Origin of the sequence: Citrobacter sp. NCU1 (assembly GCF_010231475.1) — a bacterium.
In the GTDB taxonomy this organism is placed as follows: domain Bacteria; phylum Pseudomonadota; class Gammaproteobacteria; order Enterobacterales; family Enterobacteriaceae; genus Citrobacter_D.
On sequence record NZ_NRDO01000008.1, the window covers coordinates 1 to 57,449 of the forward strand.

A 57,449-nucleotide genomic window follows, 5' to 3' on the forward strand; every position below is an offset into this window, starting at 1 on the left:
TGATGATGTTCATCAGGCGTTTTACAGACAAAAAACTGTCAACCTATATCAGGACTAGTCAATGTTGCGCATGCCAGCAGGATCGCCCCGCGATTATTGCCTGGTAGCGACATAAAAAAACCGGGCGCAGAGGCCCGGTTCATCAGACGATATGAGATTAATGCGCGGCTTCTGGCTTGTGCTTTTGCGCACTCTGGAAACCATACGTCAGCTCATTTTTCTCTTTATCCAGGGCAACAGTCACCTGACCACCATCCACCAACGAGCCAAACAGCAATTCGTTAGCCAGCGGTTTTTTCAGGTTGTCCTGTACCACACGCGTCATTGGACGCGCGCCCATTGCCCGGTCGTAGCCTTTCTCAGCCAGCCAGTTACGCGCTTCCTGGCTAACTTCCAGGGAGACGCCTTTCTGATCCAGTTGAACCTGCAACTCGACAATAAACTTATCAACAACCTGGTGAATCACCTCGGTAGACAAGTGATCGAACCAGATAATATTGTCGAGACGGTTACGGAATTCCGGCGTAAAGACTTTCTTGATCTCCCCCATCGCATCCGTACTGTTATCCTGATGAATGAGGCCAATGGATTTACGCTCGGTTTCACGCACGCCAGCGTTGGTGGTCATCACCAGCACCACGTTGCGGAAATCCGCTTTACGCCCGTTATTATCGGTCAGCGTACCGTTATCCATCACCTGCAACAGCAGGTTAAAGACATCCGGGTGCGCCTTCTCGATCTCATCCAGCAGCAACACGGCGTGCGGATGTTTGATGACCGCATCCGTCAGCAAACCGCCCTGATCGAAACCAACATATCCCGGAGGCGCACCGATCAAACGGCTGACAGTGTGACGCTCCATATACTCGGACATATCAAAGCGCAGCAGTTCAATTCCCAGCGCTTTGGAGAGCTGTACCGTGACCTCGGTTTTACCCACGCCAGTCGGCCCGGCAAACAGGAATGAACCGACAGGTTTATGCTCGTGCCCCAGTCCCGCGCGACTCATCTTGATGGCTTCAGTCAGCGCCTCAATGGCTTTATCCTGGCCAAAGACCAACATTTTCAGACGGTCGCCGAGATTTCTCAACGTATCGCGATCGCTCTGCGAGACGCTCTTCTCAGGAATACGCGCAATACGCGCCACCACGGATTCAATATCCGCCACGTTGACGGTTTTCTTGCGCTTGCTGATCGGCATCAGACGCGCACGCGCACCCGCTTCGTCGATCACGTCAATCGCTTTATCCGGCAGATGACGGTCATTGATATATTTCACCGCCAGTTCTACCGCCGCCCGTACCGCTTTCGCGGTATAGCGAACATCATGGTGCGCTTCGTACTTCGGTTTCAGACCGTTAATAATTTGCACAGTCTCTTCCACCGACGGCTCAGTAATATCGATTTTCTGGAAGCGACGCGCCAGAGCACGGTCTTTCTCGAAAATGTTGCTGAACTCCTGATAGGTTGTCGAACCGATCACGCGGATCTTGCCGCTGGAGAGTAGCGGTTTGATCAGGTTTGCCGCATCCACCTGGCCGCCCGATGCCGCGCCCGCACCAATAATGGTGTGGATCTCATCAATGAACAGGATGCTGTTGGTGTCCTGTTCCAGCTGTTTCAGCAGCGCTTTAAAACGTTTTTCAAAGTCACCACGATATTTGGTCCCCGCCAGCAGCGAGCCAATATCCAGTGAGTAGAGGGTGCAATCCGCCATCACTTCCGGCACATCGCCCTGGACAATACGCCAGGCCAGCCCTTCCGCAATAGCTGTTTTACCGACCCCTGATTCCCCCACCAGCAGCGGGTTATTCTTACGGCGACGGCACAGAACCTGAATGGCACGCTCCAGCTCTTTGTCACGGCCAATCAGCGGGTCGATCCCCCCCACGCGCGCGAGCTGGTTAAGGTTAGTCGTAAAGTTCTCCATACGTTCCTCCCCGCCAGCTTGCTCTTCGTTATTGGGTTGATTGCCAGAATCAGAAGACTGACTCGGCTCATCTTTACGCGTCCCGTGAGAAATAAAGTTCACCACATCAAGACGGCTGACTTCATGCTTACGCAGCAGATAGGCCGCTTGTGATTCCTGTTCGCTGAAAATAGCGACCAGCACGTTAGCGCCGGTAACCTCACTGCGACCGGAGGACTGAACATGGAAGACAGCGCGTTGCAGCACACGCTGAAAACTCAACGTCGGCTGCGTGTCGCGTTCTTCTTCGCTGGCAGGCAGAACGGGTGTGGTTTGTTCAATGAAGGCTTCGAGTTCCTGGCGGAGCGCAACCAGATCCACGGAACACGCTTCCAGCGCTTCGCGGGCTGACGGGTTACTGAGCAATGCCAGTAACAAGTGCTCGACGGTCATAAACTCATGACGGTGCTCGCGCGCTCTGGCGAAAGCCATGTTTAAACTGAGTTCCAGTTCTTGATTGAGCATAGGCACCTCCCCCAATTTTTATGCCTGCATTCAGGCTTTTTCCAGCGTACACAGCAATGGATGCTCGTTCTCCCTGGCATACCTGTTCACCATCGCCACTTTGGTTTCTGCAACCTCGGCGGTAAAGACTCCGCAGATGGCCTTACCCTGGTAGTGAACGGCGAGCATCAATTGAGTTGCACGTTCTACATCATAAGAAAAGAATTTTTGTAACACGTCAATAACAAACTCCATCGGAGTGTAATCATCATTGACTAATATCACTTTATACATAGATGGCGGTTTTAGCGCGTCGCGCACTTCATCTTCCGCAAGCTGGTCAAAATCCAGCCAGTCTTTCGTCTTACCCATTGTCAGTCGTCATCTTCGGTTACGGTTGCCGGCAGTTATTCTGCCGCTGACAAGAGCTTATGCGCACAACCAATCTACCTCAATTAATAGATAACTATCATCTATCACTGTCATCCGCGACATCTGTCACATTCCCCGGTAATAGCGTTAACTGCTTCAAAATTTTGATTCATTTTTACCCTACCCCCCCCGCCAAATGCTTGACGGCTCGCCTGATTTCTCTAAATTGTAGTCTCGAGAGTTGGCGAGGTTTTGAACAGCCTCCACTCTACCACCGGTTCATTCCATCTTACTTATATAAGATTTACGAAGGATGTCGAAGCATGGAAACGGGTACTGTTAAGTGGTTCAACAATGCCAAAGGGTTTGGTTTCATTTGCCCTGAAGGCGGCGGCGAAGATATTTTCGCCCATTACTCTACCATCCAGATGGATGGTTACAGAACGCTAAAAGCCGGGCAATCAGTCCAGTTTGATGTTCACCAGGGGCCAAAAGGCAATCACGCCAGTGTCATCGTGCCTATCATTGAAGCAGAAGCTGTTGCATAGCTCTTCTGTCTCATTGTGTACATCCTGCAGTCAAAATGCCAGCCCCCAGGGCTGGCATTTTTCTTTTTGAAGGAATACAACACATTATTCCCTGGCCAGCGCATCGACGGGATCCAGTCGGGCGGCGTTTCGCGCCGGCAACCAACCGAATAAAACCCCGGTAAATGTGGAACACAAAAAAGCGGTAATCAGGGCTATCGGCGAGAAGCCGATTTCCCAACCGGGTAAAAACAGTTGCAGCATAAATGCGATCAACATCGACAGGGCAATGCCTAAGGCGCCCCCCACCAGGCACACCAAAACGGCTTCAATTAAAAACTGCTGCAACACGTCGCTGGCACGCGCGCCCACCGCCATACGGATCCCTATTTCCCGCGTACGTTCCGTCACTGAAACCAGCATAATGTTCATGACGCCTATCCCGCCAACAACCAGCGAGATCACCGCCACCAGGGTCAGAAACAGTTGCAGAGTACGGGTAGTCTTTTCGGCCGTTTTCAGAACACCGTCCATGTTCCAGGTGAAGAAATCCTTTTTACCATGACGTAACGTCAACAAACGGGTGAGCTGTTGTTCCGCCTGCGCACTCTCGAAGCCTTCTTTCACGCGAACCGTGATCGAGTTCAGCCACGATTGCCCCATCACCCGTCCCGACATCGTGCTGTAGGGCAACCAGACTCTGAGGATCTTGCTGCTGCCAAACATCGATTGTTTCTCTTCCGCCACACCAATCACCGTGGCAGGCATATTGCCGACCAGGATGACTTCTCCCACCACGGTCGTTTTGTTCGGAAAGAGCTGACGCCGGGTGTTGTTGTCCAGTACCACCACCTGCGCCCGCCCGTTTAACTGTTCACGATTAAACGTATTTCCTTCGCTGAAACTCATCCCGTAAACGTTAAAATAGTCCCCGCTGACGCCATTGGCGCTGGCCGCCACATCGATATTTGCGTAACGTACGCGCAGATTCTGCGAAACGGCGGGCGTTGCGGAACTGACCCAGGGTTGTTTTTGAATCGCCGTCAAATCGTCGTATTTCAGCGCCTGCTGATACTGCGGATCGTCATCACCAAAATCTTTTCCGGGATAGATATCGATAGTATTGGTACCGATGGAACGGATATCCGCCAGCACCAGTTGCTTTGCCGCATCGCCCACCACCACAATCGACACCACCGAGGCGATACCAATAATGATCCCCAGCATCGTGAGCAACGTGCGCATTTTGTTTGCTGCCATTGCCAGCCACGCCATAGTCAGCGCCTCGCGAAAACCACTGACAAACTGACTCCAGCCGGAGGCGGTTTTAACGGTAGATTCGGCGATACTGTTGTCGCTGACTGTTTTTTGCGACGGCGGATTACGCACAATCTCGCCATCGCGAATTTCAATCACCCTTTCAGCCTGTGCCGCGACTTGTGGATCGTGAGTGACAATAATGACCGTATGACCGCGATCGCGCAGTTGATGCAGAATCGCCATCACCTCTTCACCAGAATGGCTGTCCAGCGCCCCCGTGGGCTCATCTGCAAGAATAACCTGCCCGCCGTTCATCAACGCACGGGCGATACTGACACGCTGCTGTTGCCCGCCAGAAAGCTGAGAGGGATGGTAGTCGATACGATCCCCCAGCCCCAGTCGTTGCAGGAGGTCCTGAGCACGCGCCAGCCGCTGTTTACGTTCGGTTCCGGCATAAACCGCTGGTACCTCGACGTTTTGCGTCGCCGTCAAATGTGAGAGCAAATGATAGCGCTGGAAAATAAAGCCGAAGCGTTCACGCCGCAGTTGCGCCAGCGCGTCGCTGTCGAGGGTAGACACATCCCGCCCCGCCACCCGATAGGTGCCGCTGGTCGGTTTATCCAGGCACCCCAGAATATTCATCAACGTGGATTTACCCGAGCCTGAAGCACCGACAATTGCCACCATTTCACCCGCCTGGATGTGCAGCGAGATGCCTTTCAGCACCTCGACCTGCTCCCCTCCTGACGGGTAGCTACGGCGAATGTCGTTCAGTTCAAGCAACGCCGTCATTGCGCGGCTCCCGGTTTGCCCTCGCCGGTAACCACTTCATCCCCCTCTTCCAGACCTTTGACGATCTCCACATCGGTATCATTACGCGAGCCGATCGACACTTCCCGTTCACGGGTTTCTCCGTTGCGCAGCAGCGTGACTTTGTAGCGATTGTTTCCAATCGGATCGCCCAACGCGGAAAGTGGGATGGTCAGAACATTTTTAATGTCGGTGAGTTGGATATGAACCTGAGCCGTCATGTCGAGACGTAAAATGCCATTCGGATTGGGCACTTCAAAACGGGCGTAATAAAAAATGGCATCGTTGACTTTTTCAGGCGTCGGCAGAACGTCTTTCAGTGCGCCTTCGTAACGCGTCTGAGGATCGCCAAGCACGGTAAACCAGGCCTTTTGCCCCGGTTTCAAATGAATCACATCCGCTTCCGACACCTGCGCTTTCACCAGCATCGTGCTCATATCCGCCAGCGTCAGAATGTTCGGCGCCTGTTGGGCGGCGATCACAGTCTGCCCTTGCAGGGTGGTGATTTGCGTCACTTCACCTGCCATCGGCGCCACAATACGGGTGTAATCCAGGTTGGTTTTCGCGGTATCCAGAGATGCCTGATTGCGCTTAATTTGCGCATCAATGGTGCCGATTTGCGCCTGCTTAACGGCCATCTCCGTAGCGGCAGTGTCCAGATCCTGCTGTGAGACGGCCTGTGTTTTTGCCAGTTGCTGTTGGCGAGAGAACGTCACGCGCGCCAGTTTCCATTCGGCTTGCGCCTGAAGTCGCTGAGCGCGCAGTTCCATTAGCGTGGCTTCAACTTCTTTAATCTGGTTTTGCGCCTGTTCAGGATCGATAACGCCGAGCAACTGGTCTTTTTTAACTTTATCGCCAATGGCCACCGACAGCGTCTTCAACTGCCCGCTCACCTGCGCCCCGACATCCACTTTCCGCAACGCATCCAGTTTCCCGGTGGCGAGAACGCTTTGCTGAAGGTCTCCGGGACGAACGATCAGCGTCTGATAATTAGGTAGCGGCGCATTCAGTGTTCTCCAGGCAATTATCAGCCCCGCGATGATGACCACTATCGCCAGCAGATACCGCTTTTTAAGTTTTCCCTTGATGTTCATAAAAATCCTGAATTCCCCGTCTATTGCGCCAGAGTGATTGAACCAATATCAACCAATAATAAACAAGTATTGAAAGGCAATGAGAGTAACAGAGTTATTGATATTTGGTTAAGTTTGCTGATGGTGAAATCCAGGCGACACCTTTTTATTGGATGGTTGACTATGTCGCAGCTCACCGAAAATGCCTTCTCCCCTTCTCGCCCCATGACGAGTCTGGGGTTATTTTTCAGTCTGACCCGCGGCCTGTGGCGCCCGGGGAAATTCTGGCATCAACGTAGTTTCCGGCGGAAATTTATGTTGCGCTCCCTGCTGATGCCCCGTTTGAGTCGTGAATGGATGGCTGAGCTTTCACAATGGCCGGATCTGAACGTTTTGCTGACGCGACAACCGCGGCTCCCGGTTCGTCTTCATCGCCCCTACCTTGCGGCAAATCTTGGCCGCAAACAATTACTGGAAGCATTGCGTTATCATTACGCCCTGCTGCATACCTTTATGACGCCAGATGAATTAAGAACATATATGAATACATCCGGGCTGCAGCTGGCGCAACTGGAAGGTAAAAATGGGGAAATCTTCACTCTTGAGCTGACCATGATGATCTCCCTTGATAAAGAGGGGGACAGCACCCTGCTCATACGTAACGGTGACCGGGAAACGCTGGCGGAAATAACCTTCACGCTGTGTGAATATCAGGGGAAACGGACGCTGTTTATTGGCGGGTTACAGGGCGGCAAGCGCGAGCTCCCCCATGAAGCCATTCAAAGCGCGACCAAATCGTGTCATGGATTATTTCCCAAACGTCTGGTGATGGAGGCCGTGTGTCAGTTCGCCGAACGTTTACAGGTCGAACAAATTCTTGCAGTCAGCAACGAGACGCACATTTACCGCAGCCTGCGCTATCGGGATAAAGAGGACAACATCCACGCAGACTACAATGCCTTTTGGACGGCCTGCGGGGGTGAATGCGACGAGAAAGGGTATTACCATCTTCCCTGCATGCTCACGCGCAAGGAGATGTCGGAAATCGCCAGCAAGAAACGCGCAGAATACCGTCGTCGCTATCAGATGCTGGACGCTATTCAGGTGCAAATGGCAGATTTGTTCCGCCGTTAATCGGCCCGACCACGCGCCAGCCAGAGCACACGCGAAAACATTTTTCTGAACAGGGTCGGTACGGCATCAACGCCGCGCCGCCCTGCTTCCATGGTGACTTCGATGGCGAGATCCGGTTTTGATGAGCGATGGATCGCTTTCGAAATAATCTTGCGCATGTTCATCGGAATATTTTCCGGGATCTGCGCGACCCGGTGGAAGACGTCTGAAAAGCCCTGCCGGTACATAAAATGTTCCATATCCAACGCAGGTAATACGGTGAGATGCTCACGCTCCGCTTCCCTGTCGTTATCGAGCAAGCCGCGCACCGTAGCGGCATATTTTTTCCCTGCCTCATCGCCGTCGACCAGCACATGCCACTCAATCCCCATACGCCGGGCGAATTTCACCAGCGGTTTTAACCCCGACTGGGCAAACTCGATCACTTTGATCCCTTCAGCGTCAAAGTGATGCCCACATTGACGCGCCAGTTCGTTGATAACCCAGGTTTCCGTTTCCCCCTCGACCAACAACCAACAGCGCGCAAATAAAGAAGAGGCGCGATTGAAACGAATATGAAACGCAATACGCCGTCCATCTTCCGCGCTCAACCCGCCGGGTCCTAAACGCCACGCCGCCACGCGTGATGATTCACGCACCAGGCGAACAACATGTTCCACCGGCGTAAGCGACAGCAGCTCACCAGAATTGGTGGTAGCAACACGTTGCAGCGGCAGCAGATTCAACAATTGCCAGGCGACCGACAGCATAATGGGATGTAATCGCGTTTCCGGGTCTTCCACCAGCAACAGCGGCCGCGCATCTTTGTCTAACCTCAGGGTGCCTTTTGCCTGTAATAACGTTGAAAACAGTCCCAGCAGAATCACCCGATGGGTACGCCCGCCGGGTTTGTCGATCATCCGGTTGATGATGTCCAGATACCGCCAGCTTCGCTGTTCGTTATTCGATCGCCGACGCATAAGCCGATAGCGTGATTGCCCGGCGCCTTGTTCAGAGAAGTAATGCTCCAGCAATTGCACCATCGCCGACAGCCCCTGGCGTATCTGACCATCGGTCAGATTCTGGGGACGCATCGCCAGTTCCCGGGCCAGAAAATCCAGTTGTCTGGCGGTCACTTCCACATCCGGAATATCAGGCACCGTACCGTTACGGATCCGGCGCATAAAACGCGCGTCACGCAGGCGCAGTACCGGCATCAGGCGAATAAGATGTCGTGCCTGATCGTTAATATCGTCAACGGGTAATGGATGTCCGTCGCCATCAAGGAAACTGCGCAGTGTCATGACGCTGTTGTCTTCGCCGCATTCGCCTTCCAGACGATAAAAAATACGATGGTAGTCGTCGCGACATGGAGTCCAGCAGTCGGCCAGCGGGCGGTAACGACGCACCCGGTGGCGACCAGGCTGCGATTCGCGAAACGTGAGAATGATATGCAGATGGTGTTCTCGCTCCAGGATATCGCCGGGAGGAAACCAGAAGTCTTCACGGACAAAATGATACAGATCGGATTCCGGCGACAACAACAGAGTGAGTGCGTCCAGCAAACTGGATTTACCCCAGGCGTTCTCCCCAATCAGTACGTTGTTTTGCTCCAGCATCAACGACAGTCGATTGATCCCGCGAAAACCCACAATCTCAACGCGTTCGAGAATCATGTTTCCTCCAGAAAGAGTCACTAATCCATTAAGCTATCCGCAGTATAACGGCAAAATCTCGCGGTTGATGTGATGCCCGCACGTTCACAACAGGCAACTGATTGAATAATGTACTAATCACACAGAATACTTCGTTATAAAACATTTCAAAAATAACCGAACGATATAATAGTTAAGTCGGTGAATTATATCGTTTTCAATAAAACTATCTTTGGGTGGAAATGCACTACACTGTGTCTATGGAAAATTGGCACAAGGAATAACTGCACATTGCCCTAAATCAAATTTCGTAGATTTATTTAACTGGTGATTGGGTGGCGTTCGTTTTTAAAATACCGGTTCATGCATTCTATCGTCACCCTTTTATGACGATAAATACGGTTGGTATGAGAGATCATGACCAATTTTTTAAATTGAGGTGGATATGTTCAGAAAATTAATGGCCGAATGTTTTGGTACATTCTGGCTTGTTTTTGGTGGTTGCGGGAGTGCCGTTCTGGCAGCAGCATTTCCTGAATTAGGCATTGGATTTGTCGGGGTTGCGCTGGCATTTGGTCTGACTGTTTTAACGATGGCATTTGCTGTCGGTCATATTTCAGGGGGGCATTTTAACCCAGCGGTGACATTAGGTTTATGGGCTGGTGGCCGTTTCCCGGCGAAAGACGTTATTGGTTATATCATTGCTCAGGTAGTCGGCGGCATTATTGCGGCGGCAGTCCTTTATCTTATTGCCAGCGGTAAAGCGGGCTTTGATGCAACAGCCAGTGGATTTGCTTCAAACGGCTACGGTGAACATTCACCAGGCGGTTACTCTATGTTTTCCGCTATTGTCATTGAGATTGTCCTGACCGCCGGTTTCTTATTAGTGATTCACGGAGCAACAGATAAACTCGCTCCGGCAGGTTTTGCCCCGATCGCAATTGGTCTCGCGCTTACCCTGATTCACTTAATCAGCATCCCGGTGACCAACACCTCCGTCAACCCGGCACGTAGCACTGCCGTCGCTATCTTCCAGGGCGGTTGGGCACTGGAACAACTGTGGTTGTTCTGGGTGATGCCAATCATCGGCGGCATCCTCGGCGGTCTTATCTACCGCACACTGCTGGAAAAACGCGACACTGACACGGATAGTGCGCGCGCTGTGGCATCAGATGGCGATTCACTTATCTGACCTGCAGGTCCACACGTTGCTTTAGAATGTAAGCCGGGTATGGCGTAACCGCCACCCGGCTTTTATTTTGCTCTTTGACTGCTCGACCTTTATTGGGTAGTGTCACTGGCGCTAAACAGATACTCATTAAAGGACCCCGCTGTTCATGTTTTCAGGACTCTTAATCATTCTGCTCCCGCTGATGGTGGGTTACTTCGTTCCCCTTCGGCATAAACCCGCATTAATCCTGATCAACCGGTTGTTGAGCTGGATGGTTTATCTCATCCTTTTCTTTATGGGTATTAGTCTGGCGTTTCTGGATAATCTCGCCAGTAATCTGCTCTCTATTTTTTATTATTCTGCCGTCAGTATTACCGTTATTTTGCTGTGTAATATTATCGCCTTACTGTGGCTGGAACGCTCTTTACCGTGGCGACACAACCACCAGCAGGAAAAACTACCGTCGCGTATTGCCATGGCGCTGGAGTCACTTAAATTATGCGGCGTAGTGGTACTTGGCTTTGCGCTTGGTCTCAGCGGGCTGGCCTTTTTGCAACACGCGACTGAAGCCAGCGAATATACGCTGATCTTTTTATTGTTTCTGGTGGGGATTCAATTACGCAACAGCGGCATGACCCTGAAACAAATTGTGCTCAATCGTCGGGGAATGATTGTCGCGGTCGTGGTGGTTGCCAGCTCCCTGGTGGGTGGCCTGATCAACGCATTTATTCTCGACCTGCCGATCAACACCGCGCTGGCCATGGCGTCGGGTTTCGGCTGGTATTCCCTTTCGGGTATCCTGCTCACCGAATCCTTCGGCCCGGTCATTGGCAGCTCCGCCTTCTTTAACGATCTGGCGCGAGAGCTGATAGCCATCATGTTGATCCCCGGTTTAGTCCGTCGTAGCCGTTCTACCGCCTTGGGCTTGTGCGGCGCCACGTCGATGGATTTTACCCTGCCCGTGCTACAGCGCACAGGCGGCCTGGAGATGGTCCCTGCCGCGATTGTTCACGGTTTTATGTTGAGTCTGCTGGTCCCCATATTGATGGCGTTTTTCTCCGCCTGATCGCTCCCCGGCGGCAGACTCCTGCCGCCAAAATTGCGCTAAATCAATCTCCCTGCAAGTTGTATCAGAAATCCCTTTTATCCCCTCGCGCACAAGCATAATCTTAAAGATGTATATTAAATATAACTTTAAAAGGTGTGACCATGTTTTGTGTGCAATGTGAACAAACCATCCGTACCCCGGCAGGGAACGGCTGCTCTTACGCGCAGGGTATGTGCGGTAAAACGGCTGAAACCTCCGATCTGCAGGATCTGCTGATTGCCTCCCTACAAGGTCTGTCTGCATGGGCCGTTAAAGCCCGTGAATACGGCATCATTGACCACGAGATTGATAACTTTGCGCCACGTGCGTTTTTCTCCACGCTGACCAACGTTAACTTCGATTCCCCCCGCATCGTTGGCTATGCCCGTGAAGCCATCGCGATGCGTGAAGCGCTGAAAGCACAGTGTCTGAACATCGATGCCAACGCCACCGTCAACAACCCGATGGCTGACCTGCAACTGGCAAGCGACGATCTGGGCGCACTGCAACGTCAGGCCGCTGAATTTACTCCGAATAAAGACAAAGCCACCATTGGCGAGAACATTCTCGGCCTGCGTCTGCTTTGCCTGTACGGTCTGAAAGGTGCCGCTGCTTATATGGAACACGCGCACGTTCTCGGCCAATACGACAACGATATCTACGCGCAGTACCACAAAATCATGGCATGGCTGGGTACCTGGCCTGCCGATATGAATGAGCTGCTGGAGTGTTCGATGGAAATCGGCCAGATGAACTTCAAAGTGATGAGCATTCTGGATACCGGTGAAACCACCAAATACGGGCACCCGACCCCCACTCAGGTCAACGTCAAAGCCACCGAAGGCAAATGTATTCTGATCTCCGGTCACGACCTGAAAGATCTCTACAACCTGCTGGAACAAACCGAAGGTACCGGCGTTAACATCTATACCCACGGCGAAATGCTGCCTGCGCACGGCTATCCGGAACTGCGTAAATTCAAACACCTGATCGGTAACTACGGTAGCGGCTGGCAGAACCAGCAGGTTGAATTCGCCCGCTTCCCAGGCCCTATCGTGATGACCTCTAACTGCATCATCGACCCGACTGTGGGCGCGTATGACGACCGTATCTGGACCCGCAGCATCGTCGGTTGGCCGGGTGTTAGTCACCTCGAAGGCGACAACTTCGCGCCAGTCATCGCGCAGGCGCAGCAAATGGCCGGTTTCCCGTACAGTGAGATCCCGCACCTGATCACCGTTGGTTTTGGTCGTCAGACGCTGCTGGGCGCTGCGGATACGCTTATCGATCTGGTGAGCCGTGAAAAACTGCGTCACATTTTCCTGGTCGGCGGCTGCGACGGCGCGCGCGGTGAACGTAACTACTTCACCGATTTCGCCACCAGCGTACCGGACGACTGCCTGATCCTGACTCTGGCCTGCGGCAAATACCGCTTCAACAAACTGGACTTCGGCGATATCGAAGGCCTGCCGCGTCTGGTGGATGCCGGTCAGTGTAATGACGCTTACTCCGCTATTATTCTGGCGGTCACGCTGGCGGAAAAACTGGGCTGTGGCGTGAACGATCTGCCGCTGTCTCTGGTGCTTTCCTGGTTCGAACAAAAAGCAATTGTGATCCTGCTGACCCTGCTGTCATTGGGTGTGAAAAACATTGTCACCGGCCCTACAGCGCCGGGCTTCTTCACCCCGGATCTGCTGGCCGTACTCAACGAGAAGTTTGGTCTGCGTTCCGTCACCACCGTTGAAGAAGATATGAAACAACTGCTGAGCGCGTAAGGAGTGAGATCATGACAATGCCAACCCATCAGTGCCCGTGGCGGATGCAGGTTCATCACATTCATCAGGAAACCCCGGATGTATGGACGATTTCGTTGCTGTGCCACGACTATTATCCGTACCGCGCCGGACAATACGCGCTGGTCAGTGTCCGCAACTCGGCAGAGACGCTGCGTGCTTATACCCTCTCTTCCACGCCGGGGGTCAGTGAGTACATTACGCTGACCGTTCGCCGTATTGATGACGGTGCGGGCTCACAGTGGTTAACCCGTGATGTCAAACGCGGCGACTACCTGTGGCTCTCCGATGCAATGGGCGACTTTACCTGCGAAGATAAAGCCGAAGAGAAATTCCTGATGCTGGCGGCGGGATGCGGTGTGACGCCTGTCATGTCGATGCGCCGTTGGTTGGCAAAGTATCGTCCGCAGGCCGATGTGCAGGTCATCTATAACGTGCGCTCGCCACAGGATGTCATTTTTGCGCAGGAGTGGCGTCAGTATCCGGTGACGCTGGTCGCTGAAAACAATGCCACCGACGGTTTTGTGTCAGGCCGTCTGACCACAGAACTGCTGCAACGTGTTCCTGATCTGACGTCTCGTACCGTCATGACCTGCGGTCCGGCGCCGTATATGGATCTGGTCGAACAGGAAGTGAAAGCGCTCGGCGTCACCCGCTTCTTTAAAGAGAAATTCTTCACGCCTGTCGCTGAAGCCGCAACCGAAGGTCTGAAGTTCACTAAGCTGCAACCCGCGAAAGCGTTTTATGCGCCGGTCGGCACCACCCTGCTGGAAGCAATGGAAAGCAATAACGTGCCGCTCACCGTCGCCTGCCGTGCCGGTGTGTGCGGTTGCTGCAAAACCAAAGTGATGGATGGGAACTACACGGTTACCAGCACCATGACGCTGACCGATGCAGAGATCGCCGAAGGTTATGTGCTGGCCTGTTCTTGCCACCCACAGGGTGATTTAGTGCTCGCGTAAACCGCCTTATTCGATCCACAACAGAAACGGTCATCGGAAACGGTGGCCGTTTTTTTTATGCTTTGCGCAACACGGTACAACGCATCAATCCCATATAAAACAAAGGGGAAATAAAAAACGCAACCGCCATCTTCGACTAAACTTGTTACCGATATCACATTTAAGGAGATGGAAAACCATGAAACAAACCGTTGCGACGTTTATTGCCAAAACCCTTGAACAGGCCGGCGTGAAACGTATCTGGGGCGTGACAGGCGATTCACTGAACGGTCTGAGTGACAGCCTTAATCGCATGGGAACGATTGAATGGATGTCGACCCGCCATGAGGAGGTTGCGGCCTTTGCCGCTGGTGCCGAGGCGCAACTGACGGGCGAACTGGCGGTGTGTGCGGGTTCCTGCGGACCGGGCAACCTGCACCTGATTAACGGTCTGTTCGATTGTCATCGCAATCACGTTCCCGTACTGGCCATTGCCGCCCACATTCCCTCCAGCGAAATAGGCAGCGGCTATTTCCAGGAGACCCACCCGCAAGAGTTGTTCCGTGAATGTAGCCACTATTGCGAGCTGGTTTCCACTCCAGAACAGATCCCACAGGTTCTGGCGATTGCGATGCGTAAGGCGGTGCTGAATCGCGGCGTTTCGGTTGTCGTACTGCCGGGCGACGTTGCCCTGAAACCAGCGCCAGAGGGCGCCAGTACGCACTGGTACCACGCGCCGCAACCCGTCATCACGCCCACCGCCGAAGAGCTCAAAAAACTGGCACAGCTGTTACGCTATTCCAGCAATATTGCGCTATTGTGCGGCAGCGGCTGCGCGGGCGCACATACAGAGCTGGTCGAGTTTGCCGCCAAAATCAAAGCCCCCATTGTTCACGCCCTGCGCGGGAAAGAACATGTCGAATACGACAACCCCTACGATGTAGGCATGACCGGGCTTATCGGCTTTTCTTCCGGGTTTCATACCATGATGAATGCCGACACGCTGATCCTGCTCGGCACCCAGTTCCCCTATCGCGCCTTCTATCCTACTGACGCCAAAATTATTCAGGTAGATATCAACCCCGCCAGCATCGGCGCCCACAGCAAGATAGATATGGCGCTGGTTGGCGATATCAAATCGACGCTTCGCGCGCTGCTGCCGCTGGTGGAGGAAAAAACCGAACGCGCCTTCCTCGATAACGCACTGGAGCACTATCGCAACGCACGTAAAGGGCTGGATGACCTGGCAAAACCGAGCGACAAAGCCATTCACCCGCAGTATCTGGCACAGCAAATCAGCCATTTCGCCGCCGATGACGCCATCTTCACCTGCGATGTCGGTACGCCCACCGTCTGGGCGGCGCGCTACCTGAAAATGAACGGCAAACGCCGCCTGCTCGGTTCGTTTAACCACGGTTCAATGGCCAATGCGATGCCGCAGGCGTTGGGCGCACAGGCGACCGCGCCGGGGCGTCAGGTGGTGGCAATGTGCGGCGACGGCGGTTTCAGTATGCTGATGGGCGATTTTCTCTCTGTTGTGCAGATGAAACTACCGGTGAAAATTGTCGTCTTCAACAACAGCGTGCTGGGATTTGTGGCGATGGAAATGAAAGCTGGCGGCTATCTTACTGACGGCACCGACCTGCACGACACCAACTTTGCGCGCATCGCCGAAGCCTGCGGTATTACCGGCATTCGCGTGGAAAAAGCCGCTGACGTTGATGAAGCCTTGCAAAGGGCAATGTCCATCGACGGTCCGGTGCTGGTCGATGTGGTTGTCGCGAAAGAAGAGCTGGCCATTCCACCGCAAATAAAACTGGAACAGGCCAAAGGTTTTAGTCTGTACATGCTGCGCGCCATCATCAGCGGACGCGGTGACGAAGTGATCGAACTGGCAAAAACCAACTGGCTCAGGTAAAACAATGCACATCGCCTTTTAAACACCAGGAATGTGCAATGATCGATTTACGCAGTGATACCGTTACCCGTCCGAGTCGCGCCATGCTTGAAGCAATGATGGCCGCCCCGGTCGGGGACGATGTGTATGGAGACGATCCGACCGTTAACGCGTTGCAACAGTATGCCGCCGGGCTTTCTGGCAAAGAAGCGGCGCTTTTTTTACCCACCGGCACCCAGGCCAATCTGGTGGCGCTGCTGAGTCACTGCGAGCGCGGCGAAGAGTACATCGCCGGGCAAGGGGCGCATAACTATCTGTATGAGGCCGGTGGCGCTGCCGTACTGGGCAGCATTCAGCCTCAGCCTATCGATGCCGCTACCGACGGCACGCTACCGCTGGATAAAGTGGCGGCAAAGATCAAAGCGGACGATATCCATTTTGCCCGTACCCGCCTGCTCAGCCTTGAAAACACCCACAACGGGAAAGTACTGCCGCGCGAGTATCTGAAAGAGGCGTGGACGTTCACCCGCGAGCGCGGTCTGGCGCTGCACGTTGATGGCGCGCGTATTTTTAACGCGGTGGTCGCGTATGGCTGCGAGCTCAAAGAGATCACGCAGTATTGCGATTCATTCACCATTTGTCTGTCGAAAGGTCTGGGAACGCCGGTAGGCTCTTTATTGGTCGGCAGCCATGATTATATTAAACGCGCCACCCGCTGGCGTAAGATGACCGGCGGCGGCATGCGCCAGGCCGGCATTCTGGCAGCCGCCGGACTGTATGCGCTGAAAAATAACGTCGCGCGTTTACAAGACGATCACGACAATGCCGCCTGGATGGCAGAGCAACTGCGCGAAGCCGGGGCGGATGTGATGCGCCACGACACTAACATGCTGTTTGTTCGCGTTGGCGAAGAGAATGCCGCGGCATTAGGCGACTATATGCGCGCACGCGACGTGTTGATCAACGCCTCACCGATTGTACGTCTGGTCACTCACCTCGACGTCTCGCGTGAACAGCTCGCCAGCGTTGTTGCCCACTGGCGCGCATTTTTACATCGCTAAGGAGACCGACGTGCCGCAACGAATTTTGGTGCTTGGTGCCAGTGGTTATATTGGTCAACATCTGGTGCAGGTACTCAGCCAACAGGGGCACCAGGTACTGGCGGCGGCGCGTCGTATTGAACGGCTGGAAAAACAGCAACTGGCGAATGTCAGTTGTCATAAAGTTGATCTGAACTGGCCGGATAATCTCGCCCCCCTGCTGGTGGGAATCGATACGGTTTACTATCTGGTTCACGGCATGGGTGAAAAAGGCGACTTTATCGCCCATGAACGCCAGGTGGCGCTGAACGTCCGCGATGCGCTGCGAAACACCCCAGTCAAACAGCTGATTTTTCTCAGTTCATTGCAAGCGCCCGTGCATGAGCAGTCTGAACATTTACGCGCGCGCCAACTCACAGCGGATACCCTGCGTGATTCTGGCATACCGGTCACTGAATTACGCGCCGGGATCATTGTCGGGGCCGGTTCCGCCGCCTTCGAAGTGATGCGCGACATGGTCTATAACCTGCCGGTGCTGACGCCGCCGCGTTGGGTACGCTCACGCACCACGCCCATTGCGCTAGAAAACTTACTCCACTATCTGGTGGCGCTGCTGGACCATCCTGCCAACGCGCATCGTATTCTCGAAGCCGCCGGACCGCAGGTATTGAGCTATCAGGAACAGTTTGAGCACTTTATGGCCGTCAGCGGCAAACACCGGCCGTTGATTCCCATCCCCTTTCCGACCCGCTGGATTTCAGTCTGGTTCTTAAACGTCATTACTTCGGTGCCGCCCACCACAGCGAAAGCATTAATACAGGGGCTGAAGCACGATCTGCTGGCCGACGACACCGCACTGCGCGCACTGATACCTCAACGGCTTATCACCTTTGACGATGCCGTTCGCAGCACGCTGAAGGAAGAAGAAAAACTGGTGAACTCCAGCGACTGGGGATACGACGCCCTGGCGTTTGCCCGCTGGCGCCCGGAATACGGTTATTTTGCCAAACAGGCCGGTTTTACCGTTAAAACCCCCGCCAGTCTGAAAGCGTTATGGCAGGTAGTGAACCGCCTCGGCGGGAAAGAGCGTTACTTCTTTGGCAATATTTTGTGGCAGACCCGGGCACTGATGGACAGGTTGATCGGTCATAAACTGGCAAAAGGTCGACCCGCGCGTGAACTTTTGCAGGTGGGCGATACGGTAGACAGTTGGAAAGTGATCATCGTCGAGCCAGAAAAGCAGCTCACGTTACTGTTCGGCATGAAAGCACCCGGCCTGGGGCGTCTGAGTTTCACTCTCGAAGACAAAGGCGATCACCGACAGATAGATGTGCGTGCCTGGTGGCATCCGCACGGGATGCCCGGACTCATTTACTGGCTATTGATGATCCCCGCGCATCTGTTTATTTTTCGCGGTATGGCGAAACGCATTGCCAGACTTGCAGAACAAATCACAGATTAATAATAAAAACATACTGTATTGTTTCGTGTTTCCCATTGCATACAGACGTAATTCACGGAAGAATGCGCACGACGTTTTATTAAACACAGTGGATTGATATGAAGGTACTGGTTACCGGCGCTACCAGCGGCTTAGGTCGAAACGCGGTTGAGTTTTTGCGCAACAAAGGCATCAGCGTCAGAGCCACCGGTCGCAATGAAGCGATGGGGAAGCTGCTGGAGAAGATGGGAGCGGAATTCGTGCATGCGGACTTGACCGAACTGGTCTCTTCACAGGCCAAGGTGATGCTCGCAGGTATCGACACGCTATGGCATTGCTCCAGTTTTACCTCACCGTGGGGAACACAGGAAGCCTTCGATCTGGCCAATGTTCGCGCAACCCGTCGTCTGGGTGAATGGGCGGTTGCCTGGGGCGTGCGCAACTTTATTCATATCTCTTCCCCCTCACTGTATTTCGATTATCACCACCATCGCGACATCAAAGAGGACTTCCGCCCTCACCGATTCGCAAATGAATTCGCCCGCAGTAAAGCCGCGGGTGAAGACGTGATCAGCCTGTTAGCGCAAGCCAACCCGCAAACGCGGTTTACCGTGTTGCGTCCGCAAAGTCTGTTCGGTCCCCACGATAAGGTGTTTATCCCGCGTCTGGCGCACATGATGTACCATTACGGCAGCATTTTGTTGCCGCACGGGGGCAGCGCGTTGGTGGACATGACCTATTACGAAAATGCCATCCATGCCATGTGGCTGGCCAGTCAGGAAGCCTGCGATTCATTGCCGTCGGGGCGCATTTATAACATCACTAACGGTGAACACCGCACATTACGCAGCATCGTGCAGAAACTCATTGATGAGTTAAATATTGATTGCCGCATTCGCTCCGTGCCCTACCCGATGCTGGATATGATCGCGCGCAGCATGGAACGCTTTGGCAATAAATCAGCAAAAGAGCCCAAATTAACGCACTACGGCGTGTCGAAGCTGAACTTCGACTTTACGCTGGATACCACCCGTGCACAGGAAGAGCTGGGGTATCAGCCTGTCATCACTCTGGATGAAGGGATCGAGCGTACCGCCGCCTGGCTTCGCGACCACGGAAAACTACCGCGTTAATCTTGCCCGTATTTCTCCAGCAGCGCTTCAGCAATCGCCTGCGTTTCCGCATCCGCCACGCCGTTCCATAACGCCGGGCGGAAGTGCATCTGGAACGCTGTAATCACCCGTTGTTGTTCGCGCGGCGTCATCGTTGGTTTTACCTCATAGCCATAGCGTGCCAGTAAATCCAGCAATACGGCTGGCTCCACGGGGTCGTGCGGCGCCCGACCGGCCAGATAAAACGTCACCCGCGCGGCGTCTGGCCACGCGCCAATGCCCTGGGCCGCCAGCTCACGCCATGGAAAGAGCGGTCCCGGATCGTCTTTGCGCTGTGGGGCGACATCCGCATGCGCCACCACATTCTGCGGTTTGATGTCATAGCGGGCGACGATCTCTTTTGCGAGCGGGATCAACGCCTGGATCTGCGCGGGTTTAAAAGGAGCGAAATACTTTGTCCCCGCTGACTGTTGCCATCCGCGATTCTCGAGTTCAATGCCGATGGAGGTGTCGTTGATACGTGTAGCGCCTCGCCAGTAGCTGATCCCCGCATGCCAGGCCAGATCGTGCTCAGGCACCAGTTGCCAGATTCGCGGTTTACCGTCATAACGCGGAGGAATGGCAGGGATCAGGTAGTGCGAGCTGACGTTTTTATCCGTCAGCGTCGCCAGCGAAGAATCAAAATCATCTGCGGTGTAATGGATGACCAGCACTTTGATACGCGGATACGCCGCCTGCGCCTGACGACGGGTATCCAGCTGATAACCGGTTTTATCGACAATGCCTTTCTCACCGGCACATCCCGCTAACAGCAGCGCAAGCGCGATGAGCCACAACCGGCGTTTCATCGGCGCGTTTTCACCGCAGTACCACTGACGGTCACCATCAGCATACTGCTGTCTTTACCCACGGTTTCATAATCAATGTCGATACCAACCACCGCGTCTGCACCCAGGGCTTTCGCCTGTTCGCCCAGTTCCTGGAAGGCGATTTCACGCGCTTTACGCAACTCTTTTTCATAGGCTCCGGAACGACCGCCGACGATATCGCGAATGCCGGCAAAGAAGTCGCGGAAAATATTGGCGCCAAGAATCGCCTCACCGGTCACCACACCGCAATATTCCACGATGCTCTGGCCTTCCAGCGTTGGGGTTGTCGAAAACTGCATGTTGGTCTCCTTGTTTGCCTAAGCACTCGATCTCAAAAGCATTATCGGACCGATACGCTATCATTGAAAAGATATTATTGAATATCGTAGATCGCTTTTATGCAGAAAGCTTAATAAGGAAATCACTATGCGCTATCGCAAACTCTCCCTGCTTGTTCCCTGCGCGCTGCTTCTCAGCGCCTGTACAACAACCGTAACCCCCGCATACAAGGACAATGGTTCGCGTAGCGGCTCCTGCGTAGAAGGCGGTCCGGACAGCGTGGCCCAACAGTTCTATGATTACCGCATCCAGCATCGTAACAATGACATTACCGCCCTTCGCCCTTATCTGAGTGATAATCTGGCGAAATTACTGACCGATGCCAGTCGTGATCAGAATCACAGCCAGCTGATGGGCAGCGATCCGTTCTCCAGCCGCGCTGCGCTGCCGGATAGCGCCAGCGTTGCCAGCGCATCGACCATTCCGAATAGTGATGCACGTAATATTCCGCTGCGTGTGGAGCTAAAACAGGGAACGCAAAGCTGGCATGATGAAGTGTTGATGATTCATGAAGGCCAGTGCTGGGTGATTGACGATGTCCGCTATGTGGGCGGCAGCGTTGATGCGCCAGCCGGTACGTTACGCCAGTCGATTGAGAACCGTTAACGCCCGGATGCCGGATAAGGCGTTGTAAACTGTAGCGCCATCCGGCGACAAGGCCGCATGATAGCCAGGAGGCCTTCTGCTTACCCTCCCGGAGACTTAAATCATAAACCCCATTAATTGTCTGGCATTCTGCATAGAATGCCGACAATTATTCTTGTCGCCCACCCACTCCGCTATTTTGTGCTATGTTTAGTGAAGAATGCGGTTTGTATTTAACTTTTAACGCATAAATATTGCATAACTATTCTGTCAAAGGTAGTATCTGCGGCTTCAATAGCTATCAGACTGCCAGTATACGAGTGTCAATGAGTATTCAATTAAACGGCATTAACTGCTTCTACGGCGCGCATCAGGCGCTGTTCGATATCACGCTGGATTGCCCTCAGGGCGAAACACTGGTGTTACTTGGCCCAAGCGGGGCGGGTAAAAGCTCGCTGCTGCGCGTACTCAATCTGCTTGAGATGCCGCGTTCCGGCACGCTCACTATCGCAGGTAACCATTTCGACTTCACGAAAACCCCGTCCGATAAGGCGATTCGTGAGCTGCGCCAGAATGTGGGCATGGTTTTTCAGCAATACAATCTGTGGCCTCATCTCACGGTGCAACAAAACCTGATTGAAGCGCCCTGCCGCGTACTGGGTCTGAGTAAAGACCAGGCGCTGGCGCGCGCGGAAAAACTGCTGGAACGTCTGCGTCTGAAGCCGTACAGCGATCGTTACCCGCTGCACCTTTCCGGCGGTCAACAACAGCGTGTGGCCATTGCGCGCGCGCTGATGATGGAACCCCAGATCCTGTTGTTTGATGAACCGACAGCCGCGCTGGACCCGGAAATCACCGCCCAAATCGTCAGTATCATTCGTGAACTGGCAGAAACCAATATTACCCAGGTGATCGTCACTCACGAAGTGGAAGTGGCGCGTAAAACCGCCAGCCGCGTGGTGTATATGGAAAACGGTCATATCGTAGAGCTTGGGGATGCGAGCTGCTTTGCAGATCCGCAGACCGATGCATTTAAAAACTATCTCTCTCACTAAGTTTCGGGACAATGACAATGAAAAAAGTTCTGATTGCCGCGCTAATTGCCAGTTTTAGCCTTTCTGCTACAGCAGCGCAGACCATTCGTTTTGCAACTGAAGCGTCGTATCCTCCGTTTGAATCCATGGACGCTAACAACAAGATCGTCGGTTTTGACGTTGATCTGGCGAATGCGCTGTGTAAAGAGATTGATGCGACCTGTACGTTCACTAACCAGGCGTTTGACAGCCTGATCCCAAGCCTCAAATTCCGTCGTTTCGATGCGGTCATGGCGGGGATGGATATCACTCCGGAGCGTGAAAAACAGGTACTGTTCACCACCCCGTACTACGACAACTCTGCGCTGTTCATTGGTCAGCAAGGCAAATTTACCGGTATTGACCAGTTGAAAGGCAAAAAGGTCGGTGTCCAAAACGGCACCACCCACCAGAAGTTCATCATGGATAAGCATCCGGAAATCACGACCGTTCCGTACGACAGCTACCAGAATGCCAAACTGGACCTGCAAAACGGCCGTATTGATGGTGTCTTTGGCGACACCGCTGTCGTGACTGAATGGCTGAAGGACAATCCGAAGCTGGCGCCAGTGGGCGACAAAGTCACTGATAAAGACTACTTCGGCACAGGTCTGGGCATTGCGGTCCGTCAGGGCAATACCGAGCTGCAGCAGAAATTCAACACTGCGCTGGAAAAAGTGAAGAAAGATGGAACGTACGAAACCATCTATAACAAATGGTTCCAGAAGTAATCCTTGATGAATGAATTTTTTCCTTTAGCAAGCGCCGCCGGGATGACCGTCGGCCTTGCCGTTTGTGCACTGATCATTGGCCTGGCGCTCGCCATGTTCTTTGCAGTCTGGGAGTCAGCAAAGTGGCGTCCGGTTGCATGGGCAGGTTCGGCGCTGGTCACGGTTCTGCGCGGACTGCCAGAAATTCTGGTCGTGCTGTTTATCTATTTCGGCTCCTCACAGCTTCTGTTAATGCTGTCAGACGGATTCACCCTTAACCTTGGCGTTGTCCAGATTCCGCTACAAATGCAGATCGAAAACTTCGACATCAGTCCGTTTCTGTGCGGTGTGATTGCCTTGTCGTTGCTGTATGCGGCCTATGCTTCGCAGACTCTGCGTGGCGCGCTGAAGGCGGTTCCGCTCGGGCAATGGGAATCGGGCCAGGCGTTGGGTCTGTCAAAAGCGGCGATTTTCTTTCGTCTGGTGATGCCGCAAATGTGGCGTCATGCCCTTCCGGGACTGGGTAACCAGTGGCTGGTTTTGCTGAAAGATACGGCATTAGTCAGTCTTATTAGCGTCAACGACCTGATGCTGCAAACGAAAAGTATCGCCACCCGAACCCAGGAACCGTTCACATGGTACATCGTGGCGGCGGCAATCTATCTGGTCATTACCCTGGTCAGTCAGTACATTCTCAAACGCATTGACCTGCGCGCGACACGTTTTGAACGGAGACCGGGCTAATGCTTGAGTATTTACCTGAATTAATGAAAGGGCTGCATACCAGCCTGACGCTGACCGTGGCGTCGATTGTGGTCGCCCTGATCCTGGCGCTGATTTTCACCATCATTTTGACGCTGAAAACGCCAGTGCTGGTGTGGGTTGTGCGCGCCTATATCACGCTCTTTACCGGTACACCGCTGCTGGTGCAGATCTTCCTGATCTACTACGGGCCAGGACAGTTCCCGTCCTTGCAGGAGTATCCGGTTCTGTGGCATCTGCTCTCGGAGCCGTGGCTGTGTGCGTTAATTGCATTGTCTCTGAACAGCGCCGCGTATACCACGCAACTGTTCTATGGCGCTATCCGCGCTATTCCAGAAGGCCAATGGCAGTCCTGCGGCGCGCTGGGAATGAGCAAAAAAGATACGCTGTCGATTCTGTTGCCGTACGCTTTTAAACGCGCCCTCTCCTCTTACTCTAACGAAGTGGTACTGGTCTTCAAAAGTACCTCGCTGGCATACACCATTACGCTGATGGAAGTGATGGGACATGGTCAGTTGCTGTACGGGCGCACCTATGATGTGATGGTCTTCGGCGCAGCGGGCGTCATTTACCTGATCGTTAACGGCTTACTGACGCTGCTGATGCGTTTGGTTGAGCGTAAAGCCCTGGCGTTTGAGCGCAGAAATTAAGCCTTAAACTGCATAACAGCGAATCAACAAGACGGACAAGTCTCACAACTGTCCGTCTTTTTTTATCTACATGAAAATAATTAATCGTTTTTATTGCATATAAATTCATTAAGTGGCATTGTGAATTCATACCGCAGACACGGTAATAATCATAAGATTGACAGACGGGAGTTTCACAATGAAAAAGTTAGTTCTGGCTGCATTACTCGCAACGGTTGCAACGGGCGCCGCAGCGGCTGAAAAGATCAATTTTGGCGTCTCCGCCACTTACCCGCCCTTTGAATCAATGGATGCGAATAACAAAATTGTCGGTTTTGATATCGATCTGGCGACAGCGTTATGCAAACAAATGCAGGCTGAATGTACTTTTACCAATCATGCTTTTGATAGCCTGATCCCCGCCTTAAAATTCAAAAAATATGACGCGGTGATTTCGGGTATGGACATTACACCGGAACGTAGCAAGCAGGTTTCTTTTACCACGCCTTACTACGCCAACTCTGCGCTGGTCATTGCGAAAAAAGAGACCTACAAAACCTTCGCCGACCTGAAAGGTAAGCGTATCGGTATGGAAAACGGCACCACCCACCAGAAGTACCTGCAGGACAAACACCCTGAGGTAAAAACCGTGGCTTATGACAGCTATCAAAATGCGATTATCGATCTGAAGAATGGCCGTATTGATGGCGTATTCGGCGATACCGCCGTGGTGAACGAGTGGCTGAAAACCAACCCGCAGCTGGGCACCGCCACGGAAAAAGTGACCGATCCGCAATACTTCGGCACAGGGCTTGGCATCGCCGTCCGTCCGGATAATAAAGCGCTGCTGGAGAAACTGAACGGTGCGCTGGCCGCCATCAAAGCCGACGGCACGTATCAGAAAATCAGCGATCAATGGTTCCCGAAGTAAGAGCGGAAATGAACAAAGCCGCGCTCAGCTAACACTGTTAGTTTAAGACCGGGATTTCCGGGGCGACCACCGGGTTTGGCGTCCCTCCGGGAACCAAATCCCGGTGTTTCCCCTCATTCATTGGCTTAAGTGAACGGTGTAGCGATAAGCGGCTTTATGATTGTCTGACCAGCAGCGTCAACACTTCATAGTGAGCGGTATGCGGGAACATATCGAAAAGCTGGACGCGTTCAATGCGATAGCCCGGTAATTCGCTGATATCTTTCGCCATGGTCTGTGCATTACAGCTGGAATAGATAATGTATTCCGGCGCCATCTGGCTTAAATAATCACACAGCGCCTTCCCAATACCGCGACGCGGTGGATTGACCAGCACCAGTTCCGGTACGCCCCCCTGAGCGGTGGCAAATTGGGTGGAGTCCAGCGCCTGAAAATGCAGGTTTTGTAACCCTAATTCACGGGCGGATTGCTTTGCACAGGCTATCGCCTCAGGGGAGATTTCAATTCCGGTCAGCGTCATCGCAGGCGTCGCGCAATGCAGACCGAACCCGCCAACACCACAAAACAGATCCCACATATGGTTGACCGGAAGCTGTCGCACCCAGTCACGCGCCGTTGCATATAATTGGCTTGCCACCACGGGGTTAGTCTGGAAAAAGCTCTGTGGGCGGATCCACAGCGGTACGCCGTTAAACCGTTCCGCCAGCGCCTGCTGCTCAGTCAGGAAGATTTCCGTCTCCCCTTCCATAATAGCCATATGCACAGGCTGAATATTCGCGGTGATGACTTTCAGTTGGGGTAATTGTGCCTGTAACCACGGCAACGCCGCACGCAGTTGCCCAAGTTTAGCCTCTGAACGCAACACAAAACGCAACATCATGCCGCCATCTTGCTGGCTTTGTGTCAGCAGGATGTATTTCAGTTCGCCACGCTTACGCGCCACATTGTAGGGTGTCAGTCCGGCGCGCGCGATAAACGGTTTCAGCGTCGCAAAAATGGGGGCAAAGGAGGCAGGATACAGCGGGCAATCGCAGAGATCTTCCGGCGTGCCGTCACGATGAAGCATACCCAGCAGCGGTTTTTCCACGCTACCGCTGACCACCATTTTCGCCTTGTTGCGAAATCCCTGTTCAGGACCGCAGACAGGCGCACACCACTCGGTGACCGGGTGGTCGGCCAACAACGTGTGCAGATCGGCTGTTTTGGTGGCGAGTTGATCGCTTATCGGTGCTGTTATCCACTGACAAGAGCGGCAGCGACCTGCGTCATAGAGTGCGCACTGCATAAGAAAACCTTCAAATTACCCAGGGCGGTGATTATACACATTATTGCAGGCGGAAGTACCGGCGGCTGGCGGGGGGAATAAACAGCAACAGCATAACCAGCATATCGGGCAGTTTTTGCATCACAAGGGTACGCAGGATCTCGCGTTTTGACTCACCAGCGATGCTAAACAGTTCAGGGTAACCGTAGCCCAGCGAGGCCGCCCACAGATAACCGGTCGCAATCACCTGGGTCAACAGATAGATCCAGCGGGCCCAGTTGCGCCCTTTGACTAACGAAAACGCACAGTAAATTTCGACAAAAACCAGTACCAGGCTCCCCAAAAAGACCAGGGTCAGGTTCCACGTCTGCACGCTGCGATGGATAAATTCAACGATTCCCGGCACGCCGAGCGTGTTAAAAATCATCAGCAAGTCAAGACCGCGGATCATAATAATGGCAAGCGCCGCCACCTGCACCAACGCAGGGACATTTAAGCGAGCATGTGATGAGGCTGATTTTTTAAAAAATCCCACCGTGTTCTCTTCCGTGAAAGCAATGCCGCGACGAGCGCGGCAGAGTGTAGCCAGTTAGGCAGATTTTAGTTTTTTCAGCCGCGTCTTGCACGCTGGATATCGCGGATCCGTTGTTTTTCCATACGCGCCATCAGATACCAGGCGATAAATCCGACAATTCCGACCACCCCAAGGATCAGGGTCGCTAAGGCGTTTATCTCCGGGTTAACCCCCATCCGCACATTGGAGAACACCAGCATCGGTAAGGTCGTCGCACCTGGACCCGACACAAAGCTGGCGATGACCAGATCGTCAAGGGACAGCGTGAAGGCCAACAGCCAGCCGGAGATCACCGCAGGCATAATCATCGGCAAGGTGATCACAAAGAACACCTTTACCGGCGTGGCGCCAAGATCCATCGCCGCCTCTTCAATCGATTGATCCAGTTCGCGCAACCGCGATGAAATCACCACCGCCACATACGCGGTACAGAAGGTGACGTGCGCCAGCCAGATGGTCAACATGCCGCGATCCGCCGGCCAGCCGATCGCGTGCCCTAATGCCACAAACAGCAACAGCAACGACAGCCCGGTAATGACGTCTGGCATCACCAGCGGCGCGGTTATCATAAACGCAAACCCGGTGGAGCCGCGAAAACGCCCAAAGCGAACCATCACCACGGCAGCAATGGTGCCGAGAATCGCCGCCATGGTGGCCGCACAGGCGGCAATGGTCAGACTCAGGCCGACTGCGCTCATCATCGCATCATCGTGAAAAAGCTCGCCGTACCAGCGCGTAGACCAGCCCGCCCAGACGGTCACCAGTTTGGAACTGTTAAAGGAGTAAATCACCAGCATCAGCATCGGCGCATAGAGGAAGGTAAAGCCGAGCACCAGAATGAAAATTCGCCAGGGCGAACGAACTACCGGTAAGTTGTTCATCCGTGTTCCCCCACGCTTTTTTGCTGATGTTTATGGAACCACATGATCGGTACGATCAGCAGTAACAGCATGATAATGGCTACAGCAGACGCAACCGGCCAGTCACGGTTGTTGAAGAATTCCTGCCACAGCACGCGGCCAATCATGATGCTGTCCGGACCGCCAAGTAATTCAGGGATCACGAATTCCCCCACCGCCGGGATAAAGACCAGCATCGACCCGGCAATAATGCCGCCCTTCGTCAGCGGTACGATGACGCTAAAGAAGGTTTTCAGCGGTTTTGCCCCTAAATCCAGCGAGGCCTCCACCAGCGAATAATCAATGCGCGTTAGCGCGGTATAAATCGGCAGCACCATAAACGGCAGATAGGCATACACAATCCCAATGTACACCGCCAGATTGGTGTGCAGAATCGTCAACGGTTGATCAATAACCCCTAACCACATCAAGAAGTTGTTCAGCACCCCGTTGTTTTTCAGGATCCCCATCCAGGCGTAAACACGGATCAAAAACGAGGTCCATGACGGTAAAATCACCAGCAGCAACAGGATGTTGCGCGTGGAGGATTTGCTGTGCGCCACTGCCCACGCCAACGGATACCCCAGCAGTAAACAGCAGAGTGTAGAAATCCCCGCCACCTGCAGTGATTGCAAATATGCGTCAAAGTAGAGCGGATCGTCCGTCAGTTGCAGGAAATTCCCCAGATTGAGCGTGACAGACAACTGTCCGTCAGCCCATTCCATCAGATTGGTATACGGCGGAATCGCCCGCGCCATTTCCGACAGACTGATTTTAAAGACAATCAGAAAAGGCAGCAGAAAGAGCAGGATCAACCAGATATACGGCAGCGCAATGACCATCTTGCGCCCATGCTTCATTTGCATACGCGACATAAACAGCGTGAAGTTGCTGTGTTTATTCACGCGTGCCGGAGGTTCAAGTGTACTCATCTTCGCTCCTTAAACCGTCAACACGACACAGCTGTCCGCGTCCCAACACAGACGCACTTCATCGCCCCAGGTGGGTAAGCCTTTACGATAGCGGTGTTCATTCTGTAACTGGGCGCTAAGCATCTGGCCGCTTTTCAAACGCACATGGTAAATCGAGAGATCGCCGAGATAGGCAATATGCACCACTTCACCCACAGCAAAATTGTAGCCATCCGCCGGGGGAGCCTCACACAGCATGATCTTCTCAGGACGGAGCGCGACATACACGGGTACGTTATCGACAACCGACGCATCGGCATCCACCTTTAAGGGATGCACCAGCCCCGGAGACTCGATCACCAGCCCATTTTCCTGGCGGTCTTTCAACAAGCCCTCAAAAACATTCACAGAACCGATAAACTCAGCGCTATAACGCGTAGTCGGATGTTCATAGATCTCTTCCGGCTCGCCAATTTGGACAAATTTCCCGCGATTCATAATCGCGATACGTCCTGCCATCGTCATCGCTTCTTCCTGGTCATGCGTTACCATGACGCAGGTCGCGCCCACGCGTTCGAGGATATCGACCACTTCCAGTTGCATCCGGTCACGCAATTTTTTATCCAGTGCGCCCATCGGTTCGTCCAGCAGCAGTAACTTCGGACGCTTAGCCAGACTGCGCGCCAGCGCCACTCGCTGACGTTGCCCACCGGAAAGCTGGTGCGGCTTACGTCTGGCAAACTCCTGCATATGCACCAGCCCCAACATTTCAGTCACTCGCGCATCGATTTCGCCCTTCGGCAGCTTGTCCTGCTTGAGGCCGAATGCAATATTCTGTTCCACCGTCATATGCGGAAACAGCGCATAGGACTGAAACATCATATTGATCGGTCGCAGGTAAGGCGGCACATGCGCCAAATCAACGCCATCCAGGATGATTTGCCCAGTGGTAGGTTGTTCAAAACCCGCCAGCATACGCAGCAGCGTCGATTTCCCGCAGCCCGATGCGCCAAGTAATGCAAATATTTCGCCTTTATAAATAGTGAGATTGACGTCATCTACAGCATTCTGACCATCAAATGACTTGGTCAGATTGCGGATTTCAAGAAGCGGCGTTAGCGCTTTACGGATTTTCGCTTGCGGGCGGGGGATAGACTCATTCACGGGGTGCTCTCCGGCATAAAACAAAAACAGTGCAAATGACGCACCCTAACGGTGCGTATTGCCAGGTAGTGCGTTATTTACCCTTCCAGCAAAACGCAATGTTCTGCAGTAAGGGTAAGCATGCACGTTACCGGGCAATGACCTCAAACGCTTATTTACCGCTCTTCACCTTGGTCCAGGCACGTGTACGAACACGGTCGATCTTCGGATCCTGAACTTTCAGCGTGAACATTTTGGCGCGTACATCCGCTGGCGGATAAATTCCCGGGTTGTCACGGACTTCCGGGCTAACCAACGTCGTCGCTTCTTTGTTAGCGTTCGCATAGAACACATGGTCGGAAATGTGGGCAACCACATCCGGACGCAGCAGGTAGTTGAGGAACTGATAAGCCTCCTCTTTATTCTTCGCATCAGCAGGCATCGCGAAGACGTCAAAGAATGCCATTGCCCCCTCTTTCGGGATTGAATAGGAAATATTCACACCGTTTTTAGCTTCTTTTGCACGGTTAGCAGCCTGCCAGACGTCCCCTGCCCAGCCAATCGCCACACAAATGTCGCCATTGGCCAGATCGTTGATATATTGCGAAGAATGGAAGTAGCGAATATTTGGACGCAGCTTCAGCAACAGCTCAGTTGCCGGGCCGGTATAATCATCAGCCTTCGTACTGTTCGGATCTTTGCCCAGATAGTTCAGCACGGTGGCAAACACCTCTTCAGGCGCATCCAGGAAAGAAACGCCACAGCTTTTCAGCTTCTCAAGATTTTCAGGTTTAAAGATCAGATCCCAGCTGTTCACCGGGGCATCTTCCCCCAGCACCGCCTTCACTTTGTCGACGTTGTAGCCAATGCCGGTCGTCGCCCACATATATGGCATCGCAAATTTATTGCCCGGATCGTGCTTGGCAACCAACTTCAATAATTCAGGATCGAGGTTTTTCCAGTCAGGAAGTTTGCTTTTATCCAGAGGTTGAAACACCCCCGCCGTTAACTGACGTTCCATAAAGCTCGCAGATGGCACCACCAGATCAAAACCGGTGCTCCCGGCCATGAGCTTACCTTCAAGGACTTCATTGGAGTCAAACACATCATAGATAACTTTAATGCCGGTCTCTTTTTCAAAATTGGCCACCGTATCCGGGGCGATATAATCCGACCAGTTATAGATATGAAGGGTTTTTTGTTCAGCAGCGAGCGTGCCGGCAGAGACGGCCATCAAAGCGCCCGCAACCAGACCCGATAGCCATTTTTTATTTAAGGCGGTCATAATCTCTTTCCTTATGAAAATCCGTTAACAAACGAATCAATATTGTCACATTCTAAGATATGCAAAAATTATGCATATTTTTTCATCCGACACAGGTAAAGAAGAGTTGACTCTCCCCCTGCCGTCATTGCTCGCGATATAAAAGCCTCGCAAGAATAACTTTAGCCAGGGTTTGAGACTATAGCTCAGATTAAAAAACGCCTTTTATCAATTTTTTATGCAGGATCACTCTATGAGATAAAGCGAAACAGCCAGAAGGGAAGTGAATAATTCTTTAAGAAAAGGTTAAATGAAGCATAACTGCATGAAAACAGTAGCCGCTTTGGCAGCGGCTGCTTATTTTTGAACGGGATCAGTGTAGGAAATGGTTCTCAGCGCCGTTTTTTTGCGCCTCTTCGTCAGCGCTGAACAAAAGTTGATGCGCCCCGGCTTCCAGAATAACCATTGAGATCTGTTCTTCGCTCTGACGAACGAACCACTCAAACTGTTCATACGTCACTCCAGGCATCACGGATAACGACTGGCAGACCACCAGTTTCGGCAGATTGTCATCCTGCATGTCGAGAAACGCCTTCACGGTTAACGAACTGGCGTTAATCGCGGATAAATCGGCCGCCAGCGGCAACAACGCGGAAGGTCTGACTTCCGCCATGGCGGAAAACAACAGCGTGTTATCCACCAAATCAATTTTTGCGTCGTAGATGCCATCGAAGTTCTGCATATGGGGTAAATGCAGCGCCTGGCAAGTATCACATTCAAAAAAACTCATGCCCAGGTCGTCGAGCCATTGACGCAACGTATCCAGAGTGGGAACGACCAGTGATGTCATAATAATGTGCTACCTCTTACGATGAAAAAATACCGGGCACAGCTTACGCAAAAAGACCGCGCCATACCACGATCAGGTACAATATTGAGATTAGCCACCCGTTTTAAGGCAAAATTCTGCTGTCGCGTGACGTTCAATCCATTGGATCATTCGCCCGGCAATATCAACTCCGGTGGTTTTCTCGACCCCTTCCAGGCCTGGCGATGCATTCACTTCCATCACTAACGGTCCCCGCTCAGCACGCAAAATATCGACTCCCGCAACATCCAGCCCCAGCGTTTTCGCCGCCTTGATGGCAATCTCTCGCTCACGTGGCGTAATGTTAGCGATGCTGGCAACGCCACCGCGATGCAGGTTAGAGCGAAAATCGCCCTCTTTTGCCTGCCGTTCGATCGCCGCCACTACTTCGTCACCCACCACCAGACAGCGAATATCGCGACCTTTAGCTTCCGCAATATACTCCTGCACCAGAATATGCGCGTTAAGCCCGCGAAAGGCATCAACGACACTCTCCGCCGCCTGGCGCGTTTCTGCCAGCACGACGCCAATCCCCTGCGTTCCCTCGACCAGTTTTACCACCAGCGGCGCGCCGCCAACCATCTCGATCAAGTCACGGGTGTCGTCTGGGGAATGGGCGATCCCTGTGATGGGTAAATCAATCCCCTGCCGGGCGAGTAACTGTAACGACCGCAGCTTGTCGCGCGCGCGGGTGATCGCCACCGATTCATTAAGCGGGTAGCTACCGAGCATTTCAAACTGACGCAGAGACGCCGTGCCGTAAAACGTGATCGCAGAACCAATACGCGGGATAACCGCATCATATTGAGGAAGCTGTTGGCCTTTGTAATGAATGGACGACCCGGCTGGGCTCACATTCATATAGCAGGAAAGAGGATCGAGAATATCAACCAGGTGACCGCGTTTCATCGCCGCCTCTCGCAGGCGTTTACAAGAATAGAGCGTTCCGTCCCGGGACAAAATGGCAATTTTCACCCTGCACCTCTCTGAAAGACCTGGTAAAAGCCTGCGTATCATACACTGGGTTATTGCCTTTAGCGCGTCGCCCAGCCTTGTTTATGTAAATATTCCAGAATGAAAGGTCGGTTTTCTTTAATGATGGTGCGCCGAATATGATCGCTCCAGGTGTCGCGGCGCGCATTGCTGTCTCGCGTTTGGTAATAGTGCGCTATCTGCGCGTCATAGCGCGCTAACAACGATGTATCCATCGGCTGATACTGGTTCTCATGAACAATCAGTCCGGCAGGCAAACGCGGTTTAACCCCTGGATTATCAGCAGGCCTGCCGAGACACAAGCCAAACAGCGGCAGCACATATTTTGGCAATTTCAGCATTTCCGTTACCGCCTCAATATTATTACGTAGCCCCCCAATGAACACGCCCCCCAGCCCCAGGGACTCCGCTGCGGTCAGCGCATTTTGCGCCATCATCGCGGTGTCAACCACCCCCAGTAACAGCTGCTCCGCAAGGCCTAATTGGGCATCGGGGCAAATCTGTAAATGGCGATTAAAATCCGCGCAAAAAACCCAGAACTCGGCGGCCTGAGCCACATGTTTTTGCCCGCCCGTTAAGCTTACCAGCGCTTCACGCATTGTTTTATCGGTAATACGGATGATGGAACTGCACTGTAGAAAGCTGGAGCTCGACGTTCCCTGCGCAGCGGCGATAATCGCCTCGCGTTGCGCATCAGAGATCGTTTCATCAGTAAAATGGCGAATAGAGCGGTGCCCGCGCAATAAATCAATGGTTGGAGTCATGAGGTTTTTCTCTGTCGGAACGGGAAGTTGAATCGGGAGTATGCGTCATCAGTTGCGGGGCGAGCCGTTGTGCAATTCGCCACATCAGCACGATAGCGGCAGGAACCATCAGCAGGACACCAATAAAGATCATGGCTATCTGTGCCAGCGAGGTATTAAAGGGTGCTGGCAGAATCAAAGTGTGATTGAGCGATAATAAGGCCAGCGCCAGTATCACCATACCGAAAAACTCCAGTATCAATACACTTTTGGGTAGCGCGCCAATCGTCCTCATATGCTGTCTCCCGATGAACGGATGCTCATTGTAAAGCGTTCGGATATGCCTTGCTTAACAGATATAGCCTAAAGATATCAAAGCAACAGGTGCAACCTGCTTTTCATCAACGCCATTTCGCGGCATCATGACTGAATTCGCCATCAGGCTCAGTAAGTTCGAGGAGAGAAACAATGTTTACCGTAATTTTCGGTCGTCCAGGATGCCCCTATTGCGTTCGCGCCAAAGAGCTGGCAGAAAAATTAAGCAACGAGCACGACGACTTCAACTACCGTTATATCGATATTCACGCCGAAGGGATCACGAAAGCGGATCTGGAAAAGACGGTCGGTAAACCGGTTGAGACCGTACCGCAGATTTTTGTCGATCAAAAACACATCGGCGGTTGCACCGATTTTGAAGCGTGGGCAAAAGAGAACGTTAATCTGTTTGCCTGATGTGATGAAAACGCCCTCGTCATGAGGGCGTTATTCGCTTTTCTTGCGCCGCGGGTCAAACAGACTGCTGATAAATAAAAAGCAGAGTGCCCCAAGCGCGCACCAGAACACCGCGCTAAACAACCACGCAAGCTCCTGCCACAAAGAGCGGGTTGGTGTGAAAACAAACCGCATTAGCAACAGACAACAGGGTGCCGCCAGCATCGCACCAAACAGGGGTTTGATCACTTCCCTACGATGGGACCAGAAACTGGCCACAGCACCGGGTAGCGTAAAAAACAGTAACCCAATTTCGGGATGACCCGCAGCCCGAAATGCACCTTTCACGTTCATCACTAATGAAAGACACACCACAATAAAGAGTACAAAGCAGCAGACAGCGCCTGCCCAACCTTGTTGATGTTTCAATCGCTCCTCCTGACACTTTCTCTATCGAATACTCTTTTCACCCGAAGGCGTCCAGTCAGATAAAGTCATCTGGCATTCCTTGCCAAAACACGCTCACACGATTCTTATAGCCGTTGATACGTAATGAGATTAAACTAACCTCTTAAATTGCTTTGTTGCTTTTATTTTGGAGGCTGTGCACGATGCCGTCGCCCCTTAATTCCTGGCAAAAACATTAGCGTAAATTGTCATTTCTTTCAACAGCTTACTAGTAAACAAGAAGTTAGTCTCCGTGAATATAAACGTCGCAGATTTGTTAAATGGGAATTACATCCTGTTATTATTTGTGGTCCTTGCGCTTGGCCTGTGTCTGGGCAAATTGCGCCTGGGATCGGTCCAACTTGGTAATTCCATTGGCGTTTTAGTCGTCTCATTATTATTAGGACAGCAGCACTTCAGTATTAACACTGACGCCCTGAATCTTGGCTTTATGCTGTTTATTTTCTGTGTCGGCGTGGAAGCAGGCCCTAACTTTTTTTCCATTTTTTTTCGCGATGGTAAAAATTATCTGATGTTGGCCCTGGTGATGGTGGGTAGCGCCATGCTGATCGCCTTAGGGTTAGGTAAGCTGTTTGGCTGGGACATCGGCCTGACGGCCGGTATGCTCGCCGGCTCAATGACTTCTACACCTGTGCTCGTCGGTGCGGGTGACACGCTGCGTCATTCTGGAATGGCAAGTTCGCAGCTTTCCAGCGCGCTGGATAACCTGAGTCTGGGCTACGCGCTGACCTATCTGATAGGCCTGGTCAGTTTAATTGTCGGTGCCCGTTATTTGCCTAAACTTCAGCACCAGGATCTGCAAACCAGCGCCCAACAGATCGCGCGCGAACGCGGTCTGGACACTGACGCCAACCGTAAAGTCTATCTGCCTGTTATCCGCGCCTACCGCGTGGGTCCGGAACTCGTTGCCTGGGCGGACGGTAAAAATCTGCGCGAGCTGGGAATTTATCGTCAGACCGGCTGCTACATCGAGCGAATCCGCCGTAACGGCATTCTGGCGAATCCCGATGGCGATGCGGTGCTGCAAATGGGTGATGAGATAGCCTTAGTGGGCTACCCGGATGCCCACGCCCGCCTCGATCACAGCTTCCGTAATGGGAAAGAGGTCTTCGATCGTGATTTGCTCGACATGCGCATCGTTACCGAAGAGATCGTGGTGAAAAATCACAATGCCGTGGGACGCCGTCTTGCGCAGCTGAAACTTACCGACCACGGTTGTTTTCTTAATCGCGTGATCCGCAGCCAGATTGAGATGCCTATCGACGACAACGTGGTGTTGAACAAAGGCGACGTCCTGCAGGTGAGCGGTGATGCCCGTCGCGTCAAAACCATTGCGGATCGCATTGGCTTTATCTCCATTCACAGCCAGGTCACTGACCTGCTGGCCTTCTGCGCTTTCTTTATTATTGGCCTGATGATCGGGATGATCACTTTCCAGTTCAGCAACTTCAGTTTTGGGATCGGTAATGCTGCCGGGCTGCTGTTTGCCGGAATCATGCTGGGCTTTTTGCGCGCCAACCACCCGACCTTTGGCTACATCCCTCAGGGGGCGCTGAACATGGTGAAAGAGTTTGGCCTGATGGTATTCATGGCAGGCGTCGGCTTAAGTGCTGGCAGCGGTATTGGCAACGGACTTGGCGCTGTTGGCGGACAAATGCTGATTGCAGGTCTGGTGGTCAGTCTGGTGCCCGTTGTTATCTGCTTCCTGTTTGGCGCCTATGTCTTGCGCATGAACCGCGCCTTACTGTTTGGCGCAATGATGGGGGCTCGTACCTGTGCGCCAGCGATGGAAATCATCAGCGACACCGCGCGAAGCAACATCCCTGCATTAGGCTATGCAGGTACCTATGCGATTGCCAACGTCTTACTGACGCTGGCGGGGACACTCATCGTCATCATCTGGCCTGGTTTAGGATAAAACGGACGTTAGCCTTTAAGTGAAAATTTTTTTGCAGGTTAATAGAACTTTTCTTAAAGGTGTCAGTCATAACTAGTGCCACTGCTTTTCTTTGATGTCCCCAATTTGTGGAGCCCATCAACCCCGCCGTTTTGGTTCAAGGTTGATGGGTTTTTTGTTGCCTGAAATTCCCCCACCTTTCAAATCAGCGAGTTAGAGCACGCTTTTAACGAGCGTGGCGACAAATTGGTTGCAGACGGCGCAACCAGACGCTTCTGTGCGCAACAATTTTCTGACATGCGTATTGGTGATGGGATAACCAATATCAATGGAATCTATTCTGTTAGACTGATGACAAGGCAACTAAAACGCATGATTAAAATGTCACCTGCGGAAAAGGGATTTAAATGTGCTTTTCGGTTATTGAAGTGATTGCTGGGATAAGAAGTACAACGGTTTCAAATTGATTGAGTAAAAGGATGCGAAATGATTTTATTTCTCGTTATAGTGCCCTTGTTAGCGCTACTGACTCCTATCCTGGCGGTCATTCTGGTCAAGAAAAACAAAAAACATAAGGCTGAGATTGATGCCCTTACAGCCAGCAATATCGCCCTTTCTAATCAGTTAAGTGAGTGCCAGGAAAAGTTAGCGCAGGCCCTGCGCGAACACTCTGAACCAGAAAGAAAAGTAGCCCCAGTGTGGCAGTACGAGAAGTTGCGCAGTGTGATTCTTAATACCGATAAAATGAAAGAAACTGCGGATTCCGTAGCGAAAGAAAAAATAGACGACGTCATCGCAATGACCAAAGATGCTCGCGACGCTAAATAGCCCTCCTGACAAGCGCTACCTTATGGGGAAATCAGTTCATATTGTGCGATCTTACCCCCTAAAATCATCAACATAATTCATTGATTATCCTCCAAAGATTTGTTTTCACTCCCCCACTTTCACAACTGTTTTTTACTGCCTGAAATTCGTGGTCTCCCGCACGCCCTCTCTGTTCCCGTTGCCTGAGTCAACGACACCGCGCCTGCTTGCAGGATGCAGGTTATTGCCCATAATTTTGAATGGGCAGACGGGGATGGGATAACGCAATGTTACTTGAAGGCAAAATCGCTGTCATTTTCGGGGGCAGCGGCGCAATTGGCAGCGCGGTTGCGCATGTTATGGCGCGGGAAGGAGCGCAGGTGTATCTTGGCGCACGCCACCAGGCTCGCCTGGAGAGGGTTGCTGGTGAAATCCACGCCGCAGGTGGAACCGCAGGGACATTTATCATTGACGTACTCGACGAACAATCCGCCCTGACGCGCACGGCGCAACTGGCCCAACAGGTCGGCGGCATTGACATCGTGGTAAACGCAACCGGCTTTTTCCACAATCAGGGAAAAGGAATCACAGAATTATCTCTGGTCGAGTTTATGCAGGGTATAACCCCCTTTCTGTCTGCACAATTCACGATATCCAAAGCCGTCATTCCCTATATGGGGGGTGAACGGGCAGGAACAATCCTCACGGTCGTTGCCCCCGCAGGCTCTATGGCGGTGTCGGGCCATTCGGGTCACATTGTCGGCTGCGCAGGTACAGAAGCGTTCACCAGAGCGCTTGCCAGTGAAGTCAGCCCCAGAAATATTCGCGCCATCTGCGTGCGTTGTCATGCGATTGTCGACGCGGTTCAGGCGGGTTCCTATACCCGCGACGTGTTCCTGCCAAAGGCACAAGCAATGGGATTAACCGTAGAAGAGTGGCTCGGCGGCGCGGCGCAAAGTACGATGCTCAAACGACTGCCAACGCTTTCACAAGTGGCTGAAGTGATGACGTTTCTCGCATCAGATCATGCAAGCGCCATGACCGCAACGGTAGTCAACATGACGGCAGGCGCAACGCGCGATGGATGAGGCAGCAGACGCCGCTTCAACTCGCCCCTGCGATTCGCTTGACCATGACCAGAATGTCTTCTCGCGCGAGCGGCGTTTTGTCGGTCACGAAATGCAGGGTCATACCTTCTAAAAAAGCGTCCAGCGCGCGGGCAGTGGCCGGATCAAACCACTGCTCCAGTGTGCCCTGGCTGCGCTGCATCCAGTTCTGCATCACCTGTTTTAAGGCGGGTTTACGGCTGGCGAATGCATATAGCTGATACATCAGCTCCATGTTGTCTGGTGTTGTGACCTGTGAGCCGTAAATCATGTCGGTAATCGCATTGCAGGCTCCCAGCGCATCATCGACTTCGCCAAAAAAGGTCTGGTATTGCTGCGACATCGTTTCGGTAAAACCGCTAAATGCCTCCATGAGCAGTTCATCGATGCCTGAAAAATAGTAAGTCATTGATCCCAGTGGCACCTGCGCAAGGGTAGCGATTTTTCGATGCGTTACGGCATGAAGACCATACGTCACTATCGCCTCCAGCGTAGCCTGAACGATTTTTTCTCGCCGGTTTGGATCGTTAGCACGTCGCACACTATTTCCTCATATTCCATTTGTGTACAAATGTACACAAAGTTGTTAGTGTTGTCTCCTCTCTTCTTTTTTTGGCCTGAATTCATGACCGCCAGTTCATCACGCAGAGCATTAAAACGCCGAACCTGGGCTCTGTTCATGTTCTTCTTTCTACCGGGATTGCTGATGGCGTCCTGGGCGACGCGTACCCCTGCTATCCGGGACATCCTTTCTGTCTCAACGGCGGAAATGGGAGCGGTACTGTTTGGGCTTTCGATTGGATCGATGAGCGGTATTCTGTGTTCAGCCTGGCTAGTGAAGCGATTTGGTACACGTAATGTGATTCAGATAACCATGTCGTGTGCGGTCGTCGGCATGGCTATCCTCAGCATTGCGTTAGGCTTGACCTCACCGCTGCTCTTTGCGCTGGGTTTAGGTGTCTTTGGCGCCAGTTTCGGTTCCGCAGAAGTCGCTATCAACGTCGAGGGCGCTGCGGTTGAACGCGAAATGAACAAGACCGTCCTGCCAATGATGCATGGCTTTTATAGTCTGGGCACACTCGCCGGCGCCGGTGTGGGCATGATGTTGACCGCATTTGGCGTACCGGCCACCACACATATTTTGCTGGCAGCCATGCTAGCCATTGCGCCTATTTTTATCGCCATTCGGGAAATCCCTGACGGCACCGGTAAAAACGTCGCAGATGGTAGCCACGCTGCTGAAAAAGGACTGCCCTTTTACCGGGATTTTCAGCTGTTGCTCATTGGCGTCGTGGTGCTGGCGATGGCATTTGCGGAAGGGTCCGCCAACGACTGGTTACCGTTGTTGATGGTGGATGGGCACGGATTTAGCCCAACGTCCGGCTCTCTGATCTACGCAGGTTTCACGTTAGGCATGACCGTTGGACGTTTCACCGGCGGCTGGTTTATTGACAAATATAGCCGCGTGGCGGTGGTGCGCGCCAGCGCGCTCATGGGGGCGCTCGGCATTGGTCTCATCATCTTTGTTGATAGCGCCTGGGTGGCTGGGGTCTCCGTTGTTCTCTGGGGACTTGGCGCCTCACTCGGCTTCCCATTGACGATCTCTGCCGCCAGCGATACCGGCCCCGACGCCCCGACGCGCGTCAGCGTGGTCGCCACCACAGGTTATCTGGCCTTCCTCGTCGGGCCGCCCTTGCTGGGATATCTCGGCGAACATTATGGGTTGCGTAGCGCCATGCTGGTGGTTCTGGCATTGGTACTGCTGGCGGCGCTGGTTGCAAAAGCGGTCGCTAAACCAGAAACAAAAACGCACACTGCGATGGAGAATGGTTAATGGGTATCAAGTTAATTGCAGTAGATATGGATGGCACTTTTCTGAGCGACCAAAAAACCTATAACCGTGAGCGGTTTATGGCGCAGTATCAACAGATGAAAGAGAAAGGGATCCGTTTTGTGGTCGCCAGCGGCAACCAGTATTACCAGCTCATCTCTTTCTTTCCTGAGATCGCCCATGAAATCGCCTTCGTGGCGGAAAACGGCGGTTGGGTGGTGAGTGAGGGAAATGACGTGTTTAACGGTGAGTTACCTCGCGCTGATTTTCATGCCGTGGTTGACCATTTGCTGACTCGCCCGGAGGTGGAAATCATTGCCTGCGGTAAAAACAGTGCGTACACCCTCAAGCAGTACGACGATGCCTTAAAAGAGATGGCAGCCATGTACTACCATCGGCTTGAATTCGTCGATAACTTCAGCAATATCAACGATATTTTCTTTAAATTCGGTCTTAACATTTCCGACGAGCGCATTCCCGAACTGCAGGCTGAACTGCACGAGGCCATCGGCGATATCATGGTGCCGGTGCATACCGGTTACGGCAGTATCGATTTGATCATCCCTGGCGTACATAAGGCCAACGGTTTGCGTCTGCTTCAACAACGTTGGGGTATCGACGATGCTGAAGTCGCTGTCTTCGGCGATGGCGGTAACGATATAGAAATGCTGCGCCAGGCCGGTTTTAGCTTTGCCATGGAAAATGCCCGAGAGGCCGTTGTCTCAGCCGCAAAATACCGTGCCGGCTCAAACAACAAAGAGGGCGTGCTGGACGTTATTGAAAAGATACTGCGAAACGAAGCGCCGTTTTCGCACTGACTGGCTAGCGCCATGCGTTGGCTGGCCACAGTTTCAGCCCGCCCCGCCTGCCGGATCCCCTCTGGCAGGCGGGTAATTATCATCCTTCCCGTGAAGCGCCTACCTGTTTATCTTTCAGGAAGATAACCATCAGAAGCAGCCAGAGAATCCCGTTTGCCAGATTAAACAAACTAAACAGACCGTTTCCACCGCCCAGATAAGCATATTTACTCACCTCGATACCGACGGTAAAAATCAGCATTTGCAACATCCCCATCGCGGCAGAGACGGTGCCTTTACTCATGTCGCTGGCAAACAGGGTTAAACGCACCAGCCCCGCGTTTGCCACGCCAATACCAAATGCATAGAGACTGAGGCCCGCCGTCATCCACAAATACGCGTGGGATGAGACGACCGTCGCTGCGGCCGCAAGAATCAGCCCCAGCATAATCGGCCAGCCGCCCATGATAATTAATGAACGCACCGTCCGCCGGGCCGTCAGACGCGCCAGCACCAGGTTCCCGGCGATCAGCGCGCCAAAAATGGGGACCTGGAGCAGACCATATTCATAGCTACTGAGCTGCTCGCCGCTAATGATGATAATGGGAGACTGTGCGATCCATGCCAGCAGAGGCAGACTGACAAACCCCAGCGCCAGCGCGCCCGCAACAAAGCGCACGTTCTTTAACACCAGCGTGTAATCCCGCCACAACTCTTTCAGCGAGAGCTTTTCGCCTATCCGGGTTGCTGTTTCCGGCATGGCGCGTTGTAAGCCGACAAAGGCGAATGCCGCCAGTGCAGCAAACAGCACGAACATCCCTTCCCACGGCAACACATGCACCCACGCGGCCCCGACGAGAGGCCCCAACAAGGGTGCAATCAGCGCCACGTTGGCCATCAGCGCGGTAATTTTAATGCACACCGCCTCTTCAAAAGATTCCTGAATCGCGGCATAACCCACGGCACCGATAAAACACAGGCTGATCCCCTGCAAGAAGCGCAGAAAGGTAAATTGCTCAATGTTTTGCGCCAACAACGTGGCAAGGCAGGTGAAGATGAACCACACCACGCCCGCGAGCATCACCGGGCGACGGCCAATACGGTCCGACAGCGGCCCTAATAGCCACTGTAAAAACATGCCGCCCGCAAGGTAGGCGGTCATTGATGTCGGCACCCAGTCAATTCCGGCCTGGTATTGTTCCACAACCGCCAGCATTCCGGGCTGGATCATATCGTTAGCGATATAGGTGGAAAATTCGTAGAGCACCAGACAGAGAGGGAAAAGCAATGCCTGACGACCCAGTCGGGCGCCAGAAGATAAACGGTTTTGCATGCAATCTCTTCACAAATGAAAAATCGCGCAAAGTGTAATGAAAGCGCGTCTGCGGATATAGCAAATTATGCGCATTGACCACAAATAGCGCACATTTTTACTGAATGTCGTTTAATACCTGTTTCCTTTAAGGTTAATTTAAGTTGCTACCGCTATGATGCTGGCGGAATTCTGCTAATTACCCTGTAACACCGTTCACTTAAGCCCATGAATGAGGGGAAACACCGGTCTTAAACTAACAGTGTTACGCTTTACTCTGGGATTTCTCATTTAAGACAATACCCGCTTTACGGTGTTTAGCAGGACTTTTATTCTCAGCCAGGCACAGGTCATTTACATGACTGCCTTTTAACTCATCCCAATGCGCTAAGTCTGAATGTTATGCTGGAAAATATTAATATTTCGCTGTTCTCTTTCATCAACGCCACCCCCGATTCCGCGCAGTGGATAATTGATCTCGCCATTTTCATTGCCAAAGATATGATCAGTATTGTGCCGCTGCTGGTGCTTACCCTCTGGCTGTGGGGACCGCGAAATCAGGTCTGCGCCCAACGCCAGTTAATCATAAAGATGGCGATCGCCCTGCTCGTCAGTCTGGCTGTCTCCTGGGCAATGGGGCATCTGTTCCCTCACGATCGTCCGTTTGTCGACCATATTGGGTATAATTTCCTGCATCATGCCGCAGATGATTCGTTTCCCAGCGATCACGGTACGGTGATTTTCACCGTTGCGCTGGCATTTTTGTTCTGGCACCGGATCTGGTCTGGCGCCGTTTTGATGGCGCTTGCCGTGACAATCGCCTGGTCACGCGTTTACCTCGGCGTACACTGGCCGCTGGATATGGTTGGCGGTTTACTGGTGGCGATGATCGGATGTCTGAGCGCACAAATGGTTTGGCAAAAATATGGCGCGTGGCTCTATCACAGCCTGCAAACGTGCTATCGCATCTGTTTTGCGCTGCCCATCCGAAAAGGCTGGGTGCGTGACTAATCTGATAGAAAAAGAGTAGTATTAATCGCCCTGCAACGTGCAGGGTAATGGCTTAACTCTCCAGGGGAACTATGGAAACACGACGCGACGAGCGTATTGGTCAATTGCTGCAAGCGTTAAAGCGCAGCGATAAATTACACCTAAAAGAAGCCGCGACCCTTCTGGGCGTATCTGAGATGACCATCCGTCGCGACCTGAACAATAAAAGCGCGCCAGTCGTATTGCTGGGCGGTTATATCGTTCTGGAACCCCGTAGCGCCAGTCACTATTTGCTCAGCGATCAAAAATCACGCCTGGTCGAAGAGAAACGGCGCGCGGCGCAACTGGCAGCAAGCCTGATACAACCGCACCAGACGCTGTTTTTTGACTGCGGCACGACCACGCCGTGGATTATTGAAGCCATTGATAATGAACTTCCCTTTACCGCCGTTTGTTATTCGCTGAATACTTTTCTGGCGTTGCAGGAAAAACCGTTGTGTCGCGCGATCCTGTGTGGCGGAGAATTCCACGCCAGCAATGCTATTTTTAAGCCGCTCAACTTTCAGGAAACCCTGAACAATCTGTGCCCGGATATCGCCTTTTATTCCGCCGCAGGCGTGCATGTCAGCAAAGGCGCAACCTGTTTTAATCTGGAAGAGTTGCCGGTGAAGCATTGGGCAATGTCGATGGCGCAATACCATGTTCTGGTCGTGGATCACAGCAAGTTTGGTAAAGTGCGGCCCGCGCGAATGGGGGAATTAACCTGCTTTAATTCCATTATCAGCGACTGTCGCCCGGATGATGAACTGGTCGATTACGCGAAAGCGCAGCACATTAAGCTCATGTATTGAGGCCGTATGTACCGGGAGGCGGCGCACACGCCGCCCTCCGGCATCACGGGGATTAGGCGAACCAACTGCCAAACCATTGATGGAATTTCATCATCACAAAATCCCACATCCGGCTAAAGAATCCCCCTTCTTCCACCGCTTCCATTACCATTAACGGGCGCTGCTCAATGGATTTCCCGTTAAGCTGGAAGTCGATAGTACCCACCACCTGACCTTTCTTCAGTGGCGCGGTCAACTGCGGTTCAGTCAGGGTAAAGCTCGCTTTCAAATTTTTAAGCTGCCCGCGCGGGATCGTCACCGAACCGCCTTCACCCGCCCCGAGGTTCACTTCGCTCTTATCGCCAAACCAGACGCGCTGGGTGACAAAAGTGGCATCCGGTTTAATCGGCGTCACTGTTTCAAAAAAGCGGAAGCCCCATGTCAGTAATTTTTCCGATTCATTAAAGCGAATACGATCAGTTTTCGTCCCCAGCACCACAGAGATCAGGCGCATTTCGCCCTGTGTTGCGGAGGCAACTAAATTGTACCCAGCCCCTGCTGTTGTCCCGGTTTTCATGCCGTCGACATTCAGATTGGTACTCCACAATAGACGGTTACGGTTTGGCTGGCGGATCTTATTAAACGTAAACTCTTTTTCTTTATGAATGGCGTACTCTTCAGGTACATCGTGGATCAAGGCTTTTCCAAGCAGAGCCATATCTCTGGCGGTACTGAACTGCCCTGGCGCATCCAGACCATGTACCGTCTGGAAGGTCGTATTGGTCAGGCCAAGTTTTTGCGCATAACCGTTCATTAATCCAATAAATGATTCCTGGCTGCCAGCGACATAATCGGCGAGGGCAATACAGGCATCGTTACCAGACTGAATAATAATGCCTTTGTTAAGATCAGAAACCGCCACCTGATCGCCTGGTTTAAGGAACATCACCGATGAGCCACGCAATGCCGGGTTTCCCGTTGCCCATGCATCTTTCCCCACCGTCACCATGTCCGTCAGTTTGATTTTTCCGGCCTTCAGCGCTTGCCCGACCACGTAACTGGTCATAATTTTAGTCAGACTGGCAGGGTCAAGTTTCTCATCCGCATTCCCTTCAGCCAGCACTTTTCCGCTGGCGTAATCCATCAGGATCCATGCCCGCGCATCAACGCTCGGCGGCGCGGTCGTCTGCTCGGCTGCCTGCAAAGTCGGCGCAAAAAGGAATAATAGAGCTGAGCTCGCAGCAAGGCTGCGAAGAGAAAAGGAGTATTGCTTCATAAATGCCACCCGAGTATCCATTCCAAAAAAAATCACGTCACATCACCGTGTTACAAGTTTGGTGAGTAATAACGCACTAACGAGCTTAAAGAAACTGTAAGTAGGTAAAGTTTTTAAAGTTTATGCAATAACGCCCCGCTACGCTGCATTCCTCACGATTTTTTTGCTGGTTGTTGCGTAAATATGACTTTTATCTCACCATGCAACAGGTCAAATGCCGAACGCAGCCCTAAGGCTGCCCAATCAAATTAAGGGGTTACTATGATCACGCTGTGGGGCAGGAATAACTCGACCAACGTAAAAAAAGTGTTATGGACGCTTGAAGAGCTGGAATTACCCTTTCAACACATTCTCGCCGGAGGTCAATTTGGCCTCAATCATGACGCTGAATATCTGGCAATGAATCCTAACGGCCTGGTACCGTTACTGCGTGATGATGAAACTGACCTTGTGCTGTGGGAATCCAATACCATTGTGCGTTATCTGGCGGCGCAGTACGGACAAAACCGGTTGTGGGTAGACTCTCCGGCTCGCCGCGCGGAAGGTGAGAAATGGATGGATTGGGCAAACCAGACGTTGAGTCCGGTACACCGCGTTATCCTGTTTGGGTTAGTCAGAACGCCAGTGGAACAACGCGATACTGCGGCCATCGACGCCAGCGCCAAAGTCTGCGATGACCTGTTCGGCGTGCTTGACGACGAGCTGGCAAAGCGTCGCTGGTTCTCCGGTAAAGAATTTGGCATTGCCGATATCGCCGTCGCACCTTTCATCTATAACCTGTTCAATGTCGGCCTGACCTGGACTGCGCGCCCGAACCTTGAGCGCTGGTATCAGCAACTCAGCGAACGTCCGGCATTCCGTAAAATCGTGATGATTCCGGTCAGCTAAGCGCTATGTGTATGCGGGTTGGTCTGTGAGCCACAGGCTAACCCGCCGTCTGAGGACATTACACGCGACTATCGCGGGCTCACTCTGAGTAATTCCCCGTCGGACTCATCGGTTAATACATATAAAAAGCCGTCTGGCCCAATGCGAACATCGCGAATGCGTTGTCTTCGCTCCCCCAGGATACGTCCATCTTCCGTTACCGTATTCCCGTTGACCGTCATAACAATCACATTCTGCTCTTTTAACGCCCCAATGAAGAGTTTTTGCTGCCACTGCGGGAATCGGTCACTGTTATAAAAGGCCATTCCGCTGACTGCGGGTGAGTGCTTCCAGTAAAAAATCGGCTGCTCTGTCCCCGCTACAATCTCCCCTTTTGCTTCCGGGATTTTAAAACCACTGTAGTTGATTCCCCAGGTTGCCAGCGGCCAGCCGTAGTTTTTACCCTTTTGGGGAATATTAATTTCGTCTCCGCCGCGGGGACCATGTTCATTCAGCCAGAGCGCATCACTCCACGGGTTCATCGCCATCCCCTGTGGATTACGAATGCCATACGCCCAGATTTCAGGACGCGCACCGTTCTCGTTAACAAACGGGTTGTCTGGCGGGATTTTCCCCTGTTCGGTCAGTCGTACCACTTTGCCCTGCAATTTATCCAGATCCTGTGCGGTAGGACGCTGATTATTTTCTCCTAAGCCAATAAACAGATGCCCTTTGCCGTCAAACACCAGGCGTCCGCCAAAATGGTTCCCGGTAGACAGTTTGGGCATCTGGCGAAAAACGGTCTGGAAGTTATCAAGACGCTTCAGATCTTCGCTGAGTCGCCCATAGCCCACCGCCGTGCCCGCATTATCGTTCAGATCGTTTTCCGCAAAACTGAGCCAGACGCGGCGTGACTGCGCAAAGTCCGGCGCCAGCACCACATCCAGCAATCCCCCCTGCCCATGCGCCCACACCTTAGGCACCCCAGTGAGTGGATCGGAAAGCCCTTTCCCGGCTTGCCAGTGCCGCAGTTGACCCCCTTTAAGCGTAATCAGCATGCCGCGATTGTCGGGTAAAAAAGCCAGCGACCACGGGTGATCAAGTTTGGTTTGCAGTACTTCGACTCTGACTGCGGATGGCTCGGCATTGGCAAGAGCGGAGAACAGCAATAATGGGAATAACAAGCGATGAGATCGACGCATAACGCCTCCTGTAGGGCTCTGCGTTAAAGCGTAGTCAGCGAGAAGGCATGCGGAAATATTTTTACAAAAACGGATGATAAGGGGGAGTTGCCTCCCCCCAGCTTAGACCTGTGCCAGCATGGAATGCGTTTTCAGGCACTGGATGCTGAGCGTCAAATTCGTCAGACAGTTTTCAAGTTTCTCTGCGTTGACGGAGATGAAAGTCGGGCAATCATGATGCCCGCTCATAAGACAGACAGCAGCGGCTGCTAATGCACCTTCAGCAAGATGCAACGCCTCCCATTCTTCACTATCCAGATGAAGTTTCTGCAGTCGTGATTTATCGTGCAATTCGCGATTCAGTTCAAAAAAGTTATCACGCAGACGATCACTTTCGCTGACTGACATGTAGCCTTTCGCTTTCCTCAACTGCAGATACGCGGCGAGATCGATTCGCGCGTTGACCAGCTTGTTAAGTAGAGCGGTTCTCAGTCTGCCAACGACCATACTTTGTTCCTCCTCTTCCAGTCATAGTGCAACTTAATAGTATGGTCATTTTTTGAACGCAATGATGCCTGAGATCAATAATTCACCATAAATTAACAAAATTTACATTATATCTATAACCTTCATCTTGCCTGCGCGTAATGCCCGGTGAGATTGCGATACAATTTTTGCCCGGATCTCTGTAGAATCCCTGCCCTGACCATTCCAATAACTGAACAATTTTTAAGCTATGAGCAAAGTAACCCACCAGCCGAAAATCGGCTTCGTTTCCCTTGGCTGCCCGAAAAACCTCGTCGATTCGGAGCGAATCCTGACTGAACTGCGTACCGAAGGCTATGACGTGGTGCCAAGCTACGACGACGCCGATATGGTTATCGTCAATACCTGCGGCTTTATCGACAGCGCCGTGCAAGAATCACTGGAAGCGATCGGTGAAGCGCTGAACGAAAATGGCAAGGTGATTGTCACTGGCTGTCTGGGTGCGAAAGAAGATCAGATCCGCGAAGTACACCCGAAAGTTCTGGAGATCACCGGACCTCATAGCTACGAGCAAGTGCTGGAACATGTTCACCACTACGTGCCCAAACCGAAACACAATCCGTTCCTGAGCCTTGTCCCGGAACAGGGTGTCAAACTGACCCCGCGTCATTATGCTTATCTGAAAATTTCTGAAGGCTGCAACCATCGCTGCACGTTTTGCATCATCCCGTCGATGCGTGGCGATCTGGTAAGCCGCCCGATTGGCGAAGTACTGAGCGAGGCGAAACGTCTGGTCGATGCCGGCGTCAAAGAGATTCTGGTTATCTCCCAGGACACCTCCGCATACGGGGTAGATGTGAAGCACCGCACCGGTTTCCATAACGGCGCGCCGGTCAAAACCAGCATGGTTGATCTGTGTGAAGAGCTTGCAAAACTGGGTATCTGGACACGTCTGCACTATGTCTACCCGTACCCACACGTGGATGATGTTATCCCGCTGATGGCGGATGGAAAAATTCTGCCTTACCTCGATATCCCGCTGCAGCACGCCAGTCCGCGCATTCTTAAACTGATGAAGCGCCCAGGGTCTGTGGACCGCCAGCTGGCGCGCATCAAACAGTGGCGTGAAATCTGCCCGGAGCTGACCCTGCGTTCAACCTTTATCGTTGGCTTCCCTGGCGAAACAGAAGAAGACTTCCAGATGCTGCTCGACTTCCTGAAAGAAGCGCGTCTGGACCGGGTCGGTTGCTTTAAGTACAGCCCGGTTGAAGGTGCTGGTGCCAATGAACTGCCGGATCAGGTGCCAGAAGAGTTAAAAGAAGAGCGCTGGAACCGCTTTATGCAGCTGCAACAGCAAATTTCTGCTCAACGTTTGCAGGAAAAAGTGGGCCGGGAAATTATGGTCATCGTGGATGAAGTCGACGAAGAAGGCGCAATTGGCCGCAGCATGGCCGATGCCCCGGAAATCGATGGCGCAGTCTATATGAACGGTGAAACAAACGTGAAACCCGGCGATATCGTGCGCGTGAAAGTAGAGAACGCCGACGAATACGATCTGTGGGGTAGTCGCGTTTAACACGTTGCGCCGCCTTCACAGCGGCGTGTACTTGAGATAAGTGAATTCACTGTCCCCAGGGAAAGCCAGGTTTTTATGCCTGGCTTTTTTGTTGCCAGCCGATCGACAAACACATCTTTATGCGCGACCAGCCACAGTCCGCGCCTTATCAATTCGTTGGTTGGTGGCGTTACGCGACACTTCTCATTAACCCTCACCTTTGTACTTCAGCGTATCAATGAATAAGGAAAATGCCGAGCCAGCATGGCGGCAATGTGGATAGTACAAGTGGTATCCCGGTAACGCGGGGGGAAACTTCTCCAGCACACGAACCCGTTTTTTATCTTTGAATGCGCGCTGCACCGGGTCAAACGGCAGATATGCCAGACCGTGTCCGTCAATCGCTGCATCCAGAATCAGCTCAATGGTGTTTAGTAAAAGCTGACCTTCCATGCTAACCCGCACTTCACGCCCCCCACGCATTAATCGCCAGCGGTTGGCTGTCCCTGATGTGGGCAGGTGTTGCTGACACAGCCGGTGATGGTAGTCGTGGGTGAAAAAGTGGGTGCCTTCGGCGCCTATCGTGATGGTCTGAAAATTTATGGTCGGGTAACGACGTTGAAGACTCGTGAACTGGTCTCGTTGCCAGCGTTCTCTCTTTATTAACTGTATGACAAACCGGTTGCCGTCCACAAAGCAATGAACAAGGTGCTCCCGTTTTTAGCAACGCATCTAAATAGCGGCGCCTAATACCGCGACACTTTTGCCAGACCCCGATCCCCGCAAACACACTGCGCAATAACGCCTACGGGATAATGCCGGCGTTTGAATCACACGGTGAGTTTAAGACCGGGATATTCGGGGCGACCACCGGGTTTGGCGTCCCTCCGGGAACCCAATCCCGGTGTTTCCCCTCATTCATTGACTTAAGTGAACAGTGTTGGGCGTTTGAAGACTTTTCGGCACAGCGGCATGGGCAGGTAACATCACAATCAAACAGTGAGTTACCTGACGGCTCATTAATGCGGCACAGCCACTAAAGCAGCAAAGGCAAATGGGTTGCTGGCAATAGCCTTAACACGGGTCAACTGTTCCTGCACACCCGAACTGTCACCACCCCATTCGGCCTTTCCCCATGTCACAACCGTGCCATCCTGCTTGAGTGCAGCAAAGGCAGCATCGGTGCTAAAAATGGTCTGGACGTTGACAAGTTGGTCCTGCACTTTCGGGCTATAGCCACCAGACCTCATACTTCCCCACGTGACCACTGAGCCATCCTTTTTCAGGGCCGCAAAAGCCGAGCCCGTACTGAATATGGACTGGACATGACTCACCGGGCACTGCCCAAAACGACAAATGTCGCCTCCCTGGTTGTCATCTCCCCATGCCACGACTGAACCATCCTCTTTCAGGGCGGCAAATGCCGAGTAGTTGCTAAAAATAGTCCGGACCTTTGTGAGTTGGCTCTGTACCACCGAACTCTCTTCATCATAGCCCCCCCACGTAACCACAGAGCCATCATTTCTCAGGGCCGCAAAAGCCGAACCGGTACTGGATATGACCCGAACATGGGTGAGTTGATTCTGTACGTTCGAGCTATCCCCTCCCAGATTGCTATCCCCCCACGTGACCACAGAGCCATCCTTTCTCAGGGCTGCAAAAGCCGAGCCAGTACTGGATATAGCCTGAACATGGGTAAGCTGACTCTGTACAACCGAGCTGTCACCGCCATGATCTGCTGATCCCCATGTCACCACGGACCCGTCCCCCTTGAGAGCCGCAAATGCCCCTTCATTACCTATAAGAGTCTGGATGTGAGTAAGCTGTTTTTGAATTGACGAAAAAGCCTCACCGAGGCTATCCACTCCCCATGTCACCACAGAATCATCTTTTTTCAGGGCCGCAAAAGCATGGGGCCGGGTATAAATAGCCTGGACATCGATGAGTTGATTCTGAATGGCCGCGCTATCAAGCGCTCCCCACGTCACGACGGTGCCATCCCCTTTCAAGGCGGCAAAAGCTCTACGAGTGCCAACAATCGTCTGGACATTGTTAAGCTGGCTCTGTACAGCCGAGCTATCACCGCCATTGCTCTCCTCCCCCCATGTAACAACCGTGCCATCTGCTCGCAGGGCAGCAAAAGCCGTGTTGGTACTCACAACGGCCTGAACATGGGTAAGCTGACTCTGTACTGCCGAGCTATTACCGCCACTTTCAGCATCTCCCCACGTCACGACTTTATATTGTGAAGTCGCGGTTGGCTCAGCGGGTTCTTTAAATTCACGCTGCGCCACTAATATAATTAAAATTAAAAAAGGACAAACAAATAAAATTTTTTTAAGCATTAACGCCTCACATATTTACAAGGGCCAGTTCGGATATAGATAATTAGACTTTGTCGCATTAGCAAAGGCGAGTCAGCAAAAGTTGCGTTCCCTGTGCTAATGCGACAAAACCCTTCAGACAGGCTCTTCCAATTTTCAGAACAGCGTATCCGGCATTCAGGGCTTCAGTTAACGTTTCGTTATCGTGTTTTTCCTGTTCAGGAGTGATGGTTTCTTTAGTGATCGCTCCCGCACCTCCGTGAATATCTAACTGTATTGGTGCCTGAGAATCGGCACAGGCGGGTGAAGAGAGGAAAGGACAAAGTGTCAGAGTGGCGAGACTATTTTTTAAATTTTCCATATGCAAAAATTCCTTTTATTTTGGGGATAAAAACGTTTCGGTATCCCCTGGCTTTTATTCTCAGTAGCCTAATTTTGCTATCCAGCGCCTCAATATTGCTATTCAAAACACGATGACGCATAGCATCAGTGTTCCGTACAATCCTTTTTGATGGTCCTCAATAGCGGCACGAAATAGTAGAACACTAAAAGGGAACTTTGCCCAGACGAAGCGATGCCGATCATAACACCAATTCCCGGGGGTAGACATGGACTGGGAAAAGTGTCGCGGTATTCGGCGCCGCCATTTAGGATAAGGTCTGAAAATCCCTGTTTACTTTTGGGGATCATGACAAGGCAGCCCTGAAAATGTGCTACACAAAACGTCCCTGGTTCCGGGTCGATGCCGGGCTGAGCTTTCCAAAGCTCATGCCATGTGGCGTCACGCCTCTGCGTTGAGTCAGAAGCAGAGGATTACATACTGAGAATATCCACTGGTTTATTAACGGTATTTCTTTATTTATTTTTGTCTCGCCAATCGGATTGGATTGCGAGGGTTACCCACATAAATAGCAAGGATTATGGAAGCCATTGCGAAAAGTAAAACAATGCACAATCCGTCAGGTCATTTTCAACCAGAATGACTCCTGACAAACATTATGAAATTGCTTTTTCATTGGTCTGATATCCTGTCCCGCTGCCTCTATTACTTCCCAACATATCCAACATTCGGGACAAACCTCAGCGGCAGGTTGTATTTCTTCGAGTTCATTAATGTAGCGGATTATCACACCACTCTCATGAAGCCATGCCCTGGTGATAGTCGCAACTTCGGCTAAATCATCTTTTACCCGACGTTCCTGAAGGCAGCTTACCTTCTCTTCGTTTTTAATCGCATTGATATAATACCTTAAGTCAACCATCATCTAATTCTTCACAAAAATAAATGTTATATTCAGAATACATTAAAACTTATTGAATTATGAGGATCCGACCCAAAATGATTACAGTACGAAAGGCGCATCTGGATGATGCCGCATTATTAAGTCAAATGGGTTATTCCAGTTACACCCACCACTTTGCCCACCTGTGGCATGATCACGCTGAATTGCAGACGTTTCTCTTTCAGGAATACTCGTTGTCAGCATTACAGAAGGAACTACAAAGCAAAAACCGTTGCTGGTTTATCGCAGACGATACTGTTCCGGTCGGATTCGCCAAAGTCTCCTGGCACCGCGCCGTGGATGAAAACGGCCCGACAGGGACACTTCTGCATAAGCTTTATCTGCTGCCCGGTGAAACAGGTAAAGGCTACGGTGAGCTACTGTTTGCGGAAATCGTGCGTATGGCGCAATGCCGTGGTGAAACGTTTTTCTGGCTGGAAGTGTTAGACGCTAACCCGCAGGCGTACCGGTTTTATACCCGCCAGGGGTTAACACTGATCAAAGATACGATTTTCAGCACCCCCACCCAGCAAAGCACCTTGCATATTTTGGGTAAACGCATTTGAGGAAATGACCTGTCGTTATCCGACTGACTCACCAACTGCGACAGTGCTGCAAAAACGGTAAGTATTTGGCCCGACGCGCCTACCCCTTAATCTTCGGGTCCAGCGCATCGCGCAGCCCATCGCCCAGCAGGTTAAACGCCAGCACCGTCAGGAAAATCGCCACGGCAGGAAAAATCGCCACGTGCGGCGCAATCACCATATCCGCCCGCGCTTCATTGAGCATTGCCCCCCATTCCGGCGTTGGCGGCTGAGCGCCTAACCCGAGAAAAGACAAACTGGCCGCCGAGATAATCGAGGTGCCGATACGCATGGTAAAAAAGACCACAATCGACGAGACCGTCCCCGGCAAAATATGGTTGAAAAGAATGGTCGCATCACTGGCCCCAATACTGCGCGCCGATTCAATAAACGTTTGCTGCTTTAACACCAGGGTATTCGCGCGCACCAGACGGGCAAACGCAGGAATGGAGAAGATAGCCACAGCGATAATCACATTGGCAATGCCGCTGCCCAGCACCGCCACCACCGCAATCGCCAGCAGGATGCCCGGAAAAGCGAACAGCACATCGCAGATACGCATGATTATTCGGTCCCACCAGCCTTCATAGTAGCCCGCCAGTAAACCGAAGACCGTCCCTATCGCCGCGCCAATAAACACCGCAAATACGCCAGCCGCCAGCGAGATTTGCGCCCCCACCAGCACGCGGCTGAAAATATCCCTGCCCAGCGAATCGACGCCAAACCAGTGCAGCATGGAGGGGCCGTCATTCAGGCGGTCGTAATCGAAGTAATTTTCCGCATCAAACGGCGTTAACCAACGGGCAAAAATCGCCACCAGGATCAGCAACAGAACAAAAACACCGGCGATCATAGCCAGATGCTGACGACGAAAACGCCGCCAGAACTCATGCCACGGGGTACGTACCCGATCGGGTTTCACCAGAGGCATGGCATTTAAAATCGCCTGACGGCGCCAGTTAAACAATCGCATCCTTACTTGTACCTGATAGCCGGATTAATGGCGGCGTAGAGAACATCCACCACTAAATTGATTAGAATAAATTCCAGAGAAAACAGCAGGATCTCAGCCTGAATCACCGGATAGTCGCGCATTTCCACCGAGTCTACCAGCAGGCGGCCAAGCCCCGGCCAGTTAAACACTTTCTCGACAACAATAGAGCCGCCGAGCAAAAAGCCGAACTGGAGCCCCATCATGGTGACGACCGGTATCATGGCGTTACGCAGGCCGTGTTTTAACACAACCCAGGTTTCGCTCACGCCCTTCGCCCGGGCGGTACGCATGTAATCTTCACTGAGCACATCGACAAACGACGCGCGAGTAAAACGTGCCATCACCGAGGCCACCGCAGCGCCTAAGGTGATAGACGGCAAAATGTAGTGCAGCCAGGTGTCTGCGCCGACCGTTGGCAGCCAGCCCAATTCGACGGAAAAGATCTGCATTAGCAGCATACCGAGCGCAAACGCCGGGAAAGAGATCCCCATGACCGCCAGCGTCATGCTCACCCGATCTGGCCAACGGTTACGCCAGACCGCAGCGATGATCCCGGCCGTCATCCCAAACATGACGGCCCAAACCATACTGGTGATGGTCAGCCAAAACGTCGGCATAAAGCGGCTGGCAATCTCTTCCGAGACCGGGCGGCGAGAAACCATCGACGTCCCAAAGTCGCCCTCAAGAACGTGGGTTATGTAATGCCAGAATTGAACGTGCAACGGTTGATCAAGGCCAAGCTGCTGGCGCACCAGTTCAATCACCTGCGCATCGGCCTCCGGCCCGGCGATTAGCCGTGCCGGATCGCCGGGTAACAGATGGACAAATAAAAACACCAGCACCGCGACAATCAACAGGGTTGGAATTAACCCCAGCAGACGCTTGATTACATAACTAAACATCAGACTCCCTGAATCTGCCCCCTGAACGTCAGGGGCAGAATAGATGGCTTACTTCAAATCCGCATCTTCAAAACTGAAACCCGTGTCCGGCATAATCCAGAAACCGGTCAAATTTTTACTGTGTGCCGAAACCAGTTTTTCGACGACCAGTGGCACCCACGGGGACTCTTTCCAGATGATATCCTGCACCTCTTTGTACAGGCGCGCTTTCTCGGTCGGGTCGTTGGTTTTCAGCGCGTCCGCCAGATCGCTGTTGACCTGCTTGTTGCTGTAGAATGCGGTATTAAACTGCGTTGGTGGCCAGTTTTGCGACGCGAACAGCGGCGACAGCGCCCAATCGGCTTCCCCCGTGGAAGCGCTCCAGCCGGTGTAGAACAGTCTTACTCCGCTCTCTTTTTGCCCTTTGCCTTCCACTTCCGCCGCGCGCTGCCCGGCATCCATCGCCGTCACCTGCACTTTAATGCCGACCTGCGCCAGCTGTTGCTGGGTAAACTGCAGCACTTTTTGCGCGGTACTGTGGTTATGCGACGACCACAGCGTGGTGCTAAAACCCTTCGGATAACCCGCTTCTTTTAACAGTTCGCGTGCTTTAGCCGGGTCGTACGGCCACGGCGTATAATTCTGCGCGAATGCAATCGCCGGAGGCAAGACGCCCGTTGCAGGCGTCGCATAACCGGCAAATGCCACTTTCACCAGCGCCTGACGATTAATGGCATAGTTGAGCGCTTCGCGCACTTTGACATTATCAAACGGTTTCTGGGTGACGTTCATGCTGATGTAACGCTGCATGATGGAGGGGCTGGCGACCAGTTCCAGGTTTTTATTTTTTTCCAGCAGTGCGGCCTGTTCGTAAGGAATAGGGAAGGCAAATTGCGCCTCGCCCGTTTGCAGCATTGCCGAACGCGTGTTGTTGTCCGCCACCGGTCGCCAGGTGATGCTGTCTAATTTCGGTAACCCTTGCTGCCAGTAACCGGTGAATTTCTTCA

Annotated in this window: 56 protein-coding genes and 3 pseudogenes (1 of these 59 running past the window's edge); 28 read left to right on the top strand and 31 right to left on the bottom strand. The window is 52.5% G+C overall.

Annotation, left to right across the window (positions count from 1 at the left end; genetic code table 11):
* Nucleotides 1–157 precede the first annotated feature (157 nt).
* Both clpA and clpS read right to left on the bottom strand, forming a co-directional pair.
* Nucleotides 158–2,434, bottom strand: coding sequence for an ATP-dependent Clp protease ATP-binding subunit ClpA (gene clpA, locus CJP72_RS03935; protein ID WP_162379601.1), 2,277 nt, complete (start codon nt 2,432–2,434; stop codon nt 158–160).
* A 30-nt stretch (nt 2,435–2,464) separates the two neighbouring features.
* A complete protein-coding gene (clpS, locus tag CJP72_RS03940) occupies nt 2,465–2,785 on the bottom strand; it encodes an ATP-dependent Clp protease adapter ClpS (RefSeq protein ID WP_162379602.1) in 321 nt (106 codons plus the stop codon).
* A gap of 323 nt (nt 2,786–3,108) precedes the next feature.
* Between clpS and cspD the strand changes: the two genes are divergently transcribed.
* Entirely contained in the window at nt 3,109–3,333 is a 225-nt protein-coding gene (cspD, locus tag CJP72_RS03945) for a cold shock-like protein CspD (protein ID WP_162379603.1), read from the top strand.
* A gap of 84 nt (nt 3,334–3,417) precedes the next feature.
* Here cspD and macB read toward each other — a convergent pair whose 3' ends face one another.
* On the bottom strand, nt 3,418–5,364 hold the full coding sequence (gene macB / locus CJP72_RS03950; RefSeq protein ID WP_162379604.1) for a macrolide ABC transporter ATP-binding protein/permease MacB: 1,947 nt from the start codon (nt 5,362–5,364) through the stop codon (nt 3,418–3,420).
* Complete coding sequence (gene macA / locus CJP72_RS03955) at nt 5,361–6,476, bottom strand: macrolide transporter subunit MacA (protein ID WP_162379605.1); 1,116 nt, start codon at nt 6,474–6,476, stop codon at nt 5,361–5,363. Before macA ends, macB begins: the two co-directional genes overlap by 4 nt.
* A 162-nt stretch (nt 6,477–6,638) precedes the next feature.
* Between macA and CJP72_RS03960 the strand changes: the two genes are divergently transcribed.
* Nucleotides 6,639–7,589: a VirK/YbjX family protein gene (locus tag CJP72_RS03960; protein ID WP_162379606.1), complete on the top strand. Its 951-nt coding sequence runs from the start codon at nt 6,639–6,641 to the stop codon at nt 7,587–7,589.
* Here the strand turns inward: CJP72_RS03960 and CJP72_RS03965 are convergent.
* The gene (locus tag CJP72_RS03965) at nt 7,586–9,244 is read right to left on the bottom strand and encodes an ATP-dependent endonuclease (RefSeq protein ID WP_162379607.1); all 1,659 of its coding nucleotides are present in this window, start codon (nt 9,242–9,244) and stop codon (nt 7,586–7,588) included. The genes CJP72_RS03960 and CJP72_RS03965 overlap by 4 nt on opposite strands.
* Before the next feature lie 424 nt (nt 9,245–9,668).
* Here CJP72_RS03965 and aqpZ point away from each other — a divergent pair, with 424 nt between their 5' ends.
* The 8 genes from aqpZ to CJP72_RS04005 all read left to right on the top strand — a co-directional run bounded on the left by aqpZ (nt 9,669) and on the right by CJP72_RS04005 (nt 19,726).
* On the top strand, nt 9,669–10,415 hold the full coding sequence (gene aqpZ / locus CJP72_RS03970; RefSeq protein WP_162379608.1) for an aquaporin Z: 747 nt from the start codon (nt 9,669–9,671) through the stop codon (nt 10,413–10,415).
* A gap of 145 nt (nt 10,416–10,560) precedes the next feature.
* Entirely contained in the window at nt 10,561–11,460 is a 900-nt protein-coding gene (locus CJP72_RS03975) for a lysine exporter LysO family protein (RefSeq protein ID WP_162379609.1), read from the top strand.
* 143 nt (nt 11,461–11,603) lie between these two features.
* Entirely contained in the window at nt 11,604–13,256 is a 1,653-nt protein-coding gene (gene hcp / locus CJP72_RS03980) for a hydroxylamine reductase (protein ID WP_162379610.1), read from the top strand.
* 11 nt (nt 13,257–13,267) lie between these two features.
* Nucleotides 13,268–14,236, top strand: a complete 969-nt coding sequence (gene hcr, locus CJP72_RS03985; protein ID WP_162379611.1) for an NADH oxidoreductase — start codon at nt 13,268–13,270, stop codon at nt 14,234–14,236.
* A gap of 178 nt (nt 14,237–14,414) precedes the next feature.
* Nucleotides 14,415–16,133, top strand: coding sequence for a ubiquinone-dependent pyruvate dehydrogenase (gene poxB, locus CJP72_RS03990; protein ID WP_162379612.1), 1,719 nt, complete (start codon nt 14,415–14,417; stop codon nt 16,131–16,133).
* 38 nt (nt 16,134–16,171) lie between these two features.
* Nucleotides 16,172–17,173 (top strand): low-specificity L-threonine aldolase, encoded by a 1,002-nt coding sequence (ltaE, locus tag CJP72_RS03995; RefSeq protein ID WP_162379613.1) that lies wholly within the window; start codon nt 16,172–16,174, stop codon nt 17,171–17,173.
* Between the two features lie 10 nt (nt 17,174–17,183).
* On the top strand, nt 17,184–18,614 hold the full coding sequence (locus CJP72_RS04000) for a DUF2867 domain-containing protein (RefSeq protein WP_162379614.1): 1,431 nt from the start codon (nt 17,184–17,186) through the stop codon (nt 18,612–18,614).
* A 98-nt stretch (nt 18,615–18,712) separates the two neighbouring features.
* Nucleotides 18,713–19,726 carry an NAD-dependent epimerase/dehydratase family protein gene (locus CJP72_RS04005; protein ID WP_162379615.1) on the top strand — a complete coding sequence of 338 codons (1,014 nt, stop codon included), beginning with the start codon at nt 18,713–18,715 and terminating at the stop codon, nt 19,724–19,726.
* On the opposite strand, the gene CJP72_RS04010 is transcribed toward CJP72_RS04005, so the two are convergent.
* Both CJP72_RS04010 and CJP72_RS04015 read right to left on the bottom strand, forming a co-directional pair.
* Nucleotides 19,723–20,553 carry an N-acetylmuramoyl-L-alanine amidase gene (locus CJP72_RS04010; protein WP_162379616.1) on the bottom strand — a complete coding sequence of 277 codons (831 nt, stop codon included), beginning with the start codon at nt 20,551–20,553 and terminating at the stop codon, nt 19,723–19,725. The two genes, CJP72_RS04005 and CJP72_RS04010, sit on opposite strands and share 4 nt — an antisense overlap.
* A complete protein-coding gene (locus CJP72_RS04015; RefSeq protein WP_162379617.1) occupies nt 20,550–20,873 on the bottom strand; it encodes a heavy metal-binding domain-containing protein in 324 nt (107 codons plus the stop codon). Before CJP72_RS04015 ends, CJP72_RS04010 begins: the two co-directional genes overlap by 4 nt.
* Before the next feature lie 127 nt (nt 20,874–21,000).
* Between CJP72_RS04015 and CJP72_RS04020 the strand changes: the two genes are divergently transcribed.
* The 6 genes from CJP72_RS04020 to artJ all read left to right on the top strand — a co-directional run bounded on the left by CJP72_RS04020 (nt 21,001) and on the right by artJ (nt 25,603).
* A complete protein-coding gene (locus CJP72_RS04020; RefSeq protein ID WP_162379618.1) occupies nt 21,001–21,519 on the top strand; it encodes a lipoprotein in 519 nt (172 codons plus the stop codon).
* A 305-nt stretch (nt 21,520–21,824) separates the two neighbouring features.
* Nucleotides 21,825–22,553 carry an arginine ABC transporter ATP-binding protein ArtP gene (gene artP, locus CJP72_RS04025; protein WP_162379619.1) on the top strand — a complete coding sequence of 243 codons (729 nt, stop codon included), beginning with the start codon at nt 21,825–21,827 and terminating at the stop codon, nt 22,551–22,553.
* Between the two features lie 17 nt (nt 22,554–22,570).
* Nucleotides 22,571–23,302: an arginine ABC transporter substrate-binding protein ArtI gene (artI, locus tag CJP72_RS04030; protein ID WP_162379620.1), complete on the top strand. Its 732-nt coding sequence runs from the start codon at nt 22,571–22,573 to the stop codon at nt 23,300–23,302.
* A gap of 6 nt (nt 23,303–23,308) precedes the next feature.
* Nucleotides 23,309–24,025 (top strand): arginine ABC transporter permease ArtQ, encoded by a 717-nt coding sequence (artQ, locus tag CJP72_RS04035; RefSeq protein ID WP_162379621.1) that lies wholly within the window; start codon nt 23,309–23,311, stop codon nt 24,023–24,025.
* Nucleotides 24,025–24,693: an arginine ABC transporter permease ArtM gene (artM, locus tag CJP72_RS04040; RefSeq protein WP_162379622.1), complete on the top strand. Its 669-nt coding sequence runs from the start codon at nt 24,025–24,027 to the stop codon at nt 24,691–24,693. Before artQ ends, artM begins: the two co-directional genes overlap by 1 nt.
* Nucleotides 24,694–24,871: 178 nt before the next feature.
* Nucleotides 24,872–25,603, top strand: a complete 732-nt coding sequence (gene artJ, locus CJP72_RS04045; RefSeq protein WP_162379623.1) for an arginine ABC transporter substrate-binding protein ArtJ — start codon at nt 24,872–24,874, stop codon at nt 25,601–25,603.
* Nucleotides 25,604–25,757: 154 nt separating this feature from the next.
* Here artJ and rlmC read toward each other — a convergent pair whose 3' ends face one another.
* From rlmC to CJP72_RS04095, 10 genes are all read right to left on the bottom strand, one after another.
* Nucleotides 25,758–26,888: a 23S rRNA (uracil(747)-C(5))-methyltransferase RlmC gene (rlmC, locus tag CJP72_RS04050; RefSeq protein ID WP_162379624.1), complete on the bottom strand. Its 1,131-nt coding sequence runs from the start codon at nt 26,886–26,888 to the stop codon at nt 25,758–25,760.
* A 40-nt stretch (nt 26,889–26,928) separates the two neighbouring features.
* Complete coding sequence (locus CJP72_RS04055) at nt 26,929–27,426, bottom strand: YbjO family protein (protein WP_162379669.1); 498 nt, start codon at nt 27,424–27,426, stop codon at nt 26,929–26,931.
* Between the two features lie 50 nt (nt 27,427–27,476).
* A complete protein-coding gene (gene potI / locus CJP72_RS04060; protein ID WP_162379625.1) occupies nt 27,477–28,322 on the bottom strand; it encodes a putrescine ABC transporter permease PotI in 846 nt (281 codons plus the stop codon).
* On the bottom strand, nt 28,319–29,272 hold the full coding sequence (gene potH, locus CJP72_RS04065; protein WP_162379626.1) for a putrescine ABC transporter permease PotH: 954 nt from the start codon (nt 29,270–29,272) through the stop codon (nt 28,319–28,321). Before potH ends, potI begins: the two co-directional genes overlap by 4 nt.
* A 9-nt stretch (nt 29,273–29,281) precedes the next feature.
* Entirely contained in the window at nt 29,282–30,415 is a 1,134-nt protein-coding gene (potG, locus tag CJP72_RS04070) for a putrescine ABC transporter ATP-binding subunit PotG (protein ID WP_162379627.1), read from the bottom strand.
* A 151-nt stretch (nt 30,416–30,566) separates the two neighbouring features.
* Entirely contained in the window at nt 30,567–31,679 is a 1,113-nt protein-coding gene (gene potF, locus CJP72_RS04075; protein WP_162379628.1) for a spermidine/putrescine ABC transporter substrate-binding protein PotF, read from the bottom strand.
* Nucleotides 31,680–32,031: 352 nt separating this feature from the next.
* Nucleotides 32,032–32,508, bottom strand: a complete 477-nt coding sequence (locus tag CJP72_RS04080) for a YbjN domain-containing protein (protein ID WP_162379629.1) — start codon at nt 32,506–32,508, stop codon at nt 32,032–32,034.
* 90 nt (nt 32,509–32,598) lie between these two features.
* On the bottom strand, nt 32,599–33,501 hold the full coding sequence (gene rimK, locus CJP72_RS04085) for a 30S ribosomal protein S6--L-glutamate ligase (protein WP_162379630.1): 903 nt from the start codon (nt 33,499–33,501) through the stop codon (nt 32,599–32,601).
* A 59-nt stretch (nt 33,502–33,560) separates the two neighbouring features.
* Nucleotides 33,561–34,283, bottom strand: coding sequence for an oxygen-insensitive NADPH nitroreductase (nfsA, locus tag CJP72_RS04090; RefSeq protein ID WP_162379631.1), 723 nt, complete (start codon nt 34,281–34,283; stop codon nt 33,561–33,563).
* Nucleotides 34,267–34,557, bottom strand: coding sequence for a YbjC family protein (locus CJP72_RS04095; protein WP_162379632.1), 291 nt, complete (start codon nt 34,555–34,557; stop codon nt 34,267–34,269). Before CJP72_RS04095 ends, nfsA begins: the two co-directional genes overlap by 17 nt.
* A gap of 173 nt (nt 34,558–34,730) precedes the next feature.
* Between CJP72_RS04095 and CJP72_RS04100 the strand changes: the two genes are divergently transcribed.
* Nucleotides 34,731–34,994 carry a GrxA family glutaredoxin gene (locus tag CJP72_RS04100; protein ID WP_162379633.1) on the top strand — a complete coding sequence of 88 codons (264 nt, stop codon included), beginning with the start codon at nt 34,731–34,733 and terminating at the stop codon, nt 34,992–34,994.
* 30 nt (nt 34,995–35,024) lie between these two features.
* Here CJP72_RS04100 and CJP72_RS04105 read toward each other — a convergent pair whose 3' ends face one another.
* Complete coding sequence (locus CJP72_RS04105) at nt 35,025–35,402, bottom strand: inner membrane protein YbjM (protein WP_162379634.1); 378 nt, start codon at nt 35,400–35,402, stop codon at nt 35,025–35,027.
* A gap of 271 nt (nt 35,403–35,673) precedes the next feature.
* Between CJP72_RS04105 and CJP72_RS04110 the strand changes: the two genes are divergently transcribed.
* The 3 genes from CJP72_RS04110 to CJP72_RS04120 all read left to right on the top strand — a co-directional run bounded on the left by CJP72_RS04110 (nt 35,674) and on the right by CJP72_RS04120 (nt 39,233).
* Nucleotides 35,674–37,359 carry an aspartate:alanine antiporter gene (locus CJP72_RS04110; protein WP_162379635.1) on the top strand — a complete coding sequence of 562 codons (1,686 nt, stop codon included), beginning with the start codon at nt 35,674–35,676 and terminating at the stop codon, nt 37,357–37,359.
* A 465-nt stretch (nt 37,360–37,824) separates the two neighbouring features.
* The gene (locus tag CJP72_RS04115; RefSeq protein WP_162379636.1) at nt 37,825–38,166 is read left to right on the top strand and encodes a hypothetical protein; all 342 of its coding nucleotides are present in this window, start codon (nt 37,825–37,827) and stop codon (nt 38,164–38,166) included.
* Between the two features lie 266 nt (nt 38,167–38,432).
* A complete protein-coding gene (locus CJP72_RS04120; RefSeq protein ID WP_162379637.1) occupies nt 38,433–39,233 on the top strand; it encodes an SDR family NAD(P)-dependent oxidoreductase in 801 nt (266 codons plus the stop codon).
* A 16-nt stretch (nt 39,234–39,249) separates the two neighbouring features.
* On the opposite strand, the gene CJP72_RS04125 is transcribed toward CJP72_RS04120, so the two are convergent.
* Complete coding sequence (locus tag CJP72_RS04125; protein ID WP_162379638.1) at nt 39,250–39,792, bottom strand: TetR family transcriptional regulator; 543 nt, start codon at nt 39,790–39,792, stop codon at nt 39,250–39,252.
* 84 nt (nt 39,793–39,876) lie between these two features.
* Between CJP72_RS04125 and CJP72_RS04130 the strand changes: the two genes are divergently transcribed.
* Entirely contained in the window at nt 39,877–41,085 is a 1,209-nt protein-coding gene (locus CJP72_RS04130) for an MFS transporter (protein ID WP_162379639.1), read from the top strand.
* The gene (locus CJP72_RS04135; protein ID WP_162379640.1) at nt 41,085–41,900 is read left to right on the top strand and encodes a Cof-type HAD-IIB family hydrolase; all 816 of its coding nucleotides are present in this window, start codon (nt 41,085–41,087) and stop codon (nt 41,898–41,900) included. Before CJP72_RS04130 ends, CJP72_RS04135 begins: the two co-directional genes overlap by 1 nt.
* A gap of 79 nt (nt 41,901–41,979) precedes the next feature.
* Here the strand turns inward: CJP72_RS04135 and CJP72_RS04140 are convergent, their stop codons facing one another.
* Nucleotides 41,980–43,212 (bottom strand): MFS transporter, encoded by a 1,233-nt coding sequence (locus tag CJP72_RS04140; RefSeq protein WP_162379641.1) that lies wholly within the window; start codon nt 43,210–43,212, stop codon nt 41,980–41,982.
* 381 nt (nt 43,213–43,593) lie between these two features.
* On the opposite strand from CJP72_RS04140, the gene ybjG reads away from it, so the two are divergent.
* Both ybjG and deoR read left to right on the top strand, forming a co-directional pair.
* Nucleotides 43,594–44,202 (top strand): undecaprenyl-diphosphate phosphatase, encoded by a 609-nt coding sequence (gene ybjG, locus CJP72_RS04145; RefSeq protein WP_162379642.1) that lies wholly within the window; start codon nt 43,594–43,596, stop codon nt 44,200–44,202.
* Between the two features lie 71 nt (nt 44,203–44,273).
* On the top strand, nt 44,274–45,032 hold the full coding sequence (deoR, locus tag CJP72_RS04150) for a DNA-binding transcriptional repressor DeoR (protein ID WP_162379643.1): 759 nt from the start codon (nt 44,274–44,276) through the stop codon (nt 45,030–45,032).
* A 52-nt stretch (nt 45,033–45,084) separates the two neighbouring features.
* On the opposite strand, the gene dacC is transcribed toward deoR, so the two are convergent.
* Complete coding sequence (gene dacC, locus CJP72_RS04155) at nt 45,085–46,287, bottom strand: serine-type D-Ala-D-Ala carboxypeptidase (RefSeq protein WP_162379644.1); 1,203 nt, start codon at nt 46,285–46,287, stop codon at nt 45,085–45,087.
* A gap of 261 nt (nt 46,288–46,548) precedes the next feature.
* On the opposite strand from dacC, the gene CJP72_RS04160 reads away from it, so the two are divergent.
* Complete coding sequence (locus CJP72_RS04160; protein ID WP_162379645.1) at nt 46,549–47,175, top strand: glutathione S-transferase family protein; 627 nt, start codon at nt 46,549–46,551, stop codon at nt 47,173–47,175.
* Between the two features lie 68 nt (nt 47,176–47,243).
* Here CJP72_RS04160 and CJP72_RS04165 read toward each other — a convergent pair whose 3' ends face one another.
* Both CJP72_RS04165 and bssR read right to left on the bottom strand, forming a co-directional pair.
* Nucleotides 47,244–48,356, bottom strand: coding sequence for a PQQ-dependent sugar dehydrogenase (locus CJP72_RS04165; protein ID WP_162379646.1), 1,113 nt, complete (start codon nt 48,354–48,356; stop codon nt 47,244–47,246).
* A 102-nt stretch (nt 48,357–48,458) separates the two neighbouring features.
* Complete coding sequence (gene bssR, locus CJP72_RS04170; RefSeq protein WP_162379647.1) at nt 48,459–48,842, bottom strand: biofilm formation regulator BssR; 384 nt, start codon at nt 48,840–48,842, stop codon at nt 48,459–48,461.
* A 229-nt stretch (nt 48,843–49,071) separates the two neighbouring features.
* Here bssR and rimO point away from each other — a divergent pair, with 229 nt between their 5' ends.
* Entirely contained in the window at nt 49,072–50,397 is a 1,326-nt protein-coding gene (gene rimO, locus CJP72_RS04175) for a 30S ribosomal protein S12 methylthiotransferase RimO (protein WP_162379648.1), read from the top strand.
* A 186-nt stretch (nt 50,398–50,583) separates the two neighbouring features.
* Here the strand turns inward: rimO and CJP72_RS04180 are convergent.
* A pseudogene (locus tag CJP72_RS04180) lies at nt 50,584–50,898 on the bottom strand (LysR substrate-binding domain-containing protein); the annotation flags it as partial.
* On the opposite strand from CJP72_RS04180, the pseudogene CJP72_RS26095 reads away from it, so the two are divergent.
* Nucleotides 50,893–51,126: pseudogene (locus CJP72_RS26095) on the top strand (alpha/beta hydrolase); the annotation flags it as partial. The pseudogenes CJP72_RS04180 and CJP72_RS26095 overlap by 6 nt on opposite strands.
* 269 nt (nt 51,127–51,395) lie before the next feature.
* Here CJP72_RS26095 and CJP72_RS04190 read toward each other — a convergent pair.
* The 4 genes and pseudogenes from CJP72_RS04190 to CJP72_RS04200 all read right to left on the bottom strand — a co-directional run bounded on the left by CJP72_RS04190 (nt 51,396) and on the right by CJP72_RS04200 (nt 53,965).
* Nucleotides 51,396–52,721: an RCC1 domain-containing protein gene (locus tag CJP72_RS04190; RefSeq protein ID WP_162379649.1), complete on the bottom strand. Its 1,326-nt coding sequence runs from the start codon at nt 52,719–52,721 to the stop codon at nt 51,396–51,398.
* A 58-nt stretch (nt 52,722–52,779) separates the two neighbouring features.
* Nucleotides 52,780–53,061 carry an isoaspartyl peptidase/L-asparaginase gene (locus CJP72_RS04195; RefSeq protein WP_162379650.1) on the bottom strand — a complete coding sequence of 94 codons (282 nt, stop codon included), beginning with the start codon at nt 53,059–53,061 and terminating at the stop codon, nt 52,780–52,782.
* Nucleotides 53,042–53,209 (bottom strand): annotated as a pseudogene (locus CJP72_RS25390) (ISL3 family transposase); the annotation flags it as partial. The gene CJP72_RS04195 and the pseudogene CJP72_RS25390, both read right to left, overlap by 20 nt.
* Before the next feature lie 450 nt (nt 53,210–53,659).
* Nucleotides 53,660–53,965, bottom strand: a complete 306-nt coding sequence (locus CJP72_RS04200; protein ID WP_238339993.1) for a hypothetical protein — start codon at nt 53,963–53,965, stop codon at nt 53,660–53,662.
* Nucleotides 53,966–54,039: 74 nt separating this feature from the next.
* Here CJP72_RS04200 and CJP72_RS04205 point away from each other — a divergent pair, with 74 nt between their 5' ends.
* A complete protein-coding gene (locus tag CJP72_RS04205; RefSeq protein ID WP_162379651.1) occupies nt 54,040–54,549 on the top strand; it encodes a GNAT family N-acetyltransferase in 510 nt (169 codons plus the stop codon).
* Between the two features lie 79 nt (nt 54,550–54,628).
* Here CJP72_RS04205 and gsiD read toward each other — a convergent pair whose 3' ends face one another.
* The 3 genes in view from gsiD to gsiB are tightly spaced (at most 48 nt apart) and all read right to left on the bottom strand, a layout consistent with a single transcriptional unit that may run on beyond the window.
* Complete coding sequence (gsiD, locus tag CJP72_RS04210; RefSeq protein ID WP_162379652.1) at nt 54,629–55,540, bottom strand: glutathione ABC transporter permease GsiD; 912 nt, start codon at nt 55,538–55,540, stop codon at nt 54,629–54,631.
* Between the two features lie 2 nt (nt 55,541–55,542).
* Entirely contained in the window at nt 55,543–56,463 is a 921-nt protein-coding gene (gene gsiC / locus CJP72_RS04215) for a glutathione ABC transporter permease GsiC (protein WP_162379653.1), read from the bottom strand.
* A 48-nt stretch (nt 56,464–56,511) separates the two neighbouring features.
* Nucleotides 56,512–57,449, bottom strand: the 3' portion of a protein-coding gene (gsiB, locus tag CJP72_RS04220) for a glutathione ABC transporter substrate-binding protein GsiB (protein ID WP_162379654.1). Its footprint extends 601 nt past the window's final position; 938 of the gene's 1,539 nt are visible here — the last part of the coding sequence; its start codon lies off the right edge, out of view; its stop codon occupies nt 56,512–56,514.

Coding starts and splice junctions, on each gene's coding strand:
- clpA (WP_162379601.1), bottom strand. CDS start 2,434: ATGCTCAATCAAGAACTGGAACTCAGTTTAAACATGGCTTTCGCCAGA.
- clpS (WP_162379602.1), bottom strand. CDS start 2,785: ATGGGTAAGACGAAAGACTGGCTGGATTTTGACCAGCTTGCGGAAGAT.
- cspD (WP_162379603.1), top strand. CDS start 3,109: ATGGAAACGGGTACTGTTAAGTGGTTCAACAATGCCAAAGGGTTTGGT.
- macB (WP_162379604.1), bottom strand. CDS start 5,364: ATGACGGCGTTGCTTGAACTGAACGACATTCGCCGTAGCTACCCGTCA.
- macA (WP_162379605.1), bottom strand. CDS start 6,476: ATGAACATCAAGGGAAAACTTAAAAAGCGGTATCTGCTGGCGATAGTG.
- CJP72_RS03960 (WP_162379606.1), top strand. CDS start 6,639: ATGTCGCAGCTCACCGAAAATGCCTTCTCCCCTTCTCGCCCCATGACG.
- CJP72_RS03965 (WP_162379607.1), bottom strand. CDS start 9,244: ATGATTCTCGAACGCGTTGAGATTGTGGGTTTTCGCGGGATCAATCGA.
- aqpZ (WP_162379608.1), top strand. CDS start 9,669: ATGTTCAGAAAATTAATGGCCGAATGTTTTGGTACATTCTGGCTTGTT.
- CJP72_RS03975 (WP_162379609.1), top strand. CDS start 10,561: ATGTTTTCAGGACTCTTAATCATTCTGCTCCCGCTGATGGTGGGTTAC.
- hcp (WP_162379610.1), top strand. CDS start 11,604: ATGTTTTGTGTGCAATGTGAACAAACCATCCGTACCCCGGCAGGGAAC.
- hcr (WP_162379611.1), top strand. CDS start 13,268: ATGACAATGCCAACCCATCAGTGCCCGTGGCGGATGCAGGTTCATCAC.
- poxB (WP_162379612.1), top strand. CDS start 14,415: ATGAAACAAACCGTTGCGACGTTTATTGCCAAAACCCTTGAACAGGCC.
- ltaE (WP_162379613.1), top strand. CDS start 16,172: ATGATCGATTTACGCAGTGATACCGTTACCCGTCCGAGTCGCGCCATG.
- CJP72_RS04005 (WP_162379615.1), top strand. CDS start 18,713: ATGAAGGTACTGGTTACCGGCGCTACCAGCGGCTTAGGTCGAAACGCG.
- CJP72_RS04010 (WP_162379616.1), bottom strand. CDS start 20,553: ATGAAACGCCGGTTGTGGCTCATCGCGCTTGCGCTGCTGTTAGCGGGA.
- CJP72_RS04015 (WP_162379617.1), bottom strand. CDS start 20,873: ATGCAGTTTTCGACAACCCCAACGCTGGAAGGCCAGAGCATCGTGGAA.
- CJP72_RS04020 (WP_162379618.1), top strand. CDS start 21,001: ATGCGCTATCGCAAACTCTCCCTGCTTGTTCCCTGCGCGCTGCTTCTC.
- artP (WP_162379619.1), top strand. CDS start 21,825: ATGAGTATTCAATTAAACGGCATTAACTGCTTCTACGGCGCGCATCAG.
- artI (WP_162379620.1), top strand. CDS start 22,571: ATGAAAAAAGTTCTGATTGCCGCGCTAATTGCCAGTTTTAGCCTTTCT.
- artQ (WP_162379621.1), top strand. CDS start 23,309: ATGAATGAATTTTTTCCTTTAGCAAGCGCCGCCGGGATGACCGTCGGC.
- artM (WP_162379622.1), top strand. CDS start 24,025: ATGCTTGAGTATTTACCTGAATTAATGAAAGGGCTGCATACCAGCCTG.
- artJ (WP_162379623.1), top strand. CDS start 24,872: ATGAAAAAGTTAGTTCTGGCTGCATTACTCGCAACGGTTGCAACGGGC.
- rlmC (WP_162379624.1), bottom strand. CDS start 26,888: ATGCAGTGCGCACTCTATGACGCAGGTCGCTGCCGCTCTTGTCAGTGG.
- potI (WP_162379625.1), bottom strand. CDS start 28,322: ATGAACAACTTACCGGTAGTTCGTTCGCCCTGGCGAATTTTCATTCTG.
- potH (WP_162379626.1), bottom strand. CDS start 29,272: ATGAGTACACTTGAACCTCCGGCACGCGTGAATAAACACAGCAACTTC.
- potF (WP_162379628.1), bottom strand. CDS start 31,679: ATGACCGCCTTAAATAAAAAATGGCTATCGGGTCTGGTTGCGGGCGCT.
- CJP72_RS04080 (WP_162379629.1), bottom strand. CDS start 32,508: ATGACATCACTGGTCGTTCCCACTCTGGATACGTTGCGTCAATGGCTC.
- nfsA (WP_162379631.1), bottom strand. CDS start 34,283: ATGACTCCAACCATTGATTTATTGCGCGGGCACCGCTCTATTCGCCAT.
- CJP72_RS04095 (WP_162379632.1), bottom strand. CDS start 34,557: ATGAGGACGATTGGCGCGCTACCCAAAAGTGTATTGATACTGGAGTTT.
- CJP72_RS04100 (WP_162379633.1), top strand. CDS start 34,731: ATGTTTACCGTAATTTTCGGTCGTCCAGGATGCCCCTATTGCGTTCGC.
- CJP72_RS04115 (WP_162379636.1), top strand. CDS start 37,825: ATGATTTTATTTCTCGTTATAGTGCCCTTGTTAGCGCTACTGACTCCT.
- CJP72_RS04120 (WP_162379637.1), top strand. CDS start 38,433: ATGTTACTTGAAGGCAAAATCGCTGTCATTTTCGGGGGCAGCGGCGCA.
- CJP72_RS04130 (WP_162379639.1), top strand. CDS start 39,877: ATGACCGCCAGTTCATCACGCAGAGCATTAAAACGCCGAACCTGGGCT.
- CJP72_RS04135 (WP_162379640.1), top strand. CDS start 41,085: ATGGGTATCAAGTTAATTGCAGTAGATATGGATGGCACTTTTCTGAGC.
- CJP72_RS04140 (WP_162379641.1), bottom strand. CDS start 43,212: ATGCAAAACCGTTTATCTTCTGGCGCCCGACTGGGTCGTCAGGCATTG.
- ybjG (WP_162379642.1), top strand. CDS start 43,594: ATGCTGGAAAATATTAATATTTCGCTGTTCTCTTTCATCAACGCCACC.
- deoR (WP_162379643.1), top strand. CDS start 44,274: ATGGAAACACGACGCGACGAGCGTATTGGTCAATTGCTGCAAGCGTTA.
- dacC (WP_162379644.1), bottom strand. CDS start 46,287: ATGAAGCAATACTCCTTTTCTCTTCGCAGCCTTGCTGCGAGCTCAGCT.
- CJP72_RS04160 (WP_162379645.1), top strand. CDS start 46,549: ATGATCACGCTGTGGGGCAGGAATAACTCGACCAACGTAAAAAAAGTG.
- CJP72_RS04165 (WP_162379646.1), bottom strand. CDS start 48,356: ATGCGTCGATCTCATCGCTTGTTATTCCCATTATTGCTGTTCTCCGCT.
- bssR (WP_162379647.1), bottom strand. CDS start 48,842: ATGGTCGTTGGCAGACTGAGAACCGCTCTACTTAACAAGCTGGTCAAC.
- rimO (WP_162379648.1), top strand. CDS start 49,072: ATGAGCAAAGTAACCCACCAGCCGAAAATCGGCTTCGTTTCCCTTGGC.
- CJP72_RS04190 (WP_162379649.1), bottom strand. CDS start 52,721: ATGCTTAAAAAAATTTTATTTGTTTGTCCTTTTTTAATTTTAATTATA.
- CJP72_RS04195 (WP_162379650.1), bottom strand. CDS start 53,061: ATGGAAAATTTAAAAAATAGTCTCGCCACTCTGACACTTTGTCCTTTC.
- CJP72_RS04200 (WP_238339993.1), bottom strand. CDS start 53,965: ATGATGGTTGACTTAAGGTATTATATCAATGCGATTAAAAACGAAGAG.
- CJP72_RS04205 (WP_162379651.1), top strand. CDS start 54,040: ATGATTACAGTACGAAAGGCGCATCTGGATGATGCCGCATTATTAAGT.
- gsiD (WP_162379652.1), bottom strand. CDS start 55,540: ATGCGATTGTTTAACTGGCGCCGTCAGGCGATTTTAAATGCCATGCCT.
- gsiC (WP_162379653.1), bottom strand. CDS start 56,463: ATGTTTAGTTATGTAATCAAGCGTCTGCTGGGGTTAATTCCAACCCTG.